This is a genomic window from Brooklawnia cerclae (genome assembly GCF_011758645.1).
Classification (GTDB): domain Bacteria; phylum Actinomycetota; class Actinomycetes; order Propionibacteriales; family Propionibacteriaceae; genus Brooklawnia; species Brooklawnia cerclae.
This window is the reverse complement of the sequence record NZ_JAAMOZ010000003.1, coordinates 171,845-227,063: the sequence shown is the minus strand read 5'-3', so window position 1 is coordinate 227,063 and position 55,219 is coordinate 171,845. Positions and strand designations below refer to the sequence as shown.

Below are 55,219 nucleotides of genomic sequence, written 5' to 3'. Positions count from 1 at the left end.
CCGCTCCCGGCCCCCGGCGGGGAGATGACCCCCGTCCGGCCACCGTACTGGCACCGCACCACATGGGCGCCCTGCTCAGCATGGTCGGCGGCATGACCACGGCCCAGGCCATCTGGGACTGGCTCCCGGCCAGACGAGACCGGCGGCGCACCACCGTGCCGCCAGTCATCGCCGCCGAACTCGGCATCCCCGTCGCCACCGTGGCCGCCACGCTCCTCGACATGGAGCGTGGCGGCCACGCCGTCCACGACCACCGCGGCTCCTGGCACCGCGGCATACCACTCACACGCGGCCAGGAGACGCCAGGCAGCACCGAGGAGGGACTGTGGGACTGATCGACTCGCCACGGCTCAGCCCGCAGGACAAGCGCGCATGGGCCAACCTGGAGCGCTACGACACGGCGTTCGCCAAACGGGCAGATTGGCCAGCCAAGGAGGCCAGGGCCCACCGCGTGATCAATGAGTTCGCTGGGGCAGGAGTATGCTATGCGTCCACGTCGTGGGGAAAGGACTCCACCTGCGTCGCCCACCTGGTTGCCACCAGCGGCGTCGTCCTGCCGCTGGTCTACGTCCGGATGCGCATATGGGAGTCCCCAGAGTGCCTGCTGGTCAGAGACGCGTTCCTGGAACGCTACGGCCACCTCGTCGACTACCACGAGTACTTCGTCGACGGCGGCCTGCGCTGGTGGGACAACGCAGACATAGACCGCCTCCAGCGCAAAGGCTCGCACGTCGGATCACAGTTCGCCGAAGCGGAACGACACCACGGCTCCCGCCACATCACCGGCATCCGTGCCGAGGAGTCACGCATGCGCCGCATCGTCGTCGGGCAGTGGGGCGAGGCTGGGCCGAATGCCTGCCGCCCAATCGCCCGCTGGACAGCGATCGACGTGTACGCCTATCTCCACCGACACGATCTGCCCATCCACCCCGCTTACGCCATGAGTTACGGCGGGAAGCTCGACCGCCGGTGGCTGCGCGTCTCCCCGATCGGCGGAATCAGCAACGCCCACAAACAGCGCGCCGACTGGGAAGCTCACTACTACCCCGACATCGTCAGGCACACCCCTGATGAGATCGGCGGCGCAAGATGAGGGTCAGCTGGAGCACCAGACGCACCTCCCCGGACTGCGTCGTCAAGGGCTGCGGACGAGCCCGCTACCGCCACGGCTGGTGCATCGTCCACTGGGGAAAGGTCCGCGCCCAGAGCCCCACAGCGAGCACCCTTACCGAGGACGCCGCATGGCTCGCCGGGACCGACACCGCCGAATCCATCGCCCACCGTCTCGGCTACCGGTCGTGGCTCTGCCTGCGCCAACGGCTCCACCAGATCGGTGAGCCCCTCCTCGCCGACGCGATCTGGTACCAGATCGAGCTACCGAGATACATCGACGCCGCCGGGAACTGCCACGCCGAATGGCACGAAAGACGAGAGGAAGCAGTAGCCGCATGACACGCTCAAGAACCAGCGCGAAATCTGCTGGAACCCGATTCGAGAGGGCCGTTGCCGACTATCTGGCAGCGGCCCTTTCCGATGACCGGATCGACCGGAAGATCAAGTCCGGGGCGAAAGACAAAGGCGACATAGCCGGGGTCCGCCACCTTGGACAAAAGCTCACCATCGAATGCAAGGACACCACCCGGCAGGCGCTCGCCGAGTGGATGACAGAAGCCCAGACAGAGCGCGGAAACGACGACGGGGATGTCGCGCTGATCGTCCATAAACGTCACGGGAAAGGCCGACCAGAAGACCAGTGGGTGACGACCACCCTCGGCGAGTTCGTGGCACTTATCGCCGGGAACCGAGACCACCTGGAGGACGAATGACCACCACAACAGCAGAGAAAACGTGCTCGTTCCACGCCTGCAATGAACGCGCCGAAAGGCGCGGCGTGTGCAACAAGCACTACCTGCGCCTGCGCCGGACCGGGCACCGACACGACGAACCGAAGCGGCACCCGATCGCCGCCCTCCTCGAGGACGTCGAGTTCCTCCTCGACTGCGGCGAGCCGATCACCCGCATCACGCAGGCCACCGGATACCGGCACTGGGAATCCCTGGAAGCGAGACTCCGCCACAACGGTCACCCCGAGCTGGCGGACACCATCCACCAGCTCGGGAAAGCCGACGACAACTGGTGGCGCGGAGAGCAATGGAGGGCGGGATTGTGAGAGCCCGCGCCGTGGTGCGCGGCAAGACCGTCTACCGCATGGTCAGCCCGGACCGCGGCTGGGGTGGCCCGTACGGGCAGGACCGAAAGTGGGCGTGGTGGGCGTGCGTGTGGTGCGGCAAGAAAGTTCCCGGCACAAACAATGCCCCATTCGTACGGCGCCATCCATTCACGGGCGAGTGGGAAGAGGTGTGCGCCCGCAACGGCCACGCCCCATGCGCCCGCTGCGGTGCGTGGCTGCCGCGCCTCAACGACGGATGCCCCCGGGAGCACAACTGGACGGCCTGCCCGGGCAAGACGGAGGCCGACCGTGTGGTCCCGCAGCACTCGGCCAGCAAGCACCGAGAGAGGACGTCATGACCAAATCGACATGTAGGCGCAAAAGCGCGGACAGCCAGCCATGGGCGGACTCCGTCCGCGAACTGCGCGTCCAGGTCGAGGAGATCGCCGACATGCTCGGCCCCCTCGACGCCTGCAGGCCGATCGAGACCTACACCGTCAAGGGCTTCGGCGAGGTCGGCGACGAGCATCGGCGCTGCTGGTACGACGGCGCGATGGGCAAGGTCGTCACCATCGACGAGGAGCCAGGATTCGTCTTCCTCACCTGCTCACAGCTGGTGATCGACGACAGCGACATGGTCGCGATGAGCCCCAGCCACATCCGCGACTACGCCGCAGCGCTGCTGTCGGCGGCCAGATACGCCCGCACCGTCGGGGTCATGAGAGGGGCCGACACGTGAGCCCTATCCGCCCGGAGAATCTCGGCCGCTATCCGGGCGACTGGAAGGCGATCAGCCATCGCATCCGCGTCGAGCGGGCCGAGTTGAGGTGTGAGTGCACGGGAGAGTGTGGGCGTTCCGGTGACCATCTGGATGCCGACGGCCGATGCCGCAATCGCAACGGTCAGGCCGCCTTCGGGACGGGGTCTCGCGTCGTCCTGACGGTTGCTCACCTCGACCACGCGCCGGAGCACTGCGACGACGACAACCTGCGCGCCATGTGCCAGGGGTGCCATCTGCACTACGACCGCGAGCATCACGCCGAGACAGCCAGAGCGACCCGGCTCGCGGCGACCGAGGCAGCCGGACAGGTGCCGCTCATACCCCTCGGCGTATCTATCGACACAGCAGAGAAGGAGAAAGATGGCGATGGCTAGGATAATCACTACCGAGAAAGAGCGGGATGCACTGCCTGCTGGGACCATCGTGTACTCCGCTGATGGCACTGTCGCCTGTCGCCACTCCAGCGGAGCTGGCGTCGTCTTCGGGGTCGGGCACCCGTTTCCGTGGGATCGCCTGCCCCTCCCACTATGTGTCATGCCGCTGCCATCCAGGTCCGCCCCCGAGATCGTCTGTGTCTGTGGATCAACCCGGTTCCACACGGAGCAGGACGAGGTCAACCGGATACTCACACTGCATGGCGCCATCGTGCTCGGCTGCGGCGTATTCGGCCACGACGGAGATCCGATCACCGACGCCGACAAGCAGCGCCTCGACGATCTGCACAAGCGCAAGATCGACATGGCCGATCGCGTCGTCGTGGTCGCACCAGGTGGGTACATCGGGGAATCGACGAAAAGCGAGATCGCCTACGCCGGCGAGCACTACACGCCCGTGGAGATCTGGGACTGGGAGCCCGAGGCGGCCGGACAGGTGCCACTCATCGGGATGGATGCTGGGTAATGAGCAGCAAGGGCAGGACTATGAGCAGAGCCACCTACCCGGACATGTACGGGCTGGAACTTGCCATGGATCTCGACATCATCGGCTGGCCCGTCTTGCCCGTGCACCGCACCGGCCGCCACGCCCCCTCGACCCGCCGCGCCGATCGGGTCACCGAGGCCCAGATCAGCCGCCGTATGTGGCGTGTCTGGTGGCAGATCCGCCACAACCACTGGCCCGTCTGGGACGCAGTCGGAGTGAGGTGGCTATGACCGCCACCCGAGCCCCGCACCCCGTGCTGCTGTCCATCACCGCAGCCGACCTCACGGTGGCCGCCGTGGTCCTCGGCGAGCGGGCGCGCGTCACGGGCAATCAACGCATGGCCCGGCTCGCCGAGCGGCTCGACAGGGCTGCCGGGCGGGTCTGGGCGTGCGAGCAAGACGAGAAGGAGGAGTCGTGAGAGCCGATCACGTGCCACTCAAAGGCGGCGACGAATATGCCGCGCTGACCCGGGCACGGCGGGTCACACGAATGCGCAGAGGGACGGTGCGGGCGGTCAAACGCAGGTACTGGCGGCGGGTCAGACGGGCGTGGAGGCAGGGGCGAAACGGGTGAAAGGAGCGATCTATGGCATGGTTCAAGATAGATGACAGCCTGCATGACCACCCGAAAGTACGCCGCGCGGGCGCCGCAGCGGTAGGCGTATGGGCGACGGCGGGGAGTTTTTCGAGCGCCTACAAGACGGACGGATTCATACCTTCATGGTGGGTGTCCGGGTGGGGGAAGACGGGAACAACCGCCGCCCGCAAACTCGTCGCCGTCGGCCTATGGAACGAGACCGAGCGAGACGGCGAACCCGGCTACCAGTTCCACGACTGGGACGACTATCAGCCCACGTCAGACGAGATTGAGCGCGACCGCGAGAGCGCCCGCGAACGGCAGAGAAGATCGCGCGAACGCAAGTCAAGGCATGCCGCCGGTGATCACTCAATGTGCGACAGATGCTCGGCAATCCGCGCCGATGTCACGCGTGACAACCACCGTGACGTCACGCGTGACATCACGCGTGAGTCACAGTACCCCGTCCCGACCCGTCCCGTCCCGACCCGTCCCGATAAGGGACAGGGGAGGGAAAGGGACGGGGGCGGCTACGGGATCGGCCCCTCGGAAGGGGCCGACCCTACGCCGGTGCGCACCTCACCAAAGCACCACCTCAACCTCGTCGAACTCACCGAAGCGGACTGGCGCGACCAGCACCTCAACGGCTGGCCACTCGACCCCCAGCACCCCGAGTACGGCGGGTGGACCGACCCCGAGGGCCCCGGCTGGGTCATCCCGTCCACCCCGCCCCCGCATTACCAGCCAGGAGGCGATGACCAATGACCGTCCCGGCCGCCCTCGACCGGCCAGCCCCCTACGACCCAGACGCCGAGAAGGCCATCCTCGGCGCCGCCATGATCGACCCGCGCGTCATCGACGAGCTGACCGGGATCATCACCCCCGACGACCTGTACCAGCCCGCACACGAGCAGACCTGGCGCGTCCTGGTCGCACGCCACGAGACCGGCCAGGTCATCGACCCGATCACCGTCGCCGACGTCCTGCCAGCCGACACACTCGCCGCGCTCGGAGGCTCCACCGGACTGGCCGACTGCGTCTCGGCGGTCACCGTGGTCGCCAACGCCCCCGCATGGGCCGAGATCGTCCACGAGAAGGCCGTCAGGCGCCGCACCGCCGACGCCGCCACCCGCATCCAGCAGATGGCACTCCAGGGAAGCCTCGGGCCCTCCGAGCTCGTCGACGAAGCCCAGCGCACCCTCGACCGGATCGACCCGGCAGTCCGGCACACCACCGCGACCGCCGCCGACGGACTCGAAGCGCTCGTCGACGCCATCGGCGCACCACAGGCAGCCGGGATCCCCACCCCGTGGGCCAAGCTCAACGACCTCATCGGCGGCCTGAGGCCCGGACGGCTCTACATCGTCGGAGGCAGACCGGCCGAGGGCAAGAGCCTCATCGGCCAGAACCTCGCCGAACACGCAGCCAGGCACGGGGAACGCGTCCTCCTGTCGACCGTCGAGATGACCGCCGACGAGATCCGCACCCGGATGCTCGCCCACGCCTCGGGGGTCAACCTCGCCACCATCAGCGGCACGCACCAGTCCGAGACCGACTGGCGCCAGATCAACACCGGAGTCGCACGCATGCTCACCTACGCCGATCGCATCCACATCGACGACAGCCCCGCCCAGACCGTCACGACCATCAAGGCCACCGCCCGCGACCTCCAACGCCGCGGAGGGCTCGGCCTGCTCGTCGTCGACTACCTCCAGCTCCTCACACCGCTCGGAGGCCGGGCGTCATCGCGATCTCGCGAGCAGGAGGTCGCCGAGATGAGCCGCATCCTCAAGCTGACCGCAAAGGACCTCGCCGTCCCGGTCGTCGCCCTGTCGCAGCTCAACCGGGCGCTGGTCTCACGGTCCGACAAGAAGCCAACCATGAGCGATCTGCGCGAGTCCGGGGCGATCGAGCAGGACGCCGACGTCGTGATGCTCATGCACCACCCCGACCCGCGCGACGACCCGTCACGCCTCGACCTGCTCGTCGAGAAGAACCGGGCAGGCAGACGCGGGGCCCTCACCCTGCTCCAGCGCGGCTGGGTCGCGGCGATCGACACACCGGCGAACCCGTGGGAGACGCGCGGGGAAGCCGGCGACGACGAGCAGGAGGGCCAGCCCTCATGAGACGTGCCGAGGCGATGGAAACCTCATGGATGATGACCGGCAAACAGGGTAGCCAGAGCGGGAGGTTGGGGCGATGAGCCAGTGCGCAGCAACGAGCAAGCAGTCCGGGGAACGGTGTAAGAATCATGCGATTCCGGGTGCGACGGTGTGCCGCATCCACGGCGGTGCCGCTCCGGCGGTCATGGCGAAGGCGAGGCAGCGTGTACTCCTCGCCCAGGCCGAGCGTGACGTGACGGCGTTCGGTGGCCGCCTGGATGTGACGGCTCCTGAGGCGCTGCTGGAGCTGGTGCAGACGAAGGCGGCGGAGGTCGCCTACTGGGACCAGCGGGTGTCCCTGCTCGACGACGACGAGCGCGCGGGCCTGCTGGTCGCGCAGACCGACAGGGGGTCCGGGCCGATGGGTCCGGTGGATACGACGACGAGCAAGACCGGCCCGCACGTGTTCGTGGCGATGCTCCACAAGGCGCAGGACCAGCTGGCCGCCTACGCTGCCGCCGCGATCCGTGCCGGGGTCGACGAGGCCATGGTGCAGATCGCGACAATGCAGGCGGCGTGGCTGATCCCGCACAGCCTGCGCGTGGCCCGGCTGGCGCGGCTGCACCCGGATGCCGACGAGCAGACGATCGTGCGGATGGCCATCGAGGACGGGAGGCAGGGGTGAGCGACCGCAGGCGTGAGCCGTGGGACTACCAGGACCTGCACTACTTCGGGCGGGCCGACGTGCCTGTCCTGGACTCGGGGACGGTGTGTGCGTGCGGACGTTTCGCCGGGGACGCGTTCTGCTGCCCCAGGTGCGCCGACGACCTGGAGCGCTGCCTGGGTGACGTGCCCGCGCTGGTCGAGGACCTGGAGGTCGCGGCCCAGAGACGCGCGAGGGTGACGATCGCGGCCCCGCCGCGCACCGTGCGGAGAGACTCCCCGCACCTGCTGGACGCCGAGCCGCACTGGTGGCGCTGGCCCGCCGACGCGCAGGACGTACCGGCCGCCGAGGCCATACGTCGCCGCACAGCCTCAATTCTGGCCTCAGGACGGCCCGACAACCCCAGGGCGGCACAAGTACTAGCCCAGCTCCATGCGAGCCTCACAGGGGCCATTTTGGCCCTCCTGGACCCCATCGGGAAAACCTACGACGGCGACCCGTCCACCGTCGGCATGTCCCGCTGGCTGCTCGCCACCGCCGCCTCGGTGCCCCTCAGCCCCGCCGGACCCGACATCGTCCACGACATCGTCGGCGTCCACGACCGGGCCATCCGCCTGATCGACAACGCCGCCGAGCGCACCGACTGGGGACCGTGCGCCGAGTGCGGCTCACCGGTGCTCATCCCTCACGGCCTGCGCTACTGGCGATGCTCGTGCGACGCGTGGTACGACACCGAGCAGCTGGAGGCCGACCGCGCCGGGCGCATCACCGCATGGGCAGCCGACAAGGTGCTGACCATCAGCGAGATCGCGGCGGTCACAGGCGCCAAGCCCAAGACCGTCCGCAAGCGCATCGACCGCGCCGGGCTCGTGCCGTCCGGACGCGTCGAGGTCGAGGGCCGGACGGTCGCCATCTACGCCGTGGCCGACTACCTCGCCGCGACACGCGAGGGTGCTTGACACGCCTGTCGCACCAGGGTGTGCTACGCTATCGGCGTCTAGCCGGAACTGTGGAACCCACGGGACCGGCTTTTCTCATGCCCCCCGCCGCCCTTGGGGCAAACGAGGTTCAGCGGCGGAGGCAAAAGCTACCCACAATAGCGGCCTGGCGACGATCGCGCCGGGCACAAACACGCCGCCACGTCAAGCGTGGATCGGGCGTCATAGCGCGCAGCACCCCGGCACTGACTCACCGCTGGCCACGGCGAGCAGTGCCGGGAGGCTGCGGCACACGGGCCGCATGGGCATTCGGCTGGCCGAGAGGCTGGCGTCATCCGCGTTCGACTCGCGGGCGGTCCACCCACGTCGGAGCGAGCTGATCCCTCGCGGCAGCAACGAGCCGGTACGCACAGCCGACGGTGCAGGCCGGACGCGGTGATCGGCGCGGAACCGATCGACCACCCCAAGCCAACCCGCCCGCGATGGGCAGACAGGGAGCGCGTGATGCCGAAGGAACGCCAGTACGACAACGGCCAGTCCGTCGAGGTCGGATGGGCCAAGGACGGCCAGCTCGTCACCGTCAGGATCGACGAGACCGAGACCGTCCAGACCGTGCCCGCCATGGCCATGTGGCAGGCGACCAGCGCCGACCAGGTGGACGCGCTCATCGAAGCGCTACGCCGAGCCAAGCGGCAGGCGTTCGGGGTGAGCGAACCTCAGCCGGTCGTCAACGTCGCCCACGTGAACGTCGACGCCCGCCACGTCGAGGAGTCCATCCGGCGAGCGGTCGGCGTCGTCACCTGCGGCGACGGCGTCACCAGCTAACCCCACACACGTCCCGCCCGGGTCGATCACGCGCCGCATCGGGGTCGGCGCGAGTGCAGAATCCCCGGGCGGGGCTCGACTTCAGGAGGCCACGTGAGCGCTGAGACCAAGCAGGCGCTGCACGACGCCATCGAGGCCCACATCGCCGACGAGAACGGCGAGCGGGCCATCGTCGGCGCCTACGTCGTCCTCGCCGACAACACCGACTTCGACGACATCGACCACGGCAACAACTTGGTGTTCGCCGTCAGTGACGGAAACCGGTTCGCCGTGCGCGGGCTGGTCGAGGCGTACCACGACATCATCGCGTCCGACTGGGCATACGACGACCCGGACGACTGACGTGCGGTGCGCTTCGTCACCCTCGACGCACTGCTCGCACACCTCGCGACCTTCGAGGAGCACGTGACACCCGACTGCGTGATCCCCACCAACCGCGAACCCGTGCCCGATTGCCCACGATGCGGCTGTCCCATGGTCGGCAGGCCCTGGCGGTGCCCGATGTGCGAGGCATCGAGGGACTGGGACTAGAGCTTGGCTGACCGGCGTCAACGGGCGCGGGCAAGGCACCAACCGAACAAATGCCCGAAGGCTGCCCAGGGGGTTTCACGCCCGTCCTTTCGCCCCCGCCAACGGCCTCCTGCGCCGGTCAGCCACACATGCGACAGCGGGAGGAGCACCAGCCGGGAGGTGACCCGTGTCGATCCCCTCGGCCACCGCCGACGCCATGCTCGGCATGCTCGACGCGGCCCAGCACGCCGACGCCCTCACCCCCGGTCAGATCGCCACGCTCATCGACCCCCGCACCGTGCAGACTCCGGCACTCGACCTCATCGACGCCGAGCTGGATCGGCTGCTCGCCACACCTGACGGGCGGCTCGGGATCTCGATGCCGCCGCAGGAAGGCAAGACAACTCGCGTCGTCCGCGACTTCGTCATCCGCGCACTGGAGCGCAACCCCGACACCCGCGTCGTCGCCGGCGCCTACAACCAGAGCCTCGCCAACCGCAACGGCCTGATGATCCGCCGTGCTATCAGCTCGGTGCCTCAACTCGGACTCGCGATCTCCCGCGACAACGGCTCCAAGCACGAGTGGGAGCTGGAGGGCCATCGCGGCGGCGTCCTGTCTGTCGGACGCGGCGCCGGTGTCGACGGTCGGCCAGCCGACATGATCGTCATCGACGATCCGGTGAACCGCACCGAGGCCGACTCGGAGCTGGCCCGCGACGACTGCTGGGACTGGTGGACCGAGTCGCTGTCCGCCCGCCTCGCACCCGGCGCACCCGTCGTCGTCATCATGACCCGCTGGCATGAGGACGACCTCATCGGCCGCCTGGTCGAGCGCGACACGCACGCGGGCTGGCGCATCGTCAACATCCCCGCCCAGTGCGAGGACCCGGCCACCGACCCGCTCGGACGCCAGGCGGGCGAGTACATGATCTCCGCCCGGCGCAACAGGGACGGCACGCCCCGCACCCGCGAGCAGTGGGAGAGCAGGAAGCGCACCGTCGGCCCGCGCGTGTGGAACGCGATGTACCAAGGCCATCCCTCTCCCGCCGAGGGCGGGATCTTCAAACGCGACTGGTGGAAGCGCTGGACGCGCGTCCCGCAACTGACCGGCACATTCATCCAGTCCTGGGATCTCACCTTCAAGGGAACCGACAGCTCGGACTTCGTCGTCGGGCAGGTGTGGATGCGCCAAGGTGCCGACTTCTGGCTCCTCGACCAGGTGCGCGGCCGGTGGTCGTTCACCGAGACGATCGAGCAGATCGTGGACATGTCGCGCCGCTGGCCACAGGCCACCGCCAAGCTGATCGAGGACAAGGCGAACGGCCCGGCGGTCATCGACTCGCTGAACAAGAAGCTGCCCGGCATCATCCCGGTCACCCCGCACGAATCGAAGGTGGCCAGGGCGAACGCCGTCACCCCCTTGTGCGCAGCAGGCAACGTGCACCTGCCGGCCAACTCGGTCGCCAGTTGGGCGGACGACGCGGTCGAGGAACTGGCCGGATTCCCGAACGCCTCACACGACGACGTCGTCGACGCCCTCACCCAAGCACTCAACTGCCTGAACGGTGCCACCGCGGCATTCCAGAGGTTCCACATCGGATGACAGGAGGACGCATGTCCCGCGATGACCTGCCTGCCATCATCGAGTCCTGGATCTCCCAGCAGCCTCACTACGACCTGTTCACGCGCTACTACGAGGGCAGGCACGCCTTCCCGTTCGCCTCCTGGAAGTTCAGGCAACGCTACCGGTGGATCACCGAACGCGCCCGCATGAACCTGATGCCGGCGACCGTGTCGGCGTTCACCGACCGCATCTCCATCGACTCGTGGACCTCGCAGGACGGCATCGACGAGGCAGAGGCGAATGCCATCGAACGCCTCGCTGGCATGGTGCATCGTGGTGCGTGGCGTGACGGTGACGCCTTCACGATCACCTGGCAGCTCCCCAACGGCAAGCTGCGCGCCGCACGCCAGCCTGCGAACGCGATCGTCCCGCACGTCGACCCCGACAACCAGGAGGTCCTCGACCGGGCCGCCCGCGTGTGGGTCGACAGCACCACCCGGCATGCCCGGGTGAACATCTATTACGCCGACCGCTGCGAACGCTACATCTCACGGCTTCCGGTGGTCGAGAAGGACGGCGCCAAGCTGCGCGACATCCCGAAGGTCGCGATCGGCTGGATGCCGTACGACGGCGACGACGGCGGCCCGGTGCTGACCCACGGCTTCGGGGTTGTTCCTGTGGTGTGGTGGAAGCGCGACTCCGACGATCCGGACAAGCGGGGCCGCTCGATCCTCGAACGCGTGATCCAGACCCAGGACGAACTCAACTACTACGTGGCCTCCACGATCGTCGCCTCTGAGCGCATCGCGTTGCCGATCCGGTACGCCCTGGCCGACAGCGTCGGCCTCAACGGGGAGATGAGCGCAGAGTTCGATCCGACCAAGGAGTCGATCCTGGCGCTGGTCGCGAAGACCGCCGGCGAGTTCCCGGGGCCGGATTCGGACAAGCTCCTCGCGTTGCGGGCTGCCGCCCAGCAGGACATCTGCCTGGCAACAGGTATCCCGCCCTACGTGTTCTCCAAGAACCGTGGCGACGTGCCCTCAGGTGTGGCGCTGCGTATCATCAACGAGTCCCGCACGTCTGCGGTCCGCACATTCGAGGCCGACGCGACACCATGCTGGCGCGGCCAGATGGAGTTGCTCGGGCACCCCGGAATGCGGCCGATCTGGGACGACCCAACCCCGCACGACGCGAGCGAGCAACTGACACAGGCGCAGGCCGAGAAGGACCTGGGCATGCCGCCCGAGATCTGGCTGCGGACGGCAGGCTACGATCCGGCAGCCACCGACGAGGGCGGCGTGAGCCTCGCTGACCGGGTGCGCGCCGAGGCTGCGAGCAGCGCGACCGCGATGGCCCAGGCGTTCCTCGACGGCCAGGGTGCGGCTGGCGCTTCCTACACGGGGTAGCCGAGCATCTCCAGCAGCTTCGGCACCGGGACGAGCAGGCGCCGCCCGAGCCTCAGCGTGGGTATCTGCCCGGCCGCAGCGGCCCGGTAGGCGGCGTCCTTGCTGATCCCCAGCAGTTCGGCAGCCTCGGGCCACACCCGGATGGTGGCACGGCCGCGGACATCGTCGATGGTCACTGGTCGCCGATCCTCGTCGCTCATGGCATGTGACGGTACCGGTGCGGGGGTGAGCCATGGCGGTCAACCGCGACACCCTGCGCGCACTGTCGCAGCAGCGCAGTCTCGTCGACCAGGCGCTGGCCGCCGGCGATCAGGAGCTGATCGCGGCATGGGCCCGGCTGTGGGACCAGTTGTCCGCCGAACTCGACGAGGTGACCGCCGACATCGCGTCCGGCAACGGCATGGTCTCCCGCCTGGTGCGCCGCCGCAAGCAGTCACAGGCACTCAGGGTCGCCGCCTCGGCCATGCGGCAGGCGGTGGCCACACTGGGGGCGGCGATCACCCCTCAGGCCGAACGGCTGATCCAGCAGGCGATCGGTGACGCTGAGGAGCTGATCTCCACCCAGCTACCCGACGGCGCCTCGGGGATGGGCATCAACCTCAACCGCGTCGACCCCGGGCAGATCGATGCGATAGTGCGCCGCAGCACCGAGCAGATCACCGCACGCGGCTACTTCCTCCAGGAGGAAGCCGCCGAGGCGATGCGCCGCGAGCTCGCCCGCGGACTGGCAACCGGCGTGAACCCGCGCGACACGGCACGCCGCATGGTTGCCGCGGTCGGAGGAGTCTTCAACGGCGGCCTGGTGCGCGCCATGACGATCGCCCGCACCGAGCAGCTCGACGCCTACCGTAACGCTGCCCAGGCCTTCGAACTCGCCAACTCCGACATGCTGGTCGGCTGGCGCTGGCACGCGACACTCGGACCGCGCACGTGCCGCTCCTGCCTCGCTCAGCACGGCACCCTGCACGATCTCGACGAGCCTGGGCCGCAGGATCACCCGAACGGCCGGTGCGCCCGCGTCCCGGAGACGAAGGACTGGGGCGACATCGACCCCCGCCTGGCTGGGATGAGCGAGCCGCGTCCGCGTCTTGCCCCCGGTGACGGCGAGGCGTGGCTCGCCAAGCAGTCCGCTGAGGTGCAGGAGCACATCCTGGGCAAGCAGGGCGCCGATGCGTGGCGCAGCGGCTCATGGCCGTCGTCAGCATGGTCGCAGAAGCGCCAGAACCCGGGGTGGAGGGACTCGTATCAGGCGGCCAAAGCGCCGGCGGTCCACCCGAATCCGTACAGCCTTCCACGCCAGAAAACCTCCGAGACCAAACTGGAGTCGCTGGCACGCACAAACCCGCTGATGAACAGCAAGAACGGCTACCAGGCCAACTGCACAAACTGTGTCGTCGCTTTCGAGCATCGGCTCCGGGGTTTCGAGGTGACAGCCGCGCCAAATTTCACCGGACGACCGGCCGGTGCCATAGCGGACGCATGGGAGTTGGCCGGTGGCGGGAAGCCGCAGATCTGGAAGCTTCCCGGAACCGGCAAGAATGGTCTGGCCGCGATGGCCTCCGACGCCTCGATCCCAGACGGCGCCCGCGGTTCGATCCAAGCAATGTGGAAGAGAGGCAACGGGTGGGGGCACGTCTGGTCATGGGAGAAGCGTGGCGGAAAGATCGTCCTGTCAGATCCGCAGAACGGCCAGGATGATGTGGCACACTACCTCGACCATGTGAGATCTGGAACGGTGCAAGCGATTCGCACAGACAATGCGCAATTCCACGGAACGGTGAAAGAATGGATGGCATCATGACCATCTCGCTCGACCAGGCATACGAGGTGGCGCGTACGGCTGTCCCAGGCACCGACCCGCCATCGTGGAGGCTCACGGCCGAATACGAGTCGGGCACGCACGTGGTGTTCGTGAACACCGATCCTGACCGGTCCGTCATGGGTGCAACGACGATCCTCGTCGACCGCACCAAGGGCACCGCAGAGCGCGTGCTGTTCACCAGCATCCTGCCGATGCTCGACGGGATGCGCGAGGTCTAGTCGGGCCTGCGCCTCTCAGCGCCCCGCACCCGATCCAGATACCCCGAATCCCTGATCGACGGCTCGTACCACTGCGCCCCGCACAGCTTGCACGTGTGAAGGAACGCCAGCCCCTTCCCGGCCGCCACAATCTCCAGCCCGGTCCACACGTGGTCCAGGCCGTCCGTACACAGCACAGGCCCCGATGACTCGCCAGCCGTCGGGGTCTCGTCGTGTGCGCACATAACCACCAGTCTCCCGCATGCCGCCGCACGGCGCCAGCGGGTCAACCCAATCCCCTGCACAGGAGACGAAACTCATGTCCGAATCCGCGATTGAACCAACCCCTCTGGCCCCTGTTGCCAACGACGCCGGGCAACAGGCCCAAGCGGCCCAGACCACCACCCCCCCAGCCAACGGCGACACGCCGTCTGACAACGGCACACGCCAGCCAGACGACGGCACCGACTGGAAGGGTGAGGCTCGCAAGTGGGAGAGCCGGAGCCGCCAGAACTTCAACGATCTCAAGTCCCTCAAGGACGAGTTCGGGGCGTTCAAGACCGCGATCGGCCAGGCTCTCGGAATCGAGCAGGCCCCCGCAGATCCCAAGGAGCTGGCTGCACAGCTGGCCACATCACAGCAGCAGGCCTCCGCCGCACGGCGCGAGTCGGCAGTGCTGCGTCTCGCCGCCGCCAACGGTGCCAATCCCGATGCGCTCACAGACTCCGCCTCGTTCCTCCGTTCGGTCGGCCAGATCGACCCGGACGACATTCAGGCGCTGTCCGAGGCGATCAAGAAGGCAGTTGCCGCCCATCCCCAGTACGCCTCGGGGCCCGCACAGGCACCCGGCGCCGGATGGCGGGATGTCACCGCAGGCGGAACCACGCAATCCACCGACGCAGACGCTGAAGCGCTGCGCATTCTCGGCTTCTGACTGAGGCCAGGAAGGACGTGACCAGCCATGGCCACTCTGACTACCACCACCCTCGTCGGCGGCACGGGAGGCACCAACCTCCTCCCCCGCCGCGTCTCTGACGAGATCTGGAAGAAGGCGACCGCCGCTTCCATCGTCCCCAGGCTCGCGCAGTCGTCCCCGGTCATCCTCGGCGACAACATCTTCCCGACCCTGACCGCCCGCCCTGCCGCGACGATCGTCGGTGAGGGCGGAAACAAGACCGACAGCCAGCTTGAGCTCGGCGCGAAGGTCATCCGCCCGATCAAGGCCCAGGTCGGCCTGGAGTTCACCATCGAGTCGATCGAGCAGAACCCGTCCGGGGTACTCGGCCTGCTCCAGACCGAACTGTCCGAGGCTCTCGCCCGGCAGATCGACCTGGCAGTGTTCCACAAGCTCGTCGCAGCCTCGGGCACCGCGATCGAACAGGGCGACGTGGCGCTGGACACCGCGCCCAGCTACGAGCTGGTCGACATCAACAACATCGACGCCGAGATCGAGGCCGGGTACGGTGTGGTCACCGATGCCGGGTACGACTTCACCGGATTCGCCATGGATCCGAAGTTCGTCGCCCGACTGCGCCAGGCCGTCAACCAGAAGAACGGCCAGCGCTACTACCCGGAACTGGGCTTCTCGAACCAGATCGACTCGTTCAACGGGCTGACCACCGCCGTGTCGAAGACGGTGTCCGGGCAGGTTGATGCTGTCGCCGACACCAAGGTCCGTGCGATCGCCGGAGACTTCAGCGCCCTCAAGTACGGGTACGCGCTGAACATCCCGGTCAAGAAGATCGAGTACGGCGACCCGTTCGGCAACGGAGACCTCCAGCGCCGCAACAGCGTCGCCTACCTGGCTGAGGTCATCTTCGGCTGGGCGATCCTCGACGTCAACGCCTTCGTGGTGTTCAAGGACGCCGATGGCGCCGCACGCACCTGGGATCTCGTCGTCTCCGGCGGGGCGTCGGGTGACACCTTCACCCTGACGGTCGGTGCGGCCACCACCGCGGCGATCGCCTACAACGCGTCCGCGGAGGCCATCGAGACCGCCCTGAACGCACTGTCCGGGGTGACGGCGAGCGTCACCGGCACTGTCACGAAGACCATCACGCTGTCCGCTCCGGCGGTGGTCTCGGCCACTGGCACCTTCGCCGGCGCCGGTTCGGTTTCCGTGACCGCGCTGTGATCCGTGCGGGCCGGGCGGTCCCCTCCGATCGCCCGGCCCCTCAACCCCTGACGGGAGCGCGCCATGGACCTGTATGAGGCAACAGAGAAGGCCGAATCCATCCTCGGAGCCGACATTTCCGCGATGATCGGCGGGGACGATCCCGGCCTTGTCGCAGACCGCGCCGCGATCCGCGACTCCAACGGCTACATGCCCGACGACGACGGCTGGATACCCACCTACGACCCGTTCCTTCTCGCCGCCGAGCTGGCCGACCTTCTCGGCCTGCGCGCCCAGGGCCACGACGGGATCTTGTCGTTCACCTCGGAGGGCAGCACCTTCCGGAAGCGGGCGGCCGACTTCTTCGGAATGGCCGCAGCGATCCGGGCGAAGTCGTCGAAGCCTGGCGGAGTCGGCATCATCACCGTCGACACCGGCATGCGGAAGGCGGGAAGCCTGTCGGGCGACGGCTATGTGACATGGGACGGCGATCTTCCCGAGTGGCACGACTGGGAGACGCCATGGCGCTGATGGACGCCGCCCTGCTGGCCGAGGCCCGCACCCTCCAGGAATCCCTGATGATCGACACCGTGGTGCTGGAGCGCCACGACGGCGACACGCTCGACGCATGGAAAACGGCCACACCGACCTGGACCAAGGTGTACGGCGGCCCGGGTCTGGTGCAGGCCAGCACCCTGCAACCGTCCCAGGCCGATTCTGCGGGCCGCGCGATCATCATCAAGCAGGTCGTCGGGAAGCTGCCGTGGACGGTCGTCATCGACGACCGCACCGAGTACCGGCTGCGGGTCACCGCGTCGGCCGATCCCGGCAACGTCGGCACCTATGCGGTCATCGCCGGCGAGTCCCAGGGCTTGGAGACGTGCCGCCGCATCCACCTTGCGAGGTCGTGATGGCAGACAGCGACTTCTCGGAGATCCGCAAGCTTGCCGCCGACCTGCGCGCCACGTCGAGACGCACCCAGATCGCGGCAACACAGGTGGTCAGGAAGGTCGGATACGACGCCGAGGCGGTCATGAAGGAGGAGGTGCCGGTGGACACCGGCGCCCTCAAGAACTCGGTGTCGCTGGACTTCTCGTCCACCTCGGACGGCATGACCGCCGAGATCGGGCCGACCGTCGAGTATGCGGGATATGTCGCCTACGGCACCGGCCATCACCCGGAGCCGAACCCCTACGATGTGCGGACCATCGACCGCGTCGAGCCCGGCTTCGTGGAGGCCATGGCCCGGCTGGGAGGCGACATCCTGTGACCGCCACCACCGCACAAGTCCAGTCCGCCATCGAGGCTGTCGGGGTCACCGGCCTGACCGTGTACTCCGACGGTGTGCCGCCGACCGCCACCGTCCCCTACGTCGCCCTGTGGACCACTCCTGCCACGCCTGGCACCCGCGCGGTGTCCGGCCGCTCCCGGCAGTCCTCGGCGATGTGGCAGGCCGTCGTGGTGCAGAACACAGTCTCCGGCGCGGCCCTGATCGCTGCCGCACTCATGTCCGCCATCGACGGCCACCGGATCGGCGGCGTCCTCACCTACACGCCGTTCGCCTCCTCGCCACTCAAGGACACCACGGATCCCGACGGCGAGTTGTGGACGGTCACCGTCGACATCACCCAGCAAGGAGCCCGATAACCATGCCCGCAACCAAAGCCGTCAAGGCGAAGCTGCAGACCACCGCATACGGAACCCCTGTCCTGCGCGTCCGCGACACCGCCACCGGCCACGCCGTCACCCTCAAGGCGAGCCTCGTAGAGGCCAGCAAGGGCCGCTACGCGGTCGTCGACGAACCTGCCGTGGATGGCTCCGGCCGTCCGCTGCCGCCCGTCTACGCCCCATCCAAGCCTGATGCCGAGCCCGAAGCGGACACGGCGCCCGAGCAGGAGGAGACCAACTAATGTCCGTCAATCTCTACGACTACCGCCCGGCCGCGTCGCTGACCGCCGGGAACACGCTGATCGGCATCGCCTCCGCTGTCGCCGACATCGATGCGATGACGATCGCCGAAGCCAACAGCTCGGTCATGGTGCAGGGCGCCACCGACGCATTCTCCGCCACCACCGACGTGGCGAACCAGAGCCGCAAGATGATCGGCGACAAGGTCGCATCCAGCAAGCCCGGCACCCGGACCTACAACATGGGCGACCTCACGATCATGCTCGGCGACCCGCAGGCGGCCACCAACGAGGTGCTCGACCTGCTCGAACTGGACGCCGAACTCGTGTTCTGGATCCGCCCGGGTCTCCAGGCGGACGCCGACAGCGTCGCGGCCGTCGCGTCCGGGCAGAAGTACGTGGCGATCCGTGCGATCGTCGCGGCTGTCGATCTGCGCGACATCTCGACCAGCGACGGCGACGAGTTCGCCATCGTCCTCAAGGTGAGCGTCGTCGAGCGCACCCAGCTGTTCGGCACCATCGCCGCCGCCTGACACCACCACATACCGGCTCGGCCTGCGCTTCGTGAGGGTCCCGCAGGCCGAGCCTCACCATGCCCGGACCCTCGATCCACCTGGAGGACCCTCACATGTCTGTTGCCGACCTGCGGGCCCGCGCGCTCGCCCACAATGCCACCATCCGCTTCACCTACCCCATCTGCCTCGACGACGACTTGCGGCAGGCGATCAAGGACGCCGAGAAGGCGCTCAAGGACCTGCACACCGCCGTCGAGGAGGCCAAAGACCGCCGCGGCAAGTCCGAGGCCACCCAGCGGCGGTCCCTCGGCGAGGCGGCCACCCCGGGCCACGACAAGGAGATCGCCGCTCTTGAGGCAAGGATCCCGGCCGCCGAGGAAGCCCTCGCAGCAGCGGAGGACGCCGCGCTGGCCGACTCGGTGCTGCTGAGGTTCCGGCGCCTCACGCCGAGTGAATACCAGGAGGCGTGGGACGCCGCCGGCGAGGCCGCCAAGGATGCGGCCGCGCAGCTCCGTGACGCCGTCAAGCTCGAAGCCCTCAAGGAGCGACTGCGCACCCACTGCTACGCGGCCGCCGAGGATGCCGAGGGCAACGACCTCGGCATCGGCTGGGACGAGGCTGTGGACGGCTTCATCGGCTCCGGCGACTTCGACAACATCGGCAACGGGCTGATCTTGTTCAACCGGGCCTCGGCGGCAATCCCTTTCGGCCGGGCGAGCTCTGGGCAGCCCGCCACGAGCTGACCGCCTGCCTGCAACTGGGCATCCCACCGAGGGAATGGGCCGGTGAGGAGCCGTCCCATCCCCGGTGGGACTGGGTGGACAAGGCGATCGTCACCGCCTGGCTGGCCCTCAACGAGCGGCTGTGTCCCCGCTGCGGGCGTCCGCTGGAGGTTCATAAGACCGACAGCGTCACCGACTACCACGCGGCCACGGTCACCTGCACCGCCATCGACGCCCTCGACCAGATCCAGGCCGAGTGGCGCAAGGGCCCAGAAGGGCAGGCGGACAAGGCGGCACGCAAGAACGGTCTCGACCCCGACCGTGCACGGTGGTGGATCACCTACACCGACGCCGAGGGTCCGCCCACATAACTCCATAGACGATCCCGGGAGGTGCTGGCATGCCTGGTGGCACAAGGACTGTCCGGGTCGTCCTGGCAGCCAACGTCGCCGACTACATCTCGAAGATCGCCGCCGCCGGTTCTCAGACCGAGAAACTCTTCACATCAACTCAGAAGGTCACCTCACGGCAGGCGTGGGATGCAGCATCCAGCGCGCTGCTCGTGTTCGGTGCCGCCGGCGCTGGCGCGTTCGTGGCCGCCACCAAGTCCGCCGCAGACTTCGATGCACAGATGTCGAAGGTCGCCGCGACCGGGTCGGATGCCACCAGCAATCTGGAGGCGCTGCGCGACGCTGCGATCACCGCCGGGGCCGACACCGCATTCTCTGCGACCGAGGCGGCCGACGGTGTCGAGTCGCTCCTCAAGGCGGGCGTGTCGGCCACCGACGTCCTCGGCGGCGGGCTGAAGGGCGCCCTGGACCTCGCGGCGTCCGGCAACCAGTCGGTCGGCGACTCCGCCGAGACCGCTGCGACCGCGATGACCCAGTTCGGGCTGTCCGGGTCGCAGGTTCCGCACATCGCCGACCTGATCGCTGCCGGTGCCGGGAAGGCCCAGGGCGAGGTCTCCGACATGAGCCAGGCCCTCAACCAGGGCGGCCTGGTCGCCTCGCAGTTCGGGCTATCGATCGAGGACACGGTCGGCACCCTGGCCGCGTTCGCGAGCGCCGGGCTGATCGGCTCCGACGCGGGCACCTCGTTCAAGTCGATGCTGCTCCAGCTCGCCAACCCGTCGTCGCAGGCCAAGACGAAGATGGCCGAACTGGGGATCGCCGCCTACGACGCCCAGGGCAACTTCGTCGGCATCACCGACCTTGCCGGGCAGCTCAAGACCCAGCTGTCCGGGCTCCCCCAGGCCGAGCGTGACGCCGCCCTGGCCATGATCTTCGGCAATGACGCGGTGCGTGCCGCAAACGTGCTGTACGAGCAGGGCGCTGACGGCATCGAGGACTGGATCTCGCAGGTCAACGACTCCGGGTACGCCTCCGAGGCCGCCGCGACCCGCATGGACAACCTGTCCGGCGACATCGAGCAGTTCAAGGGCTCACTCGAAACCCTGATGATCACCGCCGGAGAGGGCGCGCAGGGGCCGCTGCGGGGGCTCGTCGGCGGACTCACCGATATCGTGAACTTCGCAGGCCAGAGCCCTGCGGTCGCCCAGGCAATCCTGTTGACCGTGGGGGCCGTCGGCGGGCTGGGTCTGGCCGCTGGTGGCGTCATGAAGACTGTCGCGGCCGTCCGCGACGCCAGGGACAATCTCGAAGCTCTGGGCGTCTCCACGGATGGCCTCAAGGGCAAGCTGGGGCGGCTGGCGCTGGGCGCAGCAGCCTTCAGTGCCGGGCTGGCGGTCATCGGGCTGATCGGTGGCGAAATCCAGGAGCGCATGGACGACTCCCGCCTATCGGTGGCCCAGATGGAGGTCGAGCTCCGCTCGTATGCGTCTACCGCCAACCGGGCGGCGCTAGACGACTCCTTCGCCAAGACGATGTCCGGATCGTCGTACGCCACCCGCGACATGGCGGCCGCTCTCCGTATGGTCCGCGAGGACGGCGGCGGCTTCGTCGAGTGGCTCGAAGGCGGAATCATGGGCCTTGCGGGCATGAAGGGCAATATCGAGATGGCCCGCGAAGAGCTGGACAAGCTCGACCAGGCCCTCACGGGCTTGGATGCCGATGATGCCGCGAAGGCGTTCACCAATCTCAAAGACTCCTTCGAGGGCTACTCGGATGCCGAGATCGTCGAGGCCCTCCCGAACTACGCCGCCGAGCTGAAGGCCACTGCGCAGGCGGCCGGAGTTATGTCGGTGTCAAACCGCGAGCTCGTCGACTGGATGGGGGGTATCGAGCCCGTCTCCGTGATCGCCGCTGACGCCATCGCCAGCCTCGGCGTGGCCCATGTCGAGGCTGGCGCCTCAGCCGAGGATCAGGCCGACGCGCTGTCCACCCTCAACGACCAGATGAGCGAGGCAGCCAATCAGGCGCTCAAGATGAGCGGCAACCTGTCCGGCTACCAGGCGGCCCTCGATGACGCCACCGCAGCGATCGAGGCGAACGGGGCGACCCTCGACCGGGGTACTGAGCAGGGGCGTGCCAACTGGGACGCCCTCGACGGGATCGCATCGGCGGCCTTGGCGGTCCGCGACTCGCAGATCCAGATGGGCGAGTCCACCGACACGATCAACGCGCAGACCCAGTCGGCGCGGGACTCGTTCATCCAGACGGCCGAGTCGATGGGGATGTCGCGCGACGAGGCGGAGAGGCTCGCCGACCAGTACAAGCTGATCCCGCAGCAGGTCACGACAGGCGTGTCCACCCCGGGAGTCGAATACTCCCAGCAGCAGGTCGACATCCTGCGCGAGAAGATCCAGAAGCTGCCTCCGACCCAGCGCACCGAGATCCAGGCGCTCATCGACGCCGGTGCCTACAGCTCGGCGGCCTCGGCTCTGGAGTATCTCGCCCGGCCGCGTACGGCATCGATCACCGCCCGGCTGGACTACTACAACGCCGCGGGCTTGACATCCACGGCCGGATACGGACAGCCGACGCGCGCAGGTGGCGGCGCCGTCTGGGGTCCGGGCACAGCCACGTCGGACAGCATCCTCGCGCGGGTCTCCAACGGCGAGTACGTGCTGCGGACCTCTGCTGCCGAGCGGATCGGCTACGACCAGCTCGACTACATGAACCGGACCGGGGAGATGCCGAAGTACCGCAACGGCGGACCTGTGCAGGCGCCTCCTCGCGTGTGGACGTCCGCCCCATCGACGTCCGCCGGGCCGGTGCTGAGGCCGATCGTCCAGAACAACCAGATGACGGTCATCCGCACCGAGGACGACATCTACACGGCCGCACCGGTCCTCTTCCGGGCGTCGGCGCGTGAGCTGAGGATGGTGGGCACATCATGAGTGATCCTCCCGTCGTGTGGGCCACGCTCGCCGCTGGCGGGCAGACGGTCACGCTGGCCGGGCGGCTCCGTGACCCCTCCTCGGACGGCCTGTGGATCGACGAGGACGGCTTGGAGGGCTGGTGGTCGGCCCCTGAACTGCGGGTGAACACGACCGAACGCCAGACCGGCGACGGTGCTCACGATGTGGACGAGTCGAACATCCACTACGCGGCCCGCACCGTCACCCTGTCGTGGGTGGCGCGCGGAGTCAACCGTGCCGCGGTACTGGCCTCGTCGGCCAGGCTGTCCCAGCTCACCCACAAGACGGTGACGCTGCGAGTTATGGATGCCGACCGCGACACCTATGTCACCGGCTACGTGCGTCCGCAGACCGATGCGGCATGGGACAGCACCGAGCAGACCGGCACCCTGACGGTCGTCTGCCCGCGTCCTGAGCGCCTGTCCACCCTGGCGCATCGGGTGACGCTCCTGCCTGCCTCTGGCGGGTCTGGGGGCTTGTCGTATGGCCCGGATACTGCGGGGCTGGTGTATCCGCTCAGTTATGGTCTGGCGGCTCCGACGCAGAATGCGGGGGCGCTGGTGAACAACGGCACATCGGCCGCCTATCCGGTACTGACGGTGACCGGCCCGTTCCCTGATGGCGTACTGCTCCAGGTCGGGTCGGGTGCCCTGGCGTACTCCCAGCCGGTGGGGGAGGTGCCGCTGGTGCTGGATGCACGGTCGCGGACGGCCAGTGTGGCAGGTCTGGACGTGTCGCGGTATCTGACAGCGCGCGGATTCCCTGTGGTTCCGGCGGGCGGATCGGTTGGGATCTCGCTGCAATCGGCTGGGTCTGGCTGGGTGACATGCGAGACCCACGACACCTACATGTGAGGAGCAGGCGATGACAACGGCCATGGGCGTTCAGCCCGACAGCAACGGCAACGGACTTGACCCGCTGTCGCACCGCAAGATCATCGCTGCCCAGTACGCGAACGTCGGCATCATGGACGGCCTTGAGGTGTCGGGGCGCTCGGATCTGACGTATGCGGTCGCGGCTGGTGTGGCGGTGTGCTCCCGGTCGGTAGCCGACGGGAAGACGGTCGCCTACTGGGGTGGCGGGCAGTCCCCGGCGACCTCGGCTGGCGACCCGTCCAACCCGCGCATCGACGTGGTGTATCTGGTGGCCCACGACATCGCGCAGGGGGACGCCGACAATCATGTGACCCTCGGTGTGCTGCAAGGACAGGCTGCCGCTTCGCCGGTGGCGCCGAGCCTGTCGTCGGTCCCGGGTGCGCTGCGGCTGCGATCGTTCCGGATGCCTGCCGGTGCGACGGCGACAACCTCGGCGGTCGCGCTGGACTCCTACGACTACGCGATCCCCTACGGATCGTCGCTCGGACTGCTCGGCGAGGACGTGCAGACCATGGACGGCACCGGCGACGGCACGCCATGGCACTTCTACATCGAGCAGCCGATCTCCTTCTATCTGCCGACCGATCGGCTTGTCCGGTTCGAGTTCTCCGGGTGCATCTCGGCGAACGGCGGCGAGTCGGCTCGTGGCGGCTGGTTTGTCGACTTCCGGGTGGATGGCGTCGATCTCGCGGGCTCGGGGAACGAGTTTTCGCTCGATAACGTGTGGCAGACCAAGCGGCACGAGTTCACGACGGCGCTGGCCGCAGGTCAGCACACGGCGCAGATCCGGTCGGCGAACTCGTGGGGCTCGGCACCCGTCTTCCACTACTCTGCGCGGAGCGTTGAGGGCCAGTCGCTCACCCAGTACATCGGACGCGTGTTCCGGGTGTGGGATCAGGGCGTGGCGCAGTGAGGTGGCAGCCCTACCTCGGGGATGCGATGACGGGCCTGCTCGCGAGCCCGATCGACATCCCGAACTTCTCGTGGTCGGTGAGCGTCTCCGACTCGTCCATGTCGACGACCAGGGACAAGAACGTCGGCGCGGACACGGTGTCGTCGCTGACGGTGCCGTGGACGGCGGTTCCGGGTGGCACGCCGCAGGCGAGGTCGTCTGCGCTGTCGGGTCGCCGGGCGATCACGCTGTGCCGGGATCTCGGCGATGGGACGGCCGGGGTGCCGATCCTGTGGGGGATGATCGGCCCGCGCCGCGACTCGTGGCTGGACACGACCTTCGACCTCGACTCGGTGCTGACGATCCTCGACGACCGCTACATGGTCCGGGAGGGCGTCTACGGCGCCGGGGCGAACGCCACGTCCCCGGACCAGATCTACTTGTCCGGACTGTCGCTGCGCGGAATCGCCTCCGAGGTCGGCTGGCAGTGCACGGCCGCCAAACCGGCCGGTGTCCTGCCGGTAGACTGGACCTACCGCGGCGAGGCAGGCGACCACGAACGCACCTACGAGGCGTTCAACGTGGCGAACCTGTCGGGCAAGTCGATCCTGGAGAAGATCGCGGCTACCAGCGGCGGCCCGGACATGCAGTGGAGGCCGTACATGGCCGACTCGCAGCACGTGCGGCTCGCGTTTGTGGCCGGGTCGGACGCCGATGTGTTCCTCGGCCAGACCGCGGTGCACTCGCTGCGGCTCTTCCCGGGCGGCGGCGACCTCCAGAGCGTGACCATCGATCACGCGTCCCCGGTGATGCGGGTCTACGGCTCCGGGTCGGGCACCGACGCGGCACAGATCACGCACCTGTCGGAGGACCTCACCCTGGCGCGTCTGCGTGATCCGTGGCCGCTGCGTGAGGCGTCCTACGCCGACTCCGACCAGGACCGCACCGACCTGCTGACCCGGGACACCGACGCGGTTCTGGCCGCCAACTCGCGGCCGCTGATCCAGCTGTCGGGGACGCTGGACTGCTCCGACGAGCACGCGCCGCAGCCGGGCGAGTTCTGGCCTGGCGAGGTGTTCGAGCTCGCCATCGACGGTTTCCCGAGCCTGCCCGACGGCGTGTATCCGATGCGGCTGATGGAGATGTCCGGCGACCAGACATCGCGGGTGTCGCTGATCTTCGACGCCACCGACGATCCGATCTACTGACAGGAGGCCTCCTGTGGCCGACCACTACCGGCTGATCCCCGATCCGCGCGCCATCGCCATCCGCACGGCCGCAGCCGCGCTGCGGACCGCCCGCAGGCAGCAGACCGCCAAGGCCGGGTCGATCTCGATCCCGAACGCCGACGGGACGGCGACGGTCATCGGGAAGGCGGCTGGGGACTCCGGCGTCGCCCAATGGGTCGGCGACACCACAGCGCCCGGAGTCCCGACCGGGATCACCGTCACCTCACGCGACGGCATGGTCTACGCGAGGTGGGACGGCAGCATCGACGGCGGGGTCCCACCGGACTTCTCCCACGTCACGATCCTGGTCGACGGCATCGAGCGGGGCCGTCTGGTCAAGGCTGGGAGCCTGACCGTCACCGGCCTCACCCCTGGCGACACTGTCCAGGTGACCGCGACAGCCACCGACGACGCCCACGCCCGGGACGGCAGCCCCGCCCCGAACACGTCTCCTGCGTCGGCTCCGATCAGCATCGAGGTGGCCGCCGACGTCGCAGCCCAGGTTAGCGATGCCCAGCAGGATGCCACCAACGCCCTCAGCGCCGCCGCAGCGGCTTCAAGCAGGGCAACCGCCCAGTACGGCACATGCGCGACTGCGGCAGCAACGGCAGCGAAAGTCGTCACCCTGGCCAATTTCGCCCTGTTCGCCGGCGCCACGATCAGCGTGTTGTTCAGCAACGCGAACACGGCTGCAAGCGCCACCCTGAACGTCAACAGCACCGGGGCGAAGGCGATTCGCACGCCGGCGAACTCGGCCCTGGCTGCAGGTTCTCCCTACAACTGGGCGGCAAATCAGGCCGTCCAGTTCGCCTACGACGGCACCTACTGGCGGATGCTCTCGGCGTCTGACACGGCATCGTTGGGTGGCACGGCGGCATCCACCATCGCCACCAACATCAACACCTCGCTGGCGAACGCGCGGGTATTCGTCCAGGTCGATGCCCCCAGCGCCACGAAGGCCGGGGACGTATGGTTCCCCGTGAACGCGGACGGCAACATCATCGGCATGCGCTACAGCACGGCCGCCGGTACCGGTTCGTGGTCGCCGTATGTGATCATCGCTGAAGACATCATGGTCGCAGGTGAGGGCGGCACGATCCGGTTGAAGGACAACACGGTCACGGCTGGCACTGTTGTGGCGTCCGAGGCGTTGTTGCAGAAGATTCTTGTGCGCACACTATCTGCCGCCGAGATCGACGTTGTCAGCCTTGTCGCCGCCATCCTCACCGGGCAAATCTTCAAAACCTCGGGCTACGATTCGGGTACCGGCGTCCTGATCGACGACAGCGGAATCACTGCTATCGACGAATCTGGGCAACTCAGGCTGTCCGGATCTGGGCTTACCGCCGGGGCCTCCGGCGGCGCGATCTCTGTCGCGATCCTCCCCAACGGCCAACTCACAGCAGTCGGCGGCACGTTCACAGGCGGCATTCTCCGGTTTCCCCAACTCAACGAGTGGACCACCGGATACAGCGAGGGGTTCGAGTCGGGAATCGGTGCCTGGAATAACTGGGCACCGGCACCGACCCAATCGTCCGCCCAGAAACACGCGGGCAGCTACTCGCTGGAACTCGGGCAGAGCACCACGAACGCGTTGGCCTCTATCAGGATCGCTGCTACGGCCTACCCGTTCATCGCCCAAGGCCGCCGTATCCGCCTCCGGTTCTGGCTGTATGTTCCCAGCACCCTACTGGCCACGGAGATGGCCTACACAATCGTCTCGTACTCGTTCTCTGCCGCTGTGGGCGGATCGTCAATATATGGCAGTCGAATCGTCTTCATGGGAAGTTCTGGCAACCCTGGGCCGTCCGGCTGGCAGCAAGTTGAAGTCGAGATCCCGGCCACGACATTCACCCCGATTGACTTCTTGCAGATTGGGGTGAACACCTACATTCCAGGTAGTTACACCGGCAGCAGAGACATGTATCTCGACGAGGTCGAACTACTGACGCCGAACGAAGGAACCGTCTGCCAGATCGCCACCGTGGATGGCTTCCCTGGCATCCAGTGGTACAACGCGGATAGCGAGCTCCAAGGCCGCATCCAGATACCTGATTCCGGGATCTCCGGAATTGCGCTGGAATCCGGACGGGCCTCAACATCCGAGCCGTTGCAGCGCGTCAACGTGTCCGCCGATGAGGCCAACCTTGTCTCAGTCAACACGGAAGCCAACGAGGTCCTCGCCTCTGTCGCCGCCAACAAGGACGGCGTTGTCACTATCGCAGGCGACACCCGTATCGACCTGGTCGCACCCGGGATCACCGCGACACCGGAAGTGGTCACGAGTGGCATCCTGACAGCGCAATCGGGGTGGCAGGTCACCCAGGAGCGTTACTCGGCCGTGGCTGGCGTGCACCACCTCAACATCGTCCTGACCGCCACCTCGGCCGTGACGTTCACGGCGAACGTCGGGAACCTCGTCGGGACCCTGGCTTCCGCCTACATCCCAAACGCGGCATTGGGTGAGTTCACCGGCTCCTACAAGGGCCAGGGAGCGAACCCCGTCCATGGTGGAGCATCGATCGACACGGCGAACGGAACCATATGGTGCTCGGGGCGCACCGTCACCGACAGCATCAGCAGCGGATGGAAGCTCGGACTGAGCTTCACGTGGATCGCATGAGGAGACTCCATGGATCTGGCGCAGGTAGGGGATGCGATCACCGTCACCGACGTGATCGGCATGCTGATCGCGATAGGAGGCGTTGTGGCAGGACTCCGCTGGCTACGGCCGATCGGCCGGGCGATCCGGCATTTCCTCGACGACTGGAACGGCCAGGACGAGCGGCCCGGGGTGGAACGGCGGCCCGGCGTGATGGAGCAGCTTTCCACCCTGCGCACCGACCTTGACGAGGTCAAAGGCATCGCCGTGGAAGCCCGGACCGCAGCCGACGACGCAGCCTTCCACTCCAAGCCGAACCACGGGACGTCCGCCTACGACGACCTCATGAGGGCTGTCCGGTCATCGGAGGAACGCACGCGCGGCGAGATCTCTGACCTGCGGCAGTCCGCCGACCGTGTCCACGTCGAGCTCCGCGCCGACGTCGACGACCTGAAACACCGACTCACAGGGGGCACGCAGTGAAAGACTGGGACAATCTCATCGCCGACGTCGACAAGATCATCGGCGTCCACTACAGCGCGGGCCGCGAGGGCCGCAGCATCAGCAAGATCGTGCTGCACCACAACGCTGGCACCCTGACCGTCGACCAGTGCTACGACGTGTGGCAGACCCGCGAGGCGTCCGCGCACTATCAGGTCGAGACCTCCGGCCGTGTCGGGCAGCTCGTCAACGACTCCGACACCGCCTGGCACTCCGGGGACTGGGAGACCAACCTGACGTCGATCGGGATCGAGCACGCCAACGCGACGCTGGCGCCGGGCTGGACGATCTCGGAGGCCACCCTCGACAACGGCGCGCATCTGGTGGCCGCACTGTGCCACCACTACGGGCTGGGCCGCCCGGCGTGGGGAGTCAACGTCTTCCCCCACTCGCAATTCAGTTCCACCTCGTGCCCTGGCGCGATCGCCGGGGCACAGAACGCCGCCTACATGGCCCGGGCGCAGGCCTACTACGACGGCACCCAAACAACCACTCAGGAGGATGACGACATGGACGCAGAAGCGAAGGCGTGGATCAAGGAAACCCGGGACCGGGTCTTGGGTCTCGGCGTGCAGCGCTACAGCGCAGACGGCAGCCCCAACAGGGTCCTCGACACCGGCGACGGCGAGTACATCCTCAACGCGATCGGCAACGCCGTCACCGAGGTCTTCGAGCGGAGCTTCGACCGGGCGGGCGGGCCGACTGGCACCACCAATTTGCACCAGACCGTGGCCTGGCTGGACGCCAACCTCAACTCGATCCGGGATCTCATCAACGGCTTCCAGGCCCGGATTGCCGGGCTGGAGGAGGCCCTCAAGCAGGTCGGCGGCGGAACCGTCGACACCGACACCATCGTCGCGGCCGTCACCAAGGCCGTGTCCGATGCGATCGACGCCGAGATCGACTCGGCGACCGTCACCCTCAGCACCACACAGGAGGCACAGTCATGATCTCCCGCATCTCCGCATGGCTGACCGCCGCCCGCCGTCAGGCGATCCAGGCCGCCGTCGCCACGATCGTGGTCGCTCTCCAGGGCCTCGGCCTGATCACCAGCCCCCAGGGCGACGCGGTCACCAACCTCGCCGCAGGCATCCTGTCCACGGCGGTCGCTCTCCTGGCGCTGGCCAACCTCGACGCCACCCAGAAGGCCACCTGGCTCGCCACCCAGCTGCGTGCCACCCTCTACACCCTGGCTGGTGGCGTCGGTGTCGCACTGGTCGCATTCTCGATCGCATCTGACGCGCAGGTGGCCGGAGTCCTCGCCGTCATATCGGCGATCTTCACTGCCGCCCAGGCATTCGTGGCCGTCGTCAACGCGCCCATCGCCGTGGACGCCACCATCCAGGAGTAGCCCATGACCACCCTGCCGGAGCCGATGGGGCCCTCGCTCACGGTCACGCTCGCCGGACTCGCATCCGTGCTCGGCGGGGTGCCGGAGGGCACCGAGCCCACAGCCGTCTCCCGGACCGCCACCATCCTCATCACCCCGCTGGTGGCGGCCGGGACCGTCATCCGCTACGGCGGCATCGGGTATGTCCCCGAGCCCGTCTCGTGGCTCGTCGGCCCCGACGGCGACGACTGGCCATTCAGCGCCCACGTGCTCAACCTCGCCGACCCCGACGTGGACACCGACGCCACCCAGTACCGCATCCGCATCACCCTGCCAGCCACCGCCGAGCTGCCCGCCCTGACTCTGTCGGGTGTCCTGACATGCCCGGTCGAGGGTGGCACGGTCGACCTGCTGGACTGCCTGTCCCTGGCCGCCGCGTCACCCACGTCGCCGGTAGTACGCGGCGAGCAGGGCCCGATCGGCCCTCCTGGCCCTGATGGAACGGTGATCACGGGCCTGTCGTGGTCGGGGCCGGTGGCCCTGGATGCGGTGACTGGTGCCGCGCGGACTGGGTGTGTGCTGCATGCCACGCTGACCGGCAATGTCGTCCTGACGCTGCCGACACTCGCGGCCGGGACGCCCGCATTCACCGTCGAGGTCAACGCGACGCAGGACGGCACGGGTGGCCGCACGCTGACGGTGCAGGGAGCGATGGTCTCCTATGGAGCGTCGGCTGCGCCGGTGCTCTCGTCGGCTGCGGGCGCGATCGACAAGTGGATGCTGGAATGGGACGGCGTCCGCTGGTGGGTGCTCGTGTCTGGTCAGGCTGGCGCGGTGCCGTCCGGGTGGGCTGTCTGATGAGGGCCGCGCTCACGGATCGTCGTCTGGAGGCGATCGCTGGGCCGCCTGCCTGGCAGATCGAGGGGCGGGGGTCGCAGGAGTCTGCGCTGTGGGGGCAGGCGGTGACGGCTGTCGTCGTCGCCGACCTCGACGCGCAGGTGTCCAGTGAGGTCGTGCTGCTCGACACGAATCCTGCCGCGGCCGATCGGGTGTTCATATCGTGGACGGGCGCATCCCAGTCGTCTCGGCTGGTCCTCTCGCAGGGTGGCGGCACGGGTGTGTCAGCGACGGTGTCGAGTGTGGCGGCTGGACGCCGGGTGCTGACCGCCCGCGTGAGCACTGCTCAGCCGCTCGGTCTGCTGGTGGATGGCCTGCCACGCTGGCAGGCGTCGGCCGATGGCTGGCGGCTGAGCACGGCGGGTGTGCAGAGGATCTTCGTCGGCCAGGACAGGACGGGTGCGCGCCTGTCGCAGACGGTGGCGGCTGCGGTGTGGCCGCGTGTGCTCACGGATCGGGAGGTCCTCATGGTCTCGCAGTGGATGATGGCTCGCTGGCAGGACGAGGCAAGCTCTCTCTCTCTCTCTCTCGTAGCGCGTCTCTGCCCGTCCTGGAGCTGGCGGCATGAGGGCCGCAGCGCTGGACCGCAGGCTGATCAATGTCGGCGGGGTGTGGGGACTCGACCTGCTCGGTGCGGCCGGACTGCTCACCTCACCGGATGGGTGGGTGGCCGGACAACTGGGGACGGGGCCTCTGCTCGACCCGTCGCTGCTGATCAGCACCGAGCATGGTGGGGGGATCACGCTGGCCCCGTCCGACACCTACACGCCGCTGGCCACACGGGCGATCAGTCTGCCGCTGCGGACCAGTCAGCCTCCGGCACGCGTCCGCGCCGAGGCGTGGGCCCGGCTCGTGTCGGCCGAGACCCGGACCGTCTACCTCACGCTGGCCACCCGGGCGGGCGCGGCGAACGCCGTCGCCCGCACGATCTCGGGCACGGGCTGGGTGCATCTGGTGGGTGTGGCCACGCCCACCGCAGACACCTGGTGGACGTTCCGGGTCGTCGGGTCGGTCGGCGGGCCCACGATGGAGGTCGCCGGGCTGCGGGCTGCGATCATCGCCTGACGGGAGCGGTCCGGTGAGGGCCGCACACCTGGATGCCAGATGGCAGCCACGTGCGAATCCCGCCTACGGCAGAGGCTTCGGCTACTTGTCTGGCACCGGTGGCGCGTCGACCAACGCGCCGGTCGCGGACCGCCCAGCCGGATACAGCGCGGCCGAGACACGGCGCATCACCTGGACCACCGCACCGGCCGCGGGCGCCACGTGCGGGCTCTTCGTGCAAAACATTCCGTGGCCGCAGGGCATGCCGGGTGCGGTGTCGATCCTCGCCCGATCCTCCCGCACCACACGGGTCATGGTCACACCCGAGCGGACCACAGGCCGTCCCGCTGACACCGGCACCGACCTGCCAGCAGGCGTCTGGACGCCGGTCGGCAGGATCTTCGCCGCGCTGCTGACCACGGTCACGACCACGACGGTCACCTGCTACATCGCCAGCTCGGTCGGAGGGGCGCCGGTCGAGGTGGGCGACACCCTCGACCTGTGTGGCTGCCTCATCATCCCCGACCTCACCCCCGCCGCCCCCACCCCGGGACCCATCGTGTGGCCACGGCCACTGTGAGCCTCTGCGGCCCTCCACCAGCACGGTGGAGGGCCGCTATCGGCGTCTGCGGGGGTTAGCCGGACCGCTCCTCGGCCGCCTTGTCGAGCAGGCGGCGCAGCTCCGGAGCCGCACCATCCGCTCCGCGCCGCCGGATCTCGACCGGCCATTCCTGACGCGGCACCAGCGTCTCAGCCTCCGGCCACGACTCGGTGGACTCGGTGGTCGCCGTCACCCGGCCGCCCCGGTTTGTGACGCCGAGTGTCACGATCGGCTCTCCGTCGCGCCACTCCATCCAGCACAGTGCCAGCCGCGTCCCGTGCTCGCGGACGGCGACCAGGTCGGTCAGCGGACCGCCCGGATAGGCGCGGATCTCGCCGGCGGACGGGGCACGCCACACGGTGGCGAGAGCCTCGACGCCGACGATCGGCGGGCGCGGATCGGCCTCGCACACGGCCAGCGCTGCCGCGATCATCTGCACTTCGTGCGGGATCCCGTCACACTCCGGATGTGCTGCCCACCACGTCTCATCCGACAGATGCACGATCAGCGGCGCGCCGGGGTCAAGCTCCAGCGCGTAGAGCATCCGCTCTGTGATCATGTCGCGGGCCTCCTCCAGCTGCTCGATCTCGCCGTCGATCCCCTCCGGGATGCCCCGAGTTCCCTTCTCCCACGCCGACACCGCAGGCTGGGAGACGCCGAGCACGTCGGCGAGCCTCCCTTGAGACGTCAACCCGAGCGCGATCCTTCTTGCGGCCAGCTCCACCCCGTTCATCAGCGGCCAGCGATCTTGGTGAGGACCTCCGCCTGACGGACGCTCAGGTGCTCGCTGAAGCGGTCGAGCGCGGTCATCGCGGCGCAGGTCCGGGCGACCTTCGGCGTGCGGCGGGAGAACGCCATGTCGACCAGCTCGCGAGCCTTCTGCTTGTCGCTCAGCCTGTCGAGCCGGGCAAGCTCTCGGTCCATCTGGTCTTCCGCGTAATCAGCGATGCTGCTCATGATGTGAGCCCCTTCCGTGGGCTTCCGGGCTTGGCCTTCATGCCGTCCCGATGTAATAAATCTACTACAGATAGGGTGGGGTGTCAAGGCTCAGACGGGGCCACCTTGGCCTTCCCGCCACCGCATTTTGCGCCGCACGTCGGCGAACGGCAGCCACGTCCTCCGCGTCCTGCCGTGGTCGGTCCACTCGACTCTGATCCGGTCGTCGCAGATCCATGACAGGCGTGCGGGCACCACCTCGACGCAGTCACGCCACACCAGCCGGGCCAAGACGAGCTCGGAGGCGTAGGTGCCCTCGTGGCCACGATGCATGCCCGCCGGCGGGCGGACAGCGTTCAGGGGCGGGCGGAGGTACTCGTCAGGCATGCGACGAGAATAGAACGCGCGTTCGAATGTGGGAAGGGTCATGCCCTGCCTCTGGCTTCCAGCCACCGGACACACGCGCACCGCATCCACGTCGAGCGATTCATGCCCGCGTCGAGGGCAGCGGCGTCCACGGCCGCCAGCAGCTCCGGGGTGAAGATCGAGGCAGCGCCACGCATCCCTCTGTGCGCCAGGTGGTCGGCGAACACTTCGCCCGCGTCGATGGCCGCCTGGCATGCCTCTCGGACGACTGCGCTCATCGACATGCCCGGTTCTCCGGCGGCTGCCGTCAGGCCATCCATCGTGGCGTCGTCGACGAATGCGACGACATTCAGCCGTCGCTTCCTCCTGGCGGGTGCCCGGTCAGGAGGGGGTGGCTCGACGTCGAGGGCCTGATCGATGGCGCGGCTCAGCCATGCCACCCGGCTCAGACCGGCCAGCATGGCGGCCGCGTCGATCTCGGCGAGCCTCGCCGGCGACATCGCGATGGCGACCGTGCGGACGGCGTCCCCGGCTGTGGGGCGGCTGCCCTTCGTGGCGCGGCCGTTCCGTATGCCCGGACGCATCTGGACGCCGGCGGCGGCGATCTCGTCGCGGCGCACCTCCGGCATGGTGCCGTGCGCCCACTCGGCGCGCTGGCGTGTCAGCCATGTGCCGATCGGCCGCTCTTCTGGATCGGGCGCCACGTTGCGCGGCCACCATCCGGTCCGCTCGTGCCAGGCGAGCGTCGCGGCGAGCATCTCCCGCCACCGCTGGTCGTCACGCGGTTTGCCGGGAGTGTGTGGCGGCAGACCCTGGCTCTCCCGCCACGCCGACAGGGCATGCGACACCACCGACATTCGGACTCCGACGCTGGCCGCGATCGCGGTGAGAGTCTCCCCGGCGTCGACGCGGGCCTGGATCTCGTCTCCGGGAGGGGTTTTCCGGATCTTGCTCACCGTCTCCACACCATCACTTTCTCGCTGAGGATCAGCGGGCCGTCCTCGGGTCCCTTGATATACGGCTCACGGTAGAGGAGTTTCCGCAGCGAGTTTCCTGGGCCGTAGGGCTGGTGGGTCCAGTGTCCCCGCACGATCCACCGGTGGGTGTACTCGCGGCCCGCACCGGCCTGGTCGTCAGGAGTGTGGACGTGGCGCAGCGGGCGCAGGTCGATCGTCGAGACCAGGTCGCTCGGCCGTGTGCGTTCCGGGTGTGGCGCCCTGCCGCTCCGGGCGTCCAGGGTGCGGCGCTCGGCCAGGGTCGGGGTCATCATCATGACCGTCGCCGACGCCAGCAGTGCGAACACCCCGAGTGCACGGGTGTCGACGGGTGTGCCCTGATCGGTCCGCAGCTCGCTGTAGTCGCTGAACACGGCACGCCTGGTCGCGACGAGGAACAGCACGGGCTGGAGGTCGGTGCCGGGCAGCAGCGGGCCGGGGAGCTCGTGCAGGCGGGTGTAGGCGGTCACCGCCAGACCGCCGGCGCGGGGATGCCACGACAGCGCCCACACGCGGGCGTCGCCCTGCCAGTCGACCACCTGCTTGCCCTCCCAGACGGCCAGCGGCTGGGTCTGCAACGCCGGCATCGGGTCCTGGAACACGATCAGCCCAGCCTGGACGGGGATCTCGGCCGGATCGAACTCGGGCACGTCCAGCGACGCGTCCAAGGCCAGCCTGCCCATGTCGCCGGTCACCCAGAACAGGTCGATCCCGCGCAGCTCGAACACTGACTGCTCGTCACGCTCGACCGCGTCCCATCCGCCCGGCACCAGATGCGGGGCGACAGCGCCGCCCCTGGGGATCAGGTGGCGGATCCGGTCGGCGCGGTCCTGATACGCCTGGACCAGCTCGCGGCGCAGCGCCGGCACCGAGCGTGCCGACCACTGCTGCGTACTCCTGCCTGCCATCGCTCAGCCCTCGGTGACCCGCAGCCCGACGTTGGCCCATCCCTCCACCGTGTGGTCGAGGCCGCGCTCCCACCAGTCCGCGACAGCATCGGCCAGGGCGATGTCGGCGGCCGGGCCGAGCGCGGCGAGCTTGTCCCGCAGCCCGGATTCGTCGACGTCCCATTTGGTGCCCCAGATGCCGGGGTCGGTGTAGGTGGCGTCGATGATCTGGGTGGCGACCGTGCCGATGGTCGTGCCGATCGCGTCGTCGGCCATGGTGCCGTTGCAGACGTCGGCGATCAGGCCGATCTCCGGCAGGGTCAGGCGGACGCGTGCCAGCTCGGCGGCCAGCACGGCCCGCCACAGCACCAGCTCGGTGCGCACGCGGGTGGCGTAGCGCGGCGGCGCAGCGTGCAGTTCGGCGCGATGCAGCAGCCAGGATCGCAGGTCGTCGGACAGGCGCACGTGCGCCACGTCGGCGTCGGTCAGGGGTTCGGTCTTGTCGGTCATGATCGTGTCCTCTCGGGGTAGTGTGTGGGTCCCGGGCTCCAATTGGCCTTGGTCACCCGGCGCGGCCCCCGCTCTCGTGGCGGGGGCCGCTGTGGTATCTCAGTCCTCGTCGGCGGACAGGTGGGCGTGCAGCGCCTCGGCGGCCTCCGGCGTGAGCCGGATGGTCTCCTCGACCCAGTCCCAGGAGGGGTCGACGATCGCCGACGGCACGGTCTGCCCGATCCACACGCTCCCGATCGGATCGGACTCCAGCACCTGCACGTCCAACTCGTCGAACTGGTCCTCGCGGCCCACATTCGAGTAGTCACCGGCCGCGATCTCGGCGCGGACCAACTCGGCGATCGCGGCGACCCTGGCCTCGGCCTTGGCCCGGTATTGGTCGACGACGCTCGGGCCGTCGACCAGAGCCTCGGCTGCGGCGCGCAGCTCGTCGGCGTCGACGGTCTCGATCACGATGTCGGGGCCGTGCAGCGACCCGTCTCCGTCCTGATCCCACAGGATCTGCACGTCGCCCCGGTCGTCGGTGGACCCCGCGACCGAATCCGACCACCGGAGGCGGCCGTTCTGGTCGACCCACGGCTCGGCCTTGATGATCGCCCCGACCTGGCCGTTGTCGATCGCATGGGCCCGGTAGCCCTCGGGCAGCCGGGCGGCGTAGGCGTCGGCCACCTCGGCGATCCGCAGCCCGCCCCGGTCGATCCACTCGTGATCCTCCTCGATCCAGCGGAGCACGTGCCCGTCGACCACTGCGACATCAGAGCGGCCGCTGGGGTCGAGCAGTGTGGTGGTGTCGTCGTCGTATCCGTCCCGGCCGAGGATGACGTCTCCCCAGACGTCGTCGCCGGTGTAGGCGTTGAGCTCGTCGAGCAGGGCCGTGACGGTCTCGATCTCGTGGCGTGCCGCGATGCCGTACAGGTCGATCTCCCCGGCGGCTTCACGCACCGCGTCCCAGTCGACATCGGCGCCGGTCGGCCCGAAAATGAACTGCCCGTTGAGCGTGAATCCCTCGGGAAGGATCTCCTGGATCGCGGCCGCGAACTCCTCCTCGATCGCGTCAAGGTCGTAGTCATCGGCGTACGGACGCAGGGCGGCGATGATGCCCTCACGGATCGTCGAGTCGGACGTGGTGGGAAACAGGAAGCTCTGTGCGTTTCCGGTGATCTCGCTGGTGGTCATGTCAGGACTCCTTCTTTGATTGGCCTTGGTCTCGCTGACAAGAACAACTATATACACGCACCCTGTAAAAAGCTACACGTAGGCTAGAAAACCTACACGTGTTATCAAACCGTTACATACTCGTGGTCTATGCGGAACGACGGGTGGGCACGACGGGTAAACCCTGGGTAAAACTCCGCCGCCGCGACGCAGCGTTTCGCCTAGTCGGACATTTACCCGGTAAAGCCGACGGACTCCACCGGACTCCACCGCACGCCATCAGATGGCACCGAATCTCGGCCCCGGAACTGCCGCCGGCAAGGCCATAGACTGCTCTGACTAGGTGAGCCCCCGGAGGGAGTCGAACCCTCGACCCTTCGCTTACAAGGCGAATGCTCTGGCCGCTGAGCTACGGAGGCGTGCCGTGAACACGACCCGGCTTCGCCAACCATTGTGCAGGACGCACGGCCGGGGTGCGAAACCCATCCCACCCCGGCCAGGGCAGGATGCCCCGGCCCCGACTCCGGTGTGATCGGCTCGGGCTGCACCCCGCCCGGGGCACACTACATGGACGCGCCGAACACGCCGGCGCCGAAGCGGACGTCGGCTCCCCATACTGCCCGCGTTCGGTGAGGAGGCTTCGACAATGTGGGACAGACGCGGCAACAGACTCGTCCGAACCCTGGTGGCGCTGGCCACGACCACAGCCGTGCTGGTGGTGACCGGCTGCACGCGGCAGTCCGGAACCGCCGTGGAGGCCGGGCACTGGCGGTTCCGGCTCGACGACACCTGGACCGCCGCCGAGCCTGTGGGGGAGGCATGGACCGCCGCCTACGAGACCGAGGGCCTGCTGCTGCAGGTGGCCGGTGAGTTCAGCGACGACATCGGCTCCCGGTCGGCCCTGGCCAAGCTCAGCGTCCCCGCCACGATCAGCCTCACCGACTACGACGTGGCCGGGATCGACGAGATCGAGGTGCCGGGAGCCTACGACGCGCTGGTCCAACAGTTCAGCTACACCACGGAAGGGGATCCGCGCCAGGCCGTCTGGATCGTCGCCTCGCAGTGGCCGTACCCAGCCACTGCCGCACTGAGCCTCAGCGGTGAGCAGGTGAGCACCGACGCAGTGGATTCCCTGCTGGCCACCCTGGAGTTCGAGGAATACCACGCGTGACCGCCCGACGCCCGGCGCCGGGCGGGGTCGCCATGGCAGGACGCTGCCGCTGTGCACGCGCCTGTAGAGTTCACTCGTCTTCGGGAAGATGGGCGGATCAATGTTCGAACGCTTGGGTCATGGGATCGCACGACGTCCATGGCTGGTCCTGGCCGGCTGGCTCGTGCTCCTGACACTGGGGCTCACCGCCACGTTCCAGGGCTTCGGCCAGGGCGGGTTGTTCGACCGCATGGCGACGACGGCCGCCCACGTCCCCGGGTCCGAGTCGGAGGAGGTCGCCGACCTCACCGCCACCAGCGACACGGGCGATGCCATAACCCTGGTCGTCACGGGCGTGGTCATCCCGGACGACGTCCCCGAGCTGATGCAGATCATGCCCGACCAGAGAACCCTGTTCACCGACATCCCCGGTGTTGACTCCGTCACCGATCCTCTGGTGGTCGTCGATCCCACCAATCCCCTGGCCGGTCTCCAGGATCCCAGCATCCAGGCATTGATCAGCACCGAGCAGGACGGCTTCGTGGTCGTGGTCAACCTCGCGTCCGGCCTCGACGAGGACGCGAGCACCCGCGCACACGACGACGTCTCCGCGGCCGCCGGCGAGTTCGCGACCGACCTCGTCCAGGACTTCCCCGACGCGCAGGTGCTCCCCCTGTCCGACAAGATCATCGGGGACGACATCACGACCCTGGTGCAGGACGACCTGGTACGCGGCGAGTCCGTCGGCCTGCCGGTCGCCCTGCTCCTGATGGTCATCGTCTTCGGCGGGCTCCTCGCCGCCGGTCTCCCGCTCGTCGGCGCCGTCGTGTCCATCGTGATCGGTCTGGGCGGCATCTGGCTGCTGACCTTCGTCATGGACATCAACAGCTTCATCCTCAACGTGATCTCGATCATCGGCCTCGCGCTGTCGATCGACTACGGCCTGCTCGTGGTGAGCCGCTACCGCGAGGAGGTCACGACGCGACTGACATCGGCCGGCTACCCCGCCAACGGGTCGCGGCTGCCCGACCGGCGGACGTCGCTGGAGATTGTCGCGGGGGCCGCGCAGCGCACTGTCGCGACCGCCGGCCGCACGGTCACGTTCTCCGCCCTGACGATCGCCCTGTCGATCGCCGGCCTGCTGGTCTTCAGCTCGCCCGTGCTGCGAGCCATCGCACTGGGCGGCATCATCGTCACCCTGCTCGCGGTACTGACTGCCGTCACCCTGGTCCCGGCCGTGATCGTCCTGCTCGGCCCGGCGCTCCTCCATCCCTCGCTGCTCAACCGCATCCCGGGCCTCCGCTCGCTCACCCGCGCGGTGGGCGACGCATCGTCCGACGAGGGCGGGTTCTCGCGACTCGCCCGGTTCGTCCAGCGCATCCCGTGGGTGGTCATCGTGGTGGTCGTCGCGATCCTCGCGGTGATGGCCCACCCGCTCGGGGGCCTCAAGATGCGCAGCAGCTTCGTCGAGTACCTGCCCTCGGAATCGGTGGCGCTGGCCGCCTACACCACCATCCAGGACGACTACCCTGCCCTCGCCTCGCCCGAGATCGTCGCGGTCGCCGACGTCCCGGTGGCGGAGTCGGCGGCGCTGGTGGAGCACATCGAAGGGCTGGACGCCATCACCTACGTCACCGCCGTCGCTCTGCCCTCCGACGACGGGCAGACCGAACTCGGGATCCATGTGGACACCGACGACCGCGTCTCGGAGTCGGTCGTCTCGCTCGTGGACGAGTTGCGCGACTACGACCCGGGGTACGGCTTCCTCGTGGGCGGCGACGCAGCCATGCAGGAAGACTTCAGCAGGTCGCTGATCAACGGTGCGCCGGCGGCGCTCGCGATCGTCGTGGTCGCCGTCATGGTCCTGCTGTTCCTCATGACCGGCTCCCTCATCGTGCCGCTCAAGGCGCTCCTCATCAACCTGTTCTCGCTGGCGGCATCGCTGGGCGCCACGGTGTGGATCTTCGAGGGCGGCCACCTGGGCATGCCCCGCACCAACGGCCTCGAGACGTTCATCGTCGCCTGCATGGTCGCGTTCGGCTTCGGGCTGTCGATGGACTACGAGGTCTTCCTGGTCGCCCGCATCAAGGAGTACTGGGACGCCGGGCTCGACAACGACGAGGCGGTCGCACGCGGGCTCCAGCGCTCCGGCCGCATCATCACCTCGGCGGCGGCCATCATCGTGGCCGTCTTCATCGGATTCGTCTCAGGACAGATGCAGGCCATCAAGCAGATCGGCGTCGCGCTGGCGATCATGGTGGCCGCCGACGCGACCCTGGTCCGCATGCTGCTCGTCCCCGCCACGATGACGGTCCTCGGGAAGTGGAACTGGTGGGCGCCCAAACCCCTGCGCGTCCTCCACGAGAGATTCGGGATCAACCACTGACGAGCACCGCGGGCGGGTGAAGACGACCGACAGTCCGATTCCCATGCCGAGGGTAACGACGACGGCCGGCCACACGCCGAGCCGCGTCGGCGTCAGCGCCCAGACGACGTGGAGGAGCAGCGGCAGCCCGATCAACAGGGCGGCGATGCGCACGGCAGCGGTCACCGGCAACCGCGATGCGGTTCGCGGGGGCTGCTGCGTCGTGGACATGCGGCCAACGTAGGCCGCGATCCGGCCGGGACAACCCCGTGGCACCCGGGTTGGGGGCGGGTTGGGGAACGACCCCCATGCCGCTCAGGGGGCGTCCGCTCAGGCCGACTGCTTGGTCTGCTTCGCTCCACGCATGATCGACGACACCACGATGACGACCACCAGCGCGATGACGATGTAGTTGGCCACGCGGCCGTACAGCGTGAGGAGTTCGACCGCCGGTGTGCCCACCACGAAGCCGAACAGGAAGAAGCCCACGAGCCACACGAAGCACGACAGGGCATCGAGCAGGACGAACTTCCTCCAGCTCATGCCATGGGCTCCCGTGAGGACGAACACGACAGGCATGACGGGCAGCGGGATCGGCACGTAGGCCACGAACATGCCCACCCAGCCGAGCTTGGTCGCCCATCGTTCCGCGCGAGCGTAGTTGCGGGCGGCACGCGCCGACTGCCCTGCCCAGACCTCGATGATGCCGCGTCCCCAGAGCTTCCCGGCCCACCAGTAGACCCAGTCGAGCTTGATGCTCATCAGCGTGCCGAGCAGGATCGGCCACACGAACGGCACGTCCATGCCGACACGGACGAACGAGCCCAGGCCCGCGGTTCCCGAACGGGAGCCCATGAGGGCGACCAGCCAGGGCAACCGCTCCGGGGCACCCAGCAACCAGGCGCGAACCGGCAGCATGGCCAGGCTGAACACGCCGAGGAAGCCGATCCACGACATACAGGCGATGTCGGCCCGGGCCGGCTTGTGGCGCCAGGGCATGGCGGGATCATCCCACCACTCCTTGTCCTTGTCGGGCTCGTCCCTGCCCGGATCGGGCACGAGGTTCCCGTCGCTCGGGGGTTCGGCAGCCACGGGCCGACTCTACTCCGGCGCCGCAATCGCCCCAATCGCCGCATGCGCCCGCCTCGGCCCGTGCCGCAACGGGCTGGATGCTCGTTGAGCCTGTCGAAACGAAGGGCCACCCGTCCTCGCGCGGGCCACACGGGCTGGATGCTCGTTGAGCCTGTCGAAACGAGGGGTCGCCCGTCCTCGCGCGGGCCGCCTGCGGGCCGGCCTGTCCGGGAATGCCCCGGCGGCCGCCACCGCGACGAGCGGCACGCCTAGGCTGTGCCCATGAACCAGACCACGACCGCGTTGGCGGAGCTGTTGGAGATCAACCAGCGCCTCGGGGACGCGGAATCGGCTGCCGACAAGGGGTTCTTCCGCTCGCTTCTGCATGAGCGGTTCACCATGCGCCGACCGGGCGGTGCGCTGTCGTCGCGTGACGAGTTCGTGGCTGGCCTCACGGTCGGTGCCCATCGCCGGACGACCATGCTCGCGCTGGAACTCCACGGCAGCCACCGGGCCACGGCGCGGTGCCGGGTGGACAAGTGGACCCTGGCCGAGCCCGAGGCCGTCCAGTCGTTCGACAACCTGCGGGTCTTCATCCACGAGGGTGGACGCTGGCAGCTCCTCACCTGGCTCGCCGAGCCCTGCTGACCGGGGGCACCACCGCCGTCACCAGCACACGGACCGCGCCTCCGGCGACCGACTTCGGCCGTCGTCTTGGGCGTCGGCCCCCGGCATGGCAAGATAGGGTGCGGACGAGGTTGTCCCTTCGTCCTTCTACCACGGATCGTTGGGCACGTTCCTGCCCATGGAAAGGATGGGTGGCTCATGGCCACTGTCAGTTTCAGGGACGCCACGCGCGTCTACCCCGGATCGGATCATCCGGCGGTCAACAAGCTCAATCTCGAGATCGGTGACGGCGAGTTCATGGTGCTCGTCGGCCCGTCCGGGTGCGGCAAGTCAACCTCGCTGCGCATGCTCGCAGGCCTCGAGGACGTGAACACCGGCTCGGTGTGGATCGGCGACCGGGATGTCACCGACCTGCCGCCGAAGGACCGCGACATCGCGATGGTCTTCCAGAACTACGCCCTCTACCCGCATATGACGGTCGCCGACAACATGGGCTTCGCCCTGAAGATGCAGGGCGTCAGCAAGGACGAGCGCGACCGCCGCGTCAAGGAGGCGGCCGAGCTGCTCGGCCTGCAGGACCTGCTGAGCCGCAAGCCGAAGAACCTCTCGGGTGGTCAGCGTCAGCGCGTCGCGATGGGACGCGCCATCGTCCGCAATCCGCAGGTCTTCCTGATGGACGAGCCCCTGAGCAACCTGGACGCGAAGCTGCGCGTGCAGACCCGCACCCAGATCGCCGCGTTGCAGTCGCGGCTCGGGGTCACCACCGTCTACGTCACCCACGATCAGGTCGAGGCCATGACGATGGGCGACCGGGTCGCGGTGATGAGCGACGGCCTGCTGCAGCAGGTGGACAACCCGCTGGTGCTCTACGACAAGCCGGCCAACATCTTCGTCGCGGGCTTCATCGGCTCGCCCGCCATGAACCTCATGGACGCGAAGATCGTCGACGGGGGCGTCAAGGTGACCGATCACGTGATCCCCGTCCCGCGCGAGGTGCTGGCGGGCGCCACCGGCGACGCCGTCGTGGTGGGCATCCGGCCCGAGTCGTTCGAACTGTCCGACTCCGCCCACGGCGTGGCCATGGACATCGCGGTGGTCGAGGAGACCGGCGCCGACTCGTTCCTCTACGGCTCGCTCAAGGGCGAGGCGGACTCCGCCATCTCGGGCGATGCCAGCAAGCAGATCGTGGCCCGCGTGACCACCCGGACGCCGCCCAAGCGCGGCGCCACCGTGCACCTCGCCGTCCAGCCCGACACCGTGCACGTCTTCAACAAGGAGACCGGCAACCGGCTGGGCTGACCGTCCCGCCTCGTCCACGCCGTCACCCCACCTCGTCTTCGGGGTAGGGTGACGGCGTGAGCGGTGACATCTCCCAACTCGGGCGCGGGCTGCGCGCCGGCCTGGACGCCGATCAGGCGTTCCGTTCGATCGTGCCTCCCATCTACCCGGGCACCAACTTCTCGTTCGAGTCGATCGAGTTGCGGCCCCAGTACGACTACTCGCGGTCGGGCAACCCGACACGCGACCTGTTGGGTGAGGCCGTCGCCACCCTCGAGGGTGGGGTCAAGGGCGTGATAACGGCCTCCGGGCTCGCGGCGCTCACCACCGTCTTCGCCGCGCTCGTGCCCGCGAACGGACGAATCGTCGCCCCGCACGACTGCTACGGCGGCACCTGGCGCCTGTTGATGCACCTGAGCGGCAAGGGCTCGTTCAGCGTCGACTTCGTCGACCAGACCGACGAGGACGCGTTCCGGGCGTCCCTCGACCGGCCCTGCGACCTGCTGCTCGTCGAGACGCCGTCGAATCCCCTTCTCCGACTGGTCGACCTGCGGCACGCCGCCGACCTGGGACACGCCGCCGGCGCCGTCGTGGTGGCCGACAACACCTTCTGCTCCCCCGTGCGCCAGCGCCCCCTGGAGTTCGGCTGTGACGTCGTCCTGCACTCGACGACGAAGTTCATCAACGGGCACTCCGACGTCGTAGGGGGCGCCGTGGTCGCCTCCGACGAGCAGCGTGCCGCCGATCTTGCCCACTGGGCCAACGTGCTCGGCGTGACGGCGAGCCCGCTCGATTCGTGGCTGGTGCTCCGCGGCCTGCGGACGATCGATGCCCGCGTCCGCGTGCACGACGCGAACGCAGCCGACATCGTCGCCCTGCTGAGCGGCCACGCGGCGGTGTCCCGCGTCCACTACCCCGGCCTGCCCGACCACCCCGGTCACGACATCGCCGTGCGCCAGCAGCACGGTTTCGGGTCGATGATCAGCTTCGAGTTGACGGGCGGGCGTCCGGCGGCCGAGGCGTTCTGCCGCGGGCTGCGTATCTTCGACATCGCGGAATCCCTTGGTGGTGTGGAGTCGCTGGTCGCCCATCCGGCGTCGATGACCCACGCGGCGATGACGCCGGAGGCCCAGCTCGCCGCAGGGATCACGCCCGGGCTCCTGAGGCTGTCGGTCGGCATCGAGCCCTCGGTCGACCTCGTGACCGACATCGCCGATGGCCTGGAGCGCGCCGCGAGCGTCGGCTGAGCCCAAGGTCGTCGGCCGAGCCCAAGAACGCCGGCCGAGCCCGAAAACGCCGGCTGAGCCTAAGAACGCCGGCTGAGCCTGTCGAAGCCACCCTCCTTTCGACAAGCTCAAGGACCGACCAGAAACGCCGGTTGAGCCCGAGAGCGCTGGCCGAGCCCGAAAACGCCGGCTGAGCCTGTCGAAGCCACCCTCCTTTCGACAAGCTCAAGGACCGACCAAGACGCTGGCTGAGCCCGAGAGCGCTGGCCGAGCCCGAAAACGCCGGCTGAGCCTGTCGAAGCCACCATCCTTTCGACAAGTTCAAGGACCGACCACAAGCCTGTCGAAGCCACCGTCCCCTCGACAGGCTCAGGGACCCAACAGAAACGCAGGTCGGGCCCGTCAAGGCCTGCACCCCACCGGCGATGGCAGACTGGATCCGTGCCACGATTCCTGTCCGCCACGCCTGACTCCCGGTTGCTGCCCCTACCCTGGGCGCAACCGCTGGCGGAGTGGCCCGAGCAGTACCTCGTCGCGCTGCCGCGTGGCATCTCCCGCCACGTCGTGCGGTTCATCCGGGTGGGTGGCGACGTGTTCGCGGCCAAGGAGGTCAACGAGTCGCTGGCCATCCACGAGTACCGGCTGCTGCACGACCTGCGCCGTCTGCGCACCCCGTCGGTCGAGCCGATAGGAGTGGTCAGCGGCAGGCAGGCCGCCGACGGCACACCGCTCGACCCGATACTGCTCACCCGGCATCTCGAGTTCGCACTGCCCTACCGCTCTCTGTTCACCCCCGGCGTCCGCAACGAGACCGTGCTGCGCCTGCTGGACGCGATGGTCGTCCTGATCGCCCGGCTCCACCTGAGCGGCTTCATGTGGGGCGATGTCTCGCTGTCGAACATCCTGTTCCGACGCGACGCCGGGGAGTTCGCCGCGTACCTGGTCGACGCCGAGACCGGCGAACTGCACGACCGGCTCACCGACGGCCAGCGCGCCAGCGACCTGCAGATCGCGCGCGTCAACATCTTCGGCGATTTCTGCGACCTGGAAGCCGGCGGCCTGCTGGCCGAGTCGCTCGAGCCGCTGACGATGGTCCAGACGATCGAGTCGCGCTACGAGGAGCTGTGGGACGAGCTGACCGGCGTCGAGGAGTTCAGCGGGAGCCAGCTCGATCGCATCGAGGGACGCGTCCGGCGCCTCAACGCGCTCGGCTTCGACATCGCCGAGCTCGACATCTCGACCTCGCTGGACGGCAAGATGATCAAGATCCAACCCAAGGTCGTGGACGCGGGTCATCACTCCCGTCGCCTGTTGCGCCTCACCGGCCTCGACACCGAGGAGAACCAGGCCCGCAGGTTGCTCAACGACCTCGACACGTTCGTGGCCCGCCACGACCTGCAGCAGGTGGACGAGGCCGTCGCCGCCCACCGCTGGCTCACCGAGTGCTTCGAGCCCGTCGTCCACATGATCCCGCCCGACCTGGTCCGCAAGCGCGACCCGGCGCAGCTGTACCACGAGATACTCGACTACCGGTGGTACCAGTCCGAGCGCGAGCATCGCCCTGTGCCGACGCCCGAGGCCACAGCGGGCTACATCCGTGACGTGCTGCGCACGCTTCCGGACGAGGAGATGTCGAGCCTGACCGCGGCGGCACCCGACGCCCGGGTCCCGGTCAATCCCTACGACCCCTCGCTGGGCTACCTCGACGACACCGTGACCGAGGGGCTGCCCGCCGTCGTCGACCCGTGGGAGGAGGCCGCGGAGTCCGAGGACCCGGCGGGCGCGGGCGTCCTGGACATCGCGGCGCTACGGAAGAAGGCGGCCGGAAGGCGCTGAACGCACCCGGCTCCCCCACATTCCGCGGATGGAATCTGCTCCCCCCACATTCCGCGGATGGAATCTGTTGTTGCGGGCAAGATCTCGTCCGCAACAACAGATTCCATCCGCAACAATGGGGCGATCTGTCCGCGGCGTCCGCAACAAGGGGGCGATCGGTCCGCGCGTCCGCAACATATGGGGTGATCGGTCCGCGGCGTCCGCAACAAGGGGGCGATCGGTCCGCGGCGTCCGCAACAATGGGCGATCAGTCCGCGGCGCCCGCGACGGTGGGACGAGCGGTGCGCGGCGCCTACTCGTCCTGGTCGGTGGGGGCGTCCGGGTGCGGACGCGAGGCCTCGGCCAGCGCCTGGACCGCGTCCGCCGCGAGGCTGAACCAGCCCTCGCTCGCCAGGATCGCGGCGCTCACGGGAGGCGCATCGGTCACCGACGAGGAATCCGCGGCCCCCGGGGCGTCCTCGACGAAGAACGGATCGTCATCGGTCGCCGACGGCTGGGGTTCGCCCGGGGTCACCGGACGTGGGACGGCCCCGACGCTGGCCCGCACCACGTCGCCGATGGCGCTCGTGCGGGGACGATGCTTGCGGATCTCGGCCATGCGAACCTCCGAGTGGGTGACGGCGTCCTGATTGTAGTGCAGTGCCACTAGACTGCGACGAGTGAGCTTCCATCTGTACGACGAACGACTCGGGGCTGTAACCGAGTTCCATCCCCTCGTGCCCGGGAAAGTCTCCATCTACCACTGCGGCCTCACCGTACAGGCTCCTCCCCATCTCGGCCACATCCGCAAGGAAGTCGTCTTCGACGTGCTGCGCCGCTGGCTGACCGTCACCGGCCATCAGGTCAAGGTGGTCGCGAACATCACCGACATCGACGACAAGATCCTCTCCAAATCGGCTGCCCAGGGCATCGAGTGGTACGAGCTCGCCTATGCGATGGAGCTCGAGTTGCACCGCGCCTACGCGGCCCTCGGCTGCCGCCCACCCGACTACGAGCCCCGGGCGACCGGTCACATCCCTGAGATGTGGGCCCTGATCACCGACCTCATCGAGGCCGGCCACGCCTACCCGGCCGCCGACGGCTCCGGCGATGTCTACTTCGACGTCCGGTCGTGGCCCGACTACGGCGAACTCTCGCGCCAGCGCATCGAGGACATGGCCCCGGCCGCCGACGCCGACCCACGGGGCAAACGCGACCCCCGCGACTTCGCACTGTGGAAGGGCACCAAGCCGACCGAGCCCGCGACAGCGTCGTGGGACAGCCCCTGGGGCCCGGGACGACCGGGCTGGCACCTGGAGTGCTCCGCGATGAGCCTCAAGTACCTCGGCGACGAGTTCGACATCCACGGCGGCGGGCTCGACCTGCGTTTCCCGCACCACGAGAACGAGCTGGCCCAGTCGCGCGCCGCCGGCCACGGCTTCGCCCGCTACTGGATGCACAACGCGTTCGTCACCATGGCCGGCGAGAAGATGAGCAAGTCACTGGGCAACGGCACGATCGTCACCGAGGTCACCAAGCAGTACGCCCCGCGGGCCGTGCGACTGTACCTGGCGGTGCCGCACTATCGTTCGGCCATCGAGTTCTCGGACGATTCGCTGAGCGAGGCGTCCGCTCAGCTCGCGCGCATCGACTCGTTCCTGGAGCGCGCCGGGGCGTCCGGACGGGTCGGCTTCGACTTCGGCGACCTGCCGGAGGCCTTCGTCCAGGCCATGGACGACGACCTGGGCACACCCCAGGCGATGGCTGCCGTCTTCGACACCGTCAAGGCCGGCAACCGTGCGCTGGACTGCGGGGACGCGAGCGCCGCCTCGGACGCGCTGCGACAGGTGCGGGCCATGCTGCACGTCTTCGGCCTCGACCCGCACGACCCAGAATGGCAGGGAACCGCCACCGAAGACCTGGGCAGCGTCCTCGACGGCCTGGTCACCCTCGTCCTCGATCAGCGCGCGCAGGCCCGTGCGCGCAAGGACTGGGCGAGCGCCGACGCGATCCGCGACACCCTGTCGTCGCTCGGCATCACCGTCGCCGACACCGCGGACGGCGTCCGCTGGAGCCTCTAGGAGAAAACCATGGCACAGCACCGTCGCAAGCTGGAGGGCCGCGGCCCGACACCGAAGGCCGAGGATCGCGTCTACCACAAGGCGTACAAGGCGAAGAACAGCAAGACGAGCAAGCCCGCACAGGCCCGTGCGACCTCGCACGGGCAGGGCGCGGGGCCCGACTGGGTGGTCGGGCGCAACCCTGTGCTGGAGGCGTTGCAGGCCGGGCTGCCCGTCAAGGCCGCCTACGTGGCCGAGGGAAGTGAGCGGGACGACCGGCTGCGCGAGATCTTCAAGTACGCGGCCGAGCACTCCATCTCGCTTCTCCAGGCCACCCGCGGCGAGCTGGACCGCCTCACGGGCGGCGCGGTCCACCAGGGCGTGGCCATGCAATTGCCCGGCTACGACTACATTCATCCCGACGACCTCCTGGCCGCTGCGCTGGACGACGACAGCCGTGAGGCCCTCGTCGTGGCGCTCGACGGGATCACCGACCCGCACAATCTCGGCGCGATCGTCCGGTCGGCCGCGGCCTTCGGCGCCCATGGCGTGGTGATTCCCGAGCGGCGCAGCGCATCGGTCACCGCGGTGGCCTGGAAATCGTCCGCCGGTGCCATCGCACGCGTCCCCGTGGCCCGGGCCACCAACCTGAACCGGACGCTGGGCGACTTCGCCAAGGCGGGCTTCACCGTCGTCGGCCTCGCGGGCGAGGGCGACACCGACATCGCCGAGGCCCCCGCTCTCGACGGCCCTGTCGTGCTCGTCGTCGGCTCGGAGGGCGACGGACTGTCGCGGCTCACGCGGGAGCACTGCGACGTGCTGGCGAGGATTCCGATCGCCAGCACCGTCGAGAGCCTGAACGCATCGGTGGCCGCATCGGTCGCCCTCTACGAGATCGCACGGAATCGAGGTTGAACAGCGAACCGCCGACCGAGCAACATACAATATCTGATAGGATTCGCTTGTTCGGAAGACGACTCTGATGGACGCCAGAGATGCCGTCCTCAACCCCGGAAGGTACCAGCGATGCCGAGCGCAGATTCGCTCCTCGTCCTCAAGGAAACCGACAATGTGGCGGTCGCGAGGGCCCCGCTTGCCGACGGCACCATCGTCACCGTCGGTGACCGACGGCTGACGATCCACGGCGACGTGCCCGCCGGTCACAAGGTGGCCATCAGCGACATCGAGACCCAGGCCCCCGTCTTCAAGTACGGGTACCAGATCGGCGTGGCCAGCGAGCAGATCAAGGCCGGCGACTACCTGCACACCCACAACGTGCAGTTCAGCAGCCACACCAAGCCGAGCCCCGACGACTTCGGCACGCGCAGCCACGAGCTGCCCGGCCTCCCCGCACGCACCACCTTCCTCGGCGCCCGGCGCAGCGACGGCCGCACCGCCACCCGCAACTACATCGCGGTCGTCTCGACGGTGAACTGCTCGGCCACCGTGTGCCGGATGATCGAGGACGAGGCACGCCGCCGCGACCTGCTGCGCGACTACCCCAACGTCGACGGCGTCATGGCGGTCACGCACACGCTGGGCTGCGCGATGCCTGTCGGCCGCGGCACCGACATCCTGCGGCGCACCCTGGCCGGCTACGCCGCCCACCCGAACGTCGCCGGCCTGCTCGTCATCGGGCTCGGCTGCGAGGGCAACCAGATCGACCAGATGGTCAAGCACATCGTCCTTCGCCCCGGCACCCCGATCGCACGCATGAACATCCAGTTCAGCGGAGGCTCCCGGGCCACGGTGGACTCCGCCCTGGCGGCCATCGCTGAGATGCTGCCGGAGGTGAACGCCTCGTTCGTCCGTGAGGAGCGGCCGGTCAGTGAACTCGTGCTCGGGCTCAACTGCGGCGGCAGCGACGCGTTCTCGGGGCTCACCGCCAATCCGGCGCTCGGCTACGCGTCCGACCTGATCGTGGCGCAGGGCGGACGCTCCGTGCTCGCCGAGACCCCCGAGATCTACGGGGCCGAGAGCATGCTCGTCCGGCGGGCGACCTCGCGCAGCGTCGCGTCCGGCCTGCTCGACATGATCGACTGGTGGGAGGACTACACCGCGAGTTCCGGGACGACGATGGACGCGAACCCGTCGCCCGGCAACAAGGCCGGCGGCATCACCACCATCCTCGAGAAGTCGCTCGGAGCCGTCGCCAAGGCCGGCCAGGCACCGCTGTCGGCCGTCTACGACTATGCGAAGCCGATCGACACCGACGGCCTGGGCTTCATGGACACCCCCGGCTACGATCCCGTGTCGGTCACCGGCCTGATCGCCGGCGGCGCGAACCTCGTGTGCTTCACGACGGGACGCGGCTCCGCGCTGGGGACGCGTCCGGCCCCCACCCTCAAGCTCGCCACGAACACCGACCTCTACCAGCGCATGCCGGACGACATGGACGTCGACTGCGGACCGGTGTTCACGGGTGGTGCCTCCCTCGAGGAGAAGGGCACCGAGATCTACAACGCCCTGCTCGACCTCGCGTCGGGCAAGCCATCCAACAGCGAGGCCCTGGGATACGGGTCGAACGAGTTCGTCCCGTGGCACATCGGCGCCGTGATGTGAGCCGCTGAGGCACCGGGCACGAGCAGGCATCCGCGACCGTCAACGAGGAGGGACCGTGGCACAGACCAGGATCAAGCCACTGGAGCGCAAAGTCCTGCGCGACACCGTATACGAGTCCTTGGTGGACATGCTCATGTCCGGCGCCCTGCCACCGGGCGCCGCTCTGAGCATCGATGGGCTCGCCCACGATCTGCAGGTCTCCCCCACGCCCGTGAGAGAGGCCCTCGTCCACCTCGAGCGCACCGGGCTCGTCCTGCGGGCGCCGCTGCGCGGCTATCACGTGGCTCCGCCGCTCAGCACCGACCAGATCTCGCAGTTGCTCGACGCCCGGATCGTCCTCGAACTGGGGGCACTCAACCTGGCCTTCAGCGAGCAGCCGCATCTGGCCGCCGACCTGGCCAAGGCCCATGTCAAGCACGAGAAAACCGCCCTCGCGGTTGCCGGGGTGGTGCCGGATCGCGCGCACATGGACGCCTACCGCGACTACATGGCCGCCGACTGGGCATTCCACCGCACGATCTTCCGGTACTCGCGCAACGACTACCTGATCCAGCAGGCCGAGGGGCTGCCCGCACACCTGCACCGGCTGCGCCAGTCGGTCACCCGCGGCGTCAACGACTCCATCGCCACGATGGCCGAGCACACAGCCGTGCTGGAGGCGGTGCAGAACAACGACGCGGAGGCCGCGAAGGCAGCCCTGCACGCGCATCTGAACGGAGTGAAGGAACGCTCCATGAGGGATGAGGCGAGCAGCTGACGATAGAGTGGTGGGCGGCATCTCGCCAATCGATCTACGGGAGTGAATACGTGTCAGATCCTGCCGCCACCGCCACCGTCGCCTACCAGGCCATCCTTCAGCTCGTCCAGGGTGTCGAGCCCCGGATCGCCGAGGCCATCACAGCCGAGTTGCATGACCAACGGCACTCGCTGAAGCTGATCGCCTCGGAGAACTACGCGTCCCTGCCCGCGCTGCTCGGCATGGGAACCTGGTTGTCTGACAAGTACGCGGAAGGAACGATCGGTCACCGCTTCTACGCGGGTTGCCAGAACATCGACACCGTCGAGTCCGTGGCGGCCGAGCACGCTCGTGCCCTGTTCGGCGCCGAGTACGCCTACGTGCAGCCGCACTCGGGCATCGACGCCAACCTCGTCGCCTACTGGGCGATCCTCAGCCACTTCGTCGAGACCCCCGCACTGAAGACCCTGGGCGCGAAGACCGTCAACGACCTCGACCAGGCCGATTGGGACAAGCTGCGCCACGATCTCGGCAACCAGCGCCTGATGGGCATGAGCCTGGACGCGGGCGGTCACCTCACCCACGGCTTCCGCCACAACATCTCCGGCAAGATGTTCGATCAGCGCAGCTACGGCACCGATCCGCTGACCGGTCTCATCGACTACGAGGCGATCCGCAAGCAGGCGCTGGAGTTCTCGCCGCTGATCCTCGTCGCCGGGTATTCCGCCTACCCGCGGCGCATCGACTTCGCGAAGATGCGCGAGATCGCCGACGAGGCCGGCGCCGTGCTGATGGTCGACATGAGCCACTTCGCCGGTCTGGTCGCCGGAAAGGTGTTCACGGGGGACGAGAACCCGGTGCCCTTCGCCCAGGTCGTCACCACCACCACACACAAGTCGCTCCGCGGTCCCCGTGGCGGCATGGTGCTGGCCACCTCCGAGTTCGCCGACGACGTCGATCGCGGCTGCCCGATGGTGCTCGGCGGGCCGCTCGGCCACATGATGGCGGGCAAGGCGATCGCACTGGCCGAGGCACGCCAGCCCTCGTTCCAGACCTACGCGCAGCAGGTCGCGGACAACGCGAAGGCCCTGGCCGATGGTCTGCTGAAGCGTGGCGCGACGCTGGTCACCGGCGGCACCGACAACCACATCGTCCTGCTGGACGTGGCTGGCTCGTTCGGGCTCACCGGACGGCAGGCCGAGGGCGCGCTGCTCGACTCCGGCATCGTGACCAACCGCAACTCGATCCCGCACGATCCGAACGGGGCCTGGTACACCTCGGGCATCCGCCTGGGCACACCGGCCCTGACCACCCGTGGTTTCTCGGCCGACGACATGGACCGCGTCGCCGAACTGATCGTCCAGGCCCTGCGCGCAACGACCCCGACGACCACCTCCCAGGGCACCCCGGGCAAGGCCAAGTACACGATCGGCGACGGCGTCGCCGACGCGACGAAGGCCGCCGCCGACGAGTTGCTGGGGCATCACCCGCTGTACCCCGGGTTGGAGCTCTGAGTCCTTTCGACGGCTGCTCTCCGACAGGCGGTCCCGTCCCTTCGACAGGCTCAGGGACCGACTGTCGGAACGCCGATTGAGCCTGTCGAAACGCTGGTTGAGCCTGTCGAAACCAGCACCTACCGTCTCGAAACCCGCTCAGCGGCGGGCGTAGAGCTTGCCCTGCACCATCGTGATGAACGCGTCGAGCGAGGCCGGCAGGTCGGACAGATGCCACGAGTTGGGTGCCCTGTACCACGACAGGTCGTCGGGGTCGGGGACGCCGGGGTCGTTGTCCGCCTCGACCATGGCCTGCAGCCAGCGGTCGAGGCCACCCAGCACGATCGCGTACGGCAGGATGCGCGAGATCTCCGCGTAGGCGTCGTCCTTCGGCACGTGATCGGTGGGCTGGGTCTGCAGGTTGATCGACAGCACTTCCAATCCCCTCAGCACGGACGCGCCCTGGGCCGTGCGCCGGGGCATCTGCTGGCTGACCCACAGCAGGGCCAGCGCCAGCCCGACGAGCACCAGGCCGAGGATGCCGAACGAGGTGAACGCGACCAGCAACGCCAGGACGACGACGGTGGCTCCCACCAGAGCACCGGAGAGGCGTCCCCAGACGTTGCGCACCGAGTCGGGCCGCTGGGCGAACCAGCCCTCGCGCACGACCTCCTCGTAGATCCGGCCCTGCACATCGCCCACGACGTCCTGGACCGCCCCGCCGATGCCCGAGACCGTGACGGCTTCGCCCCCGGCCGGCGCGATCGCGTCCAGCAGCGCCTGTTCGTACCCGTGGAGTTCGTCGGCCCCGGTACGGCGCTCGAAGGTCCAGTCCGGCGCGGCGTGCGCCCCCTGGCGGGGCAGCTCCACGATGGTCAGGTGACCTCGCTGAGCGAGGTCGACAATCGTCGCCGTGATGTCGACAGGATCGACTCTTTCGTCGATCACCGTGCCCACCTCGCCC

Annotated in this window: 65 protein-coding genes and 1 tRNA gene (2 of these 66 cut by a window edge); 53 read left to right on the top strand and 13 right to left on the bottom strand. The window is 68.4% G+C overall.

The window, feature by feature from the left end:
- From FB473_RS15735 to FB473_RS15645, 19 genes are all read left to right on the top strand, one after another.
- Positions 1-96, top strand: the end of a protein-coding gene (locus FB473_RS15735; protein ID WP_167171065.1) for a hypothetical protein. 534 nt of this gene lie to the left of the window's left edge; the window shows 96 of its 630 coding nt (coding positions 535-630); its start codon lies off the left edge, out of view; its stop codon occupies positions 94-96.
- Positions 93-335, top strand: a complete 243-nt coding sequence (locus FB473_RS15730; RefSeq protein ID WP_167171062.1) for a hypothetical protein — start codon at positions 93-95, stop codon at positions 333-335. The genes FB473_RS15735 and FB473_RS15730 overlap by 4 nt, the downstream gene beginning before the upstream one ends.
- Positions 326-1,093 (top strand): phosphoadenosine phosphosulfate reductase domain-containing protein, encoded by a 768-nt coding sequence (locus tag FB473_RS15725; RefSeq protein ID WP_167171059.1) that lies wholly within the window; start codon positions 326-328, stop codon positions 1,091-1,093. The genes FB473_RS15730 and FB473_RS15725 overlap by 10 nt, the downstream gene beginning before the upstream one ends.
- Positions 1,090-1,452 carry a hypothetical protein gene (locus FB473_RS15720; RefSeq protein ID WP_167171055.1) on the top strand — a complete coding sequence of 121 codons (363 nt, stop codon included), beginning with the start codon at positions 1,090-1,092 and terminating at the stop codon, positions 1,450-1,452. Before FB473_RS15725 ends, FB473_RS15720 begins: the two co-directional genes overlap by 4 nt.
- Positions 1,449-1,826: a hypothetical protein gene (locus FB473_RS15715; RefSeq protein WP_167171052.1), complete on the top strand. Its 378-nt coding sequence runs from the start codon at positions 1,449-1,451 to the stop codon at positions 1,824-1,826. The genes FB473_RS15720 and FB473_RS15715 overlap by 4 nt, the downstream gene beginning before the upstream one ends.
- On the top strand, positions 1,823-2,170 hold the full coding sequence (locus FB473_RS15710) for a hypothetical protein (RefSeq protein ID WP_167171049.1): 348 nt from the start codon (positions 1,823-1,825) through the stop codon (positions 2,168-2,170). Before FB473_RS15715 ends, FB473_RS15710 begins: the two co-directional genes overlap by 4 nt.
- 355 nt (positions 2,171-2,525) lie before the next feature.
- Positions 2,526-2,909, top strand: coding sequence for a hypothetical protein (locus tag FB473_RS15705; protein WP_167171045.1), 384 nt, complete (start codon positions 2,526-2,528; stop codon positions 2,907-2,909).
- Entirely contained in the window at positions 2,906-3,325 is a 420-nt protein-coding gene (locus tag FB473_RS15700; RefSeq protein WP_167171042.1) for a hypothetical protein, read from the top strand. The genes FB473_RS15705 and FB473_RS15700 overlap by 4 nt, the downstream gene beginning before the upstream one ends.
- Positions 3,326-3,485: 160 nt before the next feature.
- The gene (locus FB473_RS15695; RefSeq protein ID WP_208390848.1) at positions 3,486-3,851 is read left to right on the top strand and encodes a hypothetical protein; all 366 of its coding nucleotides are present in this window, start codon (positions 3,486-3,488) and stop codon (positions 3,849-3,851) included.
- 20 nt (positions 3,852-3,871) lie between these two features.
- The gene (locus FB473_RS15690) at positions 3,872-4,102 is read left to right on the top strand and encodes a hypothetical protein (RefSeq protein WP_167171039.1); all 231 of its coding nucleotides are present in this window, start codon (positions 3,872-3,874) and stop codon (positions 4,100-4,102) included.
- The gene (locus tag FB473_RS15685; protein ID WP_167171035.1) at positions 4,099-4,290 is read left to right on the top strand and encodes a hypothetical protein; all 192 of its coding nucleotides are present in this window, start codon (positions 4,099-4,101) and stop codon (positions 4,288-4,290) included. Before FB473_RS15690 ends, FB473_RS15685 begins: the two co-directional genes overlap by 4 nt.
- 167 nt (positions 4,291-4,457) lie before the next feature.
- Positions 4,458-5,213, top strand: coding sequence for a hypothetical protein (locus tag FB473_RS15680; protein ID WP_167171031.1), 756 nt, complete (start codon positions 4,458-4,460; stop codon positions 5,211-5,213).
- Positions 5,210-6,574: a replicative DNA helicase gene (locus tag FB473_RS15675; RefSeq protein WP_167171028.1), complete on the top strand. Its 1,365-nt coding sequence runs from the start codon at positions 5,210-5,212 to the stop codon at positions 6,572-6,574. The genes FB473_RS15680 and FB473_RS15675 overlap by 4 nt, the downstream gene beginning before the upstream one ends.
- Before the next feature lie 73 nt (positions 6,575-6,647).
- Positions 6,648-7,235: a hypothetical protein gene (locus FB473_RS15670; protein ID WP_167171025.1), complete on the top strand. Its 588-nt coding sequence runs from the start codon at positions 6,648-6,650 to the stop codon at positions 7,233-7,235.
- Positions 7,232-8,173 (top strand): hypothetical protein, encoded by a 942-nt coding sequence (locus FB473_RS15665; protein ID WP_167171022.1) that lies wholly within the window; start codon positions 7,232-7,234, stop codon positions 8,171-8,173. The genes FB473_RS15670 and FB473_RS15665 overlap by 4 nt, the downstream gene beginning before the upstream one ends.
- A 483-nt stretch (positions 8,174-8,656) precedes the next feature.
- Entirely contained in the window at positions 8,657-8,977 is a 321-nt protein-coding gene (locus FB473_RS15660; RefSeq protein WP_167171019.1) for a hypothetical protein, read from the top strand.
- A 93-nt stretch (positions 8,978-9,070) separates the two neighbouring features.
- Positions 9,071-9,319, top strand: a complete 249-nt coding sequence (locus FB473_RS15655; RefSeq protein WP_167171016.1) for a hypothetical protein — start codon at positions 9,071-9,073, stop codon at positions 9,317-9,319.
- A 355-nt stretch (positions 9,320-9,674) separates the two neighbouring features.
- The gene (terL, locus tag FB473_RS15650) at positions 9,675-11,090 is read left to right on the top strand and encodes a phage terminase large subunit (RefSeq protein ID WP_167171013.1); all 1,416 of its coding nucleotides are present in this window, start codon (positions 9,675-9,677) and stop codon (positions 11,088-11,090) included.
- An 11-nt stretch (positions 11,091-11,101) separates the two neighbouring features.
- Positions 11,102-12,457 carry a phage portal protein gene (locus tag FB473_RS15645; RefSeq protein ID WP_167171008.1) on the top strand — a complete coding sequence of 452 codons (1,356 nt, stop codon included), beginning with the start codon at positions 11,102-11,104 and terminating at the stop codon, positions 12,455-12,457.
- Here FB473_RS15645 and FB473_RS15640 read toward each other — a convergent pair.
- Complete coding sequence (locus FB473_RS15640) at positions 12,445-12,657, bottom strand: helix-turn-helix domain-containing protein (RefSeq protein WP_167171005.1); 213 nt, start codon at positions 12,655-12,657, stop codon at positions 12,445-12,447. The two genes, FB473_RS15645 and FB473_RS15640, sit on opposite strands and share 13 nt — an antisense overlap.
- Positions 12,658-12,689: 32 nt before the next feature.
- On the opposite strand from FB473_RS15640, the gene FB473_RS15635 reads away from it, so the two are divergent.
- The 16 genes from FB473_RS15635 to FB473_RS15555 all read left to right on the top strand — a co-directional run bounded on the left by FB473_RS15635 (position 12,690) and on the right by FB473_RS15555 (position 26,027).
- Positions 12,690-14,258, top strand: a complete 1,569-nt coding sequence (locus FB473_RS15635; protein ID WP_167171002.1) for a phage minor head protein — start codon at positions 12,690-12,692, stop codon at positions 14,256-14,258.
- Entirely contained in the window at positions 14,255-14,497 is a 243-nt protein-coding gene (locus FB473_RS15630; RefSeq protein WP_167170999.1) for a hypothetical protein, read from the top strand. The genes FB473_RS15635 and FB473_RS15630 overlap by 4 nt, the downstream gene beginning before the upstream one ends.
- A 298-nt stretch (positions 14,498-14,795) precedes the next feature.
- Entirely contained in the window at positions 14,796-15,410 is a 615-nt protein-coding gene (locus FB473_RS15620) for a hypothetical protein (protein ID WP_167170993.1), read from the top strand.
- 27 nt (positions 15,411-15,437) lie between these two features.
- Positions 15,438-16,610, top strand: coding sequence for a phage major capsid protein (locus FB473_RS15615; RefSeq protein WP_167170990.1), 1,173 nt, complete (start codon positions 15,438-15,440; stop codon positions 16,608-16,610).
- Positions 16,611-16,673: 63 nt separating this feature from the next.
- Positions 16,674-17,120, top strand: coding sequence for a hypothetical protein (locus FB473_RS15610; RefSeq protein ID WP_167170987.1), 447 nt, complete (start codon positions 16,674-16,676; stop codon positions 17,118-17,120).
- Entirely contained in the window at positions 17,111-17,500 is a 390-nt protein-coding gene (locus FB473_RS15605; RefSeq protein ID WP_167170983.1) for a DUF6093 family protein, read from the top strand. The genes FB473_RS15610 and FB473_RS15605 overlap by 10 nt, the downstream gene beginning before the upstream one ends.
- A complete protein-coding gene (locus FB473_RS15600) occupies positions 17,500-17,859 on the top strand; it encodes an HK97 gp10 family phage protein (protein WP_167171134.1) in 360 nt (119 codons plus the stop codon). Before FB473_RS15605 ends, FB473_RS15600 begins: the two co-directional genes overlap by 1 nt.
- Positions 17,856-18,236 (top strand): hypothetical protein, encoded by a 381-nt coding sequence (locus tag FB473_RS15595; RefSeq protein WP_167170980.1) that lies wholly within the window; start codon positions 17,856-17,858, stop codon positions 18,234-18,236. Before FB473_RS15600 ends, FB473_RS15595 begins: the two co-directional genes overlap by 4 nt.
- A gap of 2 nt (positions 18,237-18,238) precedes the next feature.
- Positions 18,239-18,499: a hypothetical protein gene (locus tag FB473_RS15590; RefSeq protein WP_167170977.1), complete on the top strand. Its 261-nt coding sequence runs from the start codon at positions 18,239-18,241 to the stop codon at positions 18,497-18,499.
- The gene (locus FB473_RS15585; protein WP_167170974.1) at positions 18,499-19,029 is read left to right on the top strand and encodes a phage tail tube protein; all 531 of its coding nucleotides are present in this window, start codon (positions 18,499-18,501) and stop codon (positions 19,027-19,029) included. Before FB473_RS15590 ends, FB473_RS15585 begins: the two co-directional genes overlap by 1 nt.
- Before the next feature lie 95 nt (positions 19,030-19,124).
- Complete coding sequence (locus FB473_RS15580) at positions 19,125-19,754, top strand: hypothetical protein (protein WP_167170971.1); 630 nt, start codon at positions 19,125-19,127, stop codon at positions 19,752-19,754.
- A gap of 74 nt (positions 19,755-19,828) precedes the next feature.
- The gene (locus FB473_RS15575; RefSeq protein ID WP_167170968.1) at positions 19,829-20,104 is read left to right on the top strand and encodes a hypothetical protein; all 276 of its coding nucleotides are present in this window, start codon (positions 19,829-19,831) and stop codon (positions 20,102-20,104) included.
- 29 nt (positions 20,105-20,133) lie between these two features.
- Complete coding sequence (locus FB473_RS15570) at positions 20,134-23,031, top strand: phage tail tape measure protein (protein ID WP_167170965.1); 2,898 nt, start codon at positions 20,134-20,136, stop codon at positions 23,029-23,031.
- On the top strand, positions 23,028-23,906 hold the full coding sequence (locus tag FB473_RS15565; protein WP_167170946.1) for a hypothetical protein: 879 nt from the start codon (positions 23,028-23,030) through the stop codon (positions 23,904-23,906). Before FB473_RS15570 ends, FB473_RS15565 begins: the two co-directional genes overlap by 4 nt.
- A 10-nt stretch (positions 23,907-23,916) precedes the next feature.
- On the top strand, positions 23,917-24,840 hold the full coding sequence (locus FB473_RS15560; protein ID WP_167170943.1) for a hypothetical protein: 924 nt from the start codon (positions 23,917-23,919) through the stop codon (positions 24,838-24,840).
- The gene (locus FB473_RS15555; RefSeq protein ID WP_167170939.1) at positions 24,837-26,027 is read left to right on the top strand and encodes a hypothetical protein; all 1,191 of its coding nucleotides are present in this window, start codon (positions 24,837-24,839) and stop codon (positions 26,025-26,027) included. Before FB473_RS15560 ends, FB473_RS15555 begins: the two co-directional genes overlap by 4 nt.
- 24 nt (positions 26,028-26,051) lie before the next feature.
- On the opposite strand, the gene FB473_RS15550 is transcribed toward FB473_RS15555, so the two are convergent.
- On the bottom strand, positions 26,052-26,285 hold the full coding sequence (locus FB473_RS15550) for a hypothetical protein (protein WP_167170936.1): 234 nt from the start codon (positions 26,283-26,285) through the stop codon (positions 26,052-26,054).
- A gap of 151 nt (positions 26,286-26,436) precedes the next feature.
- Here FB473_RS15550 and FB473_RS15545 point away from each other — a divergent pair, with 151 nt between their 5' ends.
- The 7 genes from FB473_RS15545 (at position 26,437) to FB473_RS15515 (ending at position 33,002) form a co-directional block, all read left to right on the top strand.
- Entirely contained in the window at positions 26,437-28,671 is a 2,235-nt protein-coding gene (locus FB473_RS15545; RefSeq protein WP_167170933.1) for a hypothetical protein, read from the top strand.
- 9 nt (positions 28,672-28,680) lie between these two features.
- Positions 28,681-29,133, top strand: coding sequence for a hypothetical protein (locus FB473_RS15540; RefSeq protein WP_167170930.1), 453 nt, complete (start codon positions 28,681-28,683; stop codon positions 29,131-29,133).
- Entirely contained in the window at positions 29,130-30,101 is a 972-nt protein-coding gene (locus FB473_RS15535; RefSeq protein ID WP_167170926.1) for an N-acetylmuramoyl-L-alanine amidase, read from the top strand. Before FB473_RS15540 ends, FB473_RS15535 begins: the two co-directional genes overlap by 4 nt.
- Entirely contained in the window at positions 30,098-30,502 is a 405-nt protein-coding gene (locus FB473_RS15530) for a phage holin (RefSeq protein ID WP_167170923.1), read from the top strand. Before FB473_RS15535 ends, FB473_RS15530 begins: the two co-directional genes overlap by 4 nt.
- A gap of 3 nt (positions 30,503-30,505) precedes the next feature.
- Entirely contained in the window at positions 30,506-31,339 is an 834-nt protein-coding gene (locus tag FB473_RS15525; RefSeq protein ID WP_167170920.1) for a hypothetical protein, read from the top strand.
- A gap of 603 nt (positions 31,340-31,942) precedes the next feature.
- Positions 31,943-32,443 carry a hypothetical protein gene (locus FB473_RS15520; RefSeq protein ID WP_167166938.1) on the top strand — a complete coding sequence of 167 codons (501 nt, stop codon included), beginning with the start codon at positions 31,943-31,945 and terminating at the stop codon, positions 32,441-32,443.
- Positions 32,444-32,456: 13 nt separating this feature from the next.
- The gene (locus FB473_RS15515) at positions 32,457-33,002 is read left to right on the top strand and encodes a hypothetical protein (RefSeq protein WP_167170916.1); all 546 of its coding nucleotides are present in this window, start codon (positions 32,457-32,459) and stop codon (positions 33,000-33,002) included.
- A gap of 55 nt (positions 33,003-33,057) precedes the next feature.
- On the opposite strand, the gene FB473_RS15510 is transcribed toward FB473_RS15515, so the two are convergent.
- The 8 genes from FB473_RS15510 to FB473_RS15475 form a co-directional block, all read right to left on the bottom strand.
- A complete protein-coding gene (locus FB473_RS15510) occupies positions 33,058-33,756 on the bottom strand; it encodes a helix-turn-helix domain-containing protein (RefSeq protein ID WP_167170913.1) in 699 nt (232 codons plus the stop codon).
- On the bottom strand, positions 33,756-33,980 hold the full coding sequence (locus FB473_RS15505) for a hypothetical protein (protein WP_167170887.1): 225 nt from the start codon (positions 33,978-33,980) through the stop codon (positions 33,756-33,758). The genes FB473_RS15510 and FB473_RS15505 overlap by 1 nt, the downstream gene beginning before the upstream one ends.
- Positions 33,981-34,070: 90 nt before the next feature.
- A complete protein-coding gene (locus tag FB473_RS15500; RefSeq protein ID WP_167170884.1) occupies positions 34,071-34,346 on the bottom strand; it encodes a hypothetical protein in 276 nt (91 codons plus the stop codon).
- Positions 34,347-34,384: 38 nt separating this feature from the next.
- The gene (locus FB473_RS15495; RefSeq protein ID WP_167170881.1) at positions 34,385-35,281 is read right to left on the bottom strand and encodes a helicase associated domain-containing protein; all 897 of its coding nucleotides are present in this window, start codon (positions 35,279-35,281) and stop codon (positions 34,385-34,387) included.
- On the bottom strand, positions 35,278-36,228 hold the full coding sequence (locus FB473_RS18100; RefSeq protein WP_167170878.1) for a hypothetical protein: 951 nt from the start codon (positions 36,226-36,228) through the stop codon (positions 35,278-35,280). Before FB473_RS18100 ends, FB473_RS15495 begins: the two co-directional genes overlap by 4 nt.
- A gap of 3 nt (positions 36,229-36,231) precedes the next feature.
- A complete protein-coding gene (locus FB473_RS15485) occupies positions 36,232-36,717 on the bottom strand; it encodes a hypothetical protein (RefSeq protein ID WP_167170875.1) in 486 nt (161 codons plus the stop codon).
- A 99-nt stretch (positions 36,718-36,816) separates the two neighbouring features.
- Positions 36,817-37,893, bottom strand: a complete 1,077-nt coding sequence (locus tag FB473_RS15480; RefSeq protein WP_167170872.1) for a hypothetical protein — start codon at positions 37,891-37,893, stop codon at positions 36,817-36,819.
- A gap of 325 nt (positions 37,894-38,218) precedes the next feature.
- Positions 38,219-38,291 (bottom strand) — tRNA-Thr (locus tag FB473_RS15475).
- Positions 38,292-38,518: 227 nt separating this feature from the next.
- Here FB473_RS15475 and FB473_RS15470 point away from each other — a divergent pair.
- Both FB473_RS15470 and FB473_RS15465 read left to right on the top strand, forming a co-directional pair.
- Complete coding sequence (locus FB473_RS15470) at positions 38,519-39,043, top strand: hypothetical protein (protein WP_167170869.1); 525 nt, start codon at positions 38,519-38,521, stop codon at positions 39,041-39,043.
- A gap of 100 nt (positions 39,044-39,143) precedes the next feature.
- Entirely contained in the window at positions 39,144-41,408 is a 2,265-nt protein-coding gene (locus FB473_RS15465; protein ID WP_167170865.1) for an MMPL family transporter, read from the top strand.
- A gap of 309 nt (positions 41,409-41,717) precedes the next feature.
- Here the strand turns inward: FB473_RS15465 and FB473_RS15460 are convergent, their stop codons facing one another.
- Positions 41,718-42,479: a DedA family protein gene (locus FB473_RS15460; protein WP_208390847.1), complete on the bottom strand. Its 762-nt coding sequence runs from the start codon at positions 42,477-42,479 to the stop codon at positions 41,718-41,720.
- A 261-nt stretch (positions 42,480-42,740) separates the two neighbouring features.
- On the opposite strand from FB473_RS15460, the gene FB473_RS15455 reads away from it, so the two are divergent.
- The 4 genes from FB473_RS15455 (at position 42,741) to FB473_RS15440 (ending at position 47,425) form a co-directional block, all read left to right on the top strand.
- Positions 42,741-43,106 carry a nuclear transport factor 2 family protein gene (locus FB473_RS15455; protein ID WP_167170862.1) on the top strand — a complete coding sequence of 122 codons (366 nt, stop codon included), beginning with the start codon at positions 42,741-42,743 and terminating at the stop codon, positions 43,104-43,106.
- A 177-nt stretch (positions 43,107-43,283) separates the two neighbouring features.
- Positions 43,284-44,384 carry an ABC transporter ATP-binding protein gene (locus FB473_RS15450; protein WP_167170859.1) on the top strand — a complete coding sequence of 367 codons (1,101 nt, stop codon included), beginning with the start codon at positions 43,284-43,286 and terminating at the stop codon, positions 44,382-44,384.
- Between the two features lie 56 nt (positions 44,385-44,440).
- On the top strand, positions 44,441-45,610 hold the full coding sequence (gene metB / locus FB473_RS15445; RefSeq protein ID WP_167170856.1) for a cystathionine gamma-synthase: 1,170 nt from the start codon (positions 44,441-44,443) through the stop codon (positions 45,608-45,610).
- A 420-nt stretch (positions 45,611-46,030) separates the two neighbouring features.
- A complete protein-coding gene (locus FB473_RS15440; RefSeq protein WP_167170853.1) occupies positions 46,031-47,425 on the top strand; it encodes a DUF4032 domain-containing protein in 1,395 nt (464 codons plus the stop codon).
- 292 nt (positions 47,426-47,717) lie between these two features.
- Here the strand turns inward: FB473_RS15440 and FB473_RS15435 are convergent, their stop codons facing one another.
- On the bottom strand, positions 47,718-48,023 hold the full coding sequence (locus tag FB473_RS15435) for a hypothetical protein (protein ID WP_167170850.1): 306 nt from the start codon (positions 48,021-48,023) through the stop codon (positions 47,718-47,720).
- Positions 48,024-48,084: 61 nt separating this feature from the next.
- On the opposite strand from FB473_RS15435, the gene cysS reads away from it, so the two are divergent.
- The 5 genes from cysS to FB473_RS15410 all read left to right on the top strand — a co-directional run bounded on the left by cysS (position 48,085) and on the right by FB473_RS15410 (position 54,276).
- Complete coding sequence (gene cysS, locus FB473_RS15430; protein ID WP_167170847.1) at positions 48,085-49,485, top strand: cysteine--tRNA ligase; 1,401 nt, start codon at positions 48,085-48,087, stop codon at positions 49,483-49,485.
- A 9-nt stretch (positions 49,486-49,494) separates the two neighbouring features.
- Positions 49,495-50,379, top strand: coding sequence for a 23S rRNA (guanosine(2251)-2'-O)-methyltransferase RlmB (rlmB, locus tag FB473_RS15425; protein WP_167170843.1), 885 nt, complete (start codon positions 49,495-49,497; stop codon positions 50,377-50,379).
- Positions 50,380-50,490: 111 nt separating this feature from the next.
- Positions 50,491-52,026, top strand: a complete 1,536-nt coding sequence (locus tag FB473_RS15420) for a UxaA family hydrolase (RefSeq protein ID WP_167170840.1) — start codon at positions 50,491-50,493, stop codon at positions 52,024-52,026.
- 55 nt (positions 52,027-52,081) lie between these two features.
- Positions 52,082-52,783 (top strand): FCD domain-containing protein, encoded by a 702-nt coding sequence (locus FB473_RS15415; RefSeq protein WP_167170837.1) that lies wholly within the window; start codon positions 52,082-52,084, stop codon positions 52,781-52,783.
- Positions 52,784-52,815: 32 nt separating this feature from the next.
- The gene (locus FB473_RS15410; RefSeq protein ID WP_341770153.1) at positions 52,816-54,276 is read left to right on the top strand and encodes a glycine hydroxymethyltransferase; all 1,461 of its coding nucleotides are present in this window, start codon (positions 52,816-52,818) and stop codon (positions 54,274-54,276) included.
- Between the two features lie 138 nt (positions 54,277-54,414).
- Here the strand turns inward: FB473_RS15410 and FB473_RS15405 are convergent, their stop codons facing one another.
- Positions 54,415-55,219 carry the 3' portion of a DUF2207 family protein gene (locus FB473_RS15405; RefSeq protein ID WP_167170831.1) on the bottom strand. It continues 944 nt past the right edge of the window, so 805 of the gene's 1,749 nt are visible here — the last part of the coding sequence; its start codon lies off the right edge, out of view — the gene reads right to left on this strand; it ends in the stop codon at positions 54,415-54,417.

What these genes read in the sequence shown, in the direction of transcription:
- FB473_RS15645 (WP_167171008.1), top strand. Translation starts at nt 11,102, where the DNA reads ATGTCCCGCGATGACCTGCCTGCCATCATCGAGTCCTGGATCTCCCAG.
- FB473_RS15530 (WP_167170923.1), top strand. Translation starts at nt 30,098, where the DNA reads ATGATCTCCCGCATCTCCGCATGGCTGACCGCCGCCCGCCGTCAGGCG.
- FB473_RS15520 (WP_167166938.1), top strand. Translation starts at nt 31,943, where the DNA reads ATGAGGGCCGCAGCGCTGGACCGCAGGCTGATCAATGTCGGCGGGGTG.
- FB473_RS15570 (WP_167170965.1), top strand. Translation starts at nt 20,134, where the DNA reads ATGCCTGGTGGCACAAGGACTGTCCGGGTCGTCCTGGCAGCCAACGTC.
- FB473_RS15510 (WP_167170913.1), bottom strand. Translation starts at nt 33,756, where the DNA reads ATGAACGGGGTGGAGCTGGCCGCAAGAAGGATCGCGCTCGGGTTGACG.
- FB473_RS15550 (WP_167170936.1), bottom strand. Translation starts at nt 26,285, where the DNA reads ATGCCGTCGCGTGAGGTGACGGTGATCCCGGTCGGGACTCCGGGCGCT.
- FB473_RS15670 (WP_167171025.1), top strand. Translation starts at nt 6,648, where the DNA reads ATGAGCCAGTGCGCAGCAACGAGCAAGCAGTCCGGGGAACGGTGTAAG.
- FB473_RS15660 (WP_167171019.1), top strand. Translation starts at nt 8,657, where the DNA reads ATGCCGAAGGAACGCCAGTACGACAACGGCCAGTCCGTCGAGGTCGGA.
- FB473_RS15695 (WP_208390848.1), top strand. Translation starts at nt 3,486, where the DNA reads ATGCCGCTGCCATCCAGGTCCGCCCCCGAGATCGTCTGTGTCTGTGGA.
- FB473_RS15615 (WP_167170990.1), top strand. Translation starts at nt 15,438, where the DNA reads ATGGCCACTCTGACTACCACCACCCTCGTCGGCGGCACGGGAGGCACC.
- FB473_RS15465 (WP_167170865.1), top strand. Translation starts at nt 39,144, where the DNA reads ATGTTCGAACGCTTGGGTCATGGGATCGCACGACGTCCATGGCTGGTC.
- rlmB (WP_167170843.1), top strand. Translation starts at nt 49,495, where the DNA reads ATGGCACAGCACCGTCGCAAGCTGGAGGGCCGCGGCCCGACACCGAAG.
- FB473_RS15580 (WP_167170971.1), top strand. Translation starts at nt 19,125, where the DNA reads ATGTCTGTTGCCGACCTGCGGGCCCGCGCGCTCGCCCACAATGCCACC.
- FB473_RS15620 (WP_167170993.1), top strand. Translation starts at nt 14,796, where the DNA reads ATGTCCGAATCCGCGATTGAACCAACCCCTCTGGCCCCTGTTGCCAAC.
- FB473_RS15600 (WP_167171134.1), top strand. Translation starts at nt 17,500, where the DNA reads ATGGCAGACAGCGACTTCTCGGAGATCCGCAAGCTTGCCGCCGACCTG.
- FB473_RS15635 (WP_167171002.1), top strand. Translation starts at nt 12,690, where the DNA reads ATGGCGGTCAACCGCGACACCCTGCGCGCACTGTCGCAGCAGCGCAGT.
- FB473_RS15540 (WP_167170930.1), top strand. Translation starts at nt 28,681, where the DNA reads ATGGATCTGGCGCAGGTAGGGGATGCGATCACCGTCACCGACGTGATC.
- FB473_RS15710 (WP_167171049.1), top strand. Translation starts at nt 1,823, where the DNA reads ATGACCACCACAACAGCAGAGAAAACGTGCTCGTTCCACGCCTGCAAT.
- FB473_RS15590 (WP_167170977.1), top strand. Translation starts at nt 18,239, where the DNA reads ATGCCCGCAACCAAAGCCGTCAAGGCGAAGCTGCAGACCACCGCATAC.
- FB473_RS15685 (WP_167171035.1), top strand. Translation starts at nt 4,099, where the DNA reads ATGACCGCCACCCGAGCCCCGCACCCCGTGCTGCTGTCCATCACCGCA.
- FB473_RS15630 (WP_167170999.1), top strand. Translation starts at nt 14,255, where the DNA reads ATGACCATCTCGCTCGACCAGGCATACGAGGTGGCGCGTACGGCTGTC.
- FB473_RS15500 (WP_167170884.1), bottom strand. Translation starts at nt 34,346, where the DNA reads ATGCCTGACGAGTACCTCCGCCCGCCCCTGAACGCTGTCCGCCCGCCG.
- FB473_RS15605 (WP_167170983.1), top strand. Translation starts at nt 17,111, where the DNA reads ATGGCGCTGATGGACGCCGCCCTGCTGGCCGAGGCCCGCACCCTCCAG.
- FB473_RS15675 (WP_167171028.1), top strand. Translation starts at nt 5,210, where the DNA reads ATGACCGTCCCGGCCGCCCTCGACCGGCCAGCCCCCTACGACCCAGAC.
- FB473_RS15690 (WP_167171039.1), top strand. Translation starts at nt 3,872, where the DNA reads ATGAGCAGAGCCACCTACCCGGACATGTACGGGCTGGAACTTGCCATG.
- FB473_RS15720 (WP_167171055.1), top strand. Translation starts at nt 1,090, where the DNA reads ATGAGGGTCAGCTGGAGCACCAGACGCACCTCCCCGGACTGCGTCGTC.
- FB473_RS15610 (WP_167170987.1), top strand. Translation starts at nt 16,674, where the DNA reads ATGGACCTGTATGAGGCAACAGAGAAGGCCGAATCCATCCTCGGAGCC.
- FB473_RS15480 (WP_167170872.1), bottom strand. Translation starts at nt 37,893, where the DNA reads ATGACCACCAGCGAGATCACCGGAAACGCACAGAGCTTCCTGTTTCCC.
- FB473_RS15420 (WP_167170840.1), top strand. Translation starts at nt 50,491, where the DNA reads ATGCCGAGCGCAGATTCGCTCCTCGTCCTCAAGGAAACCGACAATGTG.
- FB473_RS15525 (WP_167170920.1), top strand. Translation starts at nt 30,506, where the DNA reads ATGACCACCCTGCCGGAGCCGATGGGGCCCTCGCTCACGGTCACGCTC.
- FB473_RS18100 (WP_167170878.1), bottom strand. Translation starts at nt 36,228, where the DNA reads ATGGCAGGCAGGAGTACGCAGCAGTGGTCGGCACGCTCGGTGCCGGCG.
- FB473_RS15715 (WP_167171052.1), top strand. Translation starts at nt 1,449, where the DNA reads ATGACACGCTCAAGAACCAGCGCGAAATCTGCTGGAACCCGATTCGAG.
- FB473_RS15680 (WP_167171031.1), top strand. Translation starts at nt 4,458, where the DNA reads ATGGCATGGTTCAAGATAGATGACAGCCTGCATGACCACCCGAAAGTA.
- FB473_RS15640 (WP_167171005.1), bottom strand. Translation starts at nt 12,657, where the DNA reads ATGAGCGACGAGGATCGGCGACCAGTGACCATCGACGATGTCCGCGGC.
- FB473_RS15470 (WP_167170869.1), top strand. Translation starts at nt 38,519, where the DNA reads ATGTGGGACAGACGCGGCAACAGACTCGTCCGAACCCTGGTGGCGCTG.
- FB473_RS15705 (WP_167171045.1), top strand. Translation starts at nt 2,526, where the DNA reads ATGACCAAATCGACATGTAGGCGCAAAAGCGCGGACAGCCAGCCATGG.
- FB473_RS15450 (WP_167170859.1), top strand. Translation starts at nt 43,284, where the DNA reads ATGGCCACTGTCAGTTTCAGGGACGCCACGCGCGTCTACCCCGGATCG.
- FB473_RS15585 (WP_167170974.1), top strand. Translation starts at nt 18,499, where the DNA reads ATGTCCGTCAATCTCTACGACTACCGCCCGGCCGCGTCGCTGACCGCC.
- FB473_RS15455 (WP_167170862.1), top strand. Translation starts at nt 42,741, where the DNA reads ATGAACCAGACCACGACCGCGTTGGCGGAGCTGTTGGAGATCAACCAG.
- FB473_RS15435 (WP_167170850.1), bottom strand. Translation starts at nt 48,023, where the DNA reads ATGGCCGAGATCCGCAAGCATCGTCCCCGCACGAGCGCCATCGGCGAC.
- FB473_RS15730 (WP_167171062.1), top strand. Translation starts at nt 93, where the DNA reads ATGACCACGGCCCAGGCCATCTGGGACTGGCTCCCGGCCAGACGAGAC.
- FB473_RS15560 (WP_167170943.1), top strand. Translation starts at nt 23,917, where the DNA reads ATGACAACGGCCATGGGCGTTCAGCCCGACAGCAACGGCAACGGACTT.
- FB473_RS15485 (WP_167170875.1), bottom strand. Translation starts at nt 36,717, where the DNA reads ATGACCGACAAGACCGAACCCCTGACCGACGCCGACGTGGCGCACGTG.
- FB473_RS15505 (WP_167170887.1), bottom strand. Translation starts at nt 33,980, where the DNA reads ATGAGCAGCATCGCTGATTACGCGGAAGACCAGATGGACCGAGAGCTT.
- FB473_RS15565 (WP_167170946.1), top strand. Translation starts at nt 23,028, where the DNA reads ATGAGTGATCCTCCCGTCGTGTGGGCCACGCTCGCCGCTGGCGGGCAG.